Raw genomic sequence first — 52911 nt, 5'->3', positions numbered from 1 at the left:
GCGCACGCCCCGGCCGGCCGCGGCCGCCGCTGCGCCCGCCCGGCCCGAGCCGCCGTCCGAACAGGTCGGCGGGAGCCGCGCGGCCAGGACCGGCGGCGCCGGCAAGGCGCCCAAGGACGACTACGCCACCGGCGAGTTCACCTTCGTCGACGAGGAGGCGGAGGAGTCCGAGGACGTCATCGACTGGCTGAAGTTCGCCGAGTCCCGCAGCGAGGTGCGCGCCGAGCGCCGCCGTAAGCTGCGCACCCGGCTGATCGGCGCCGGCGTGGTGCTGGCGCTCGCGGCGGCCGGTGCCGGCGGCTACCTGTGGTTCACCGGCGAGGACAAGCAGAGCGCGGCGAGCGCGGCCGGCCCGCGCCAGGTCAACGTGGTGCACCTGCGCGACCTCACGGGCAAGGTCTCCAGCGCGCTGCTGGTCAACGACTCCGCCGGGCACAAGGGCACCGTGCTGCTGCTGCCGGACACCCTGCGGCTGCCCGGCCCCGGCGACCCGCCGGTCACCACCGTCGGCCAGGCCATGGACAGCCTCGGCCCGTCCGCCACCCGCGACGGCCTCGCCACCGTGCTCGGCGCCCCGGTGGCCGGCACCTGGCGGCTGGACACCCCCTACCTGGAACTGCTGGTCGCCCAGCTCGGCGGCGTCCGGGTCGACACCAACGCCGAGACCCACGAGGGCGGCAAGGCCGACGGCAAGCTGCTCGCCGCCGCCGGGAAGAACACCCTGCTCAGCGGAAAGGCGGCGGTCGCCTACGCCACCCTCCAGGCGCCCGGCGAGAACCGGGACGCCCAGCTGGCCCGGTTCGGCCAGGTGATGGACGCGGTGGTGCGCACCATGCCGACCGAGTTCAAGGACGCCAAGGACGACGTGCACCGGATGAACGCGGTGCTCGACCCGTCGCTGCCCGAGGACGCCCTGGCCGGGGTGCTCGTCCAACTCGCCCAGCAGGCCAAGGACGGCCACCTCGGCACCAGCGCGCTGACCGTCAAGCCGGACGGCTCCCTGGACGAGGCCACCGCCGGCAAGCAAGTCAAGGACGTCCTCGGCAGCACGGTGAAGTCCGCCACCACCGGCGACGCCCCGGCCCGGGTCTCCATCCAGGACGCCACCGGCAACGACCAGGCGGCCGCCGCCGCACAGGTCCAGGTCGTCAACGCGGGCCTCACCTTCGTCCCCGGCGGGGCGAAGGGCACGCCGCAGGCGGCCAGTGAGATCCGCTACACCGACGACGCCCGGCAGGCCGCGGCGAAGTCCCTGGCGATCAGCCTCAACCTGCCGGAGACGGCGGCCAAGAAGGTCACCGACGCGCAGAACGCCGACCTGGTGCTGGTCCTCGGCAAGGACTACCAGCCGCCGAAGGCCCAGTAGCGCGGCTCTGCCCGGCCCCGCCCTGCACGGGCGGGCCCGGGCGGCCCCGGAAAACGGTTCCGGGGCCGCCCGGGCGGCGTGAGATCCTGGAATGCGATGCCCGGCCGCGTGCCGGGCCCGCCCCCAAGCAGCCGAGCCGGAAGAACACCGTGACCGCCACCGAGCACAGCCAGAACCTGATCACCGTCGCCGCCCAGGCTGCGGCCGACAAGCTGGCGCACAACATCATCGCGTTCGACGTCAGCGAGGTGCTGTCGATCACCGACGCCTTCCTGATCGCCTCCGCGAACAACGACCGCCAGGTCAAGTCGATCGCCGAGGAGATCGAGGACCAGCTGCGCGAGCAGCTGGACATCAAGCCGGTGCGCCGCGAGGGCGAGCGCGAGGGCCGCTGGATCCTGCTCGACTACCTGGACATCGTGGTGCACGTCCAGCACGCCGAGGAGCGCTCCTTCTACTCCCTGGACCGCCTCTGGAAGGACTGCCCCGAGCTCCCGCTCCCGGCCGACGCGCTCGCCTCGCGCAACCGCCCCGACGCGCACACCGACGAGGCCGGCAACGCCGTCTCGCCGGCCGAGGCCGCCCCGGCGGACGACTTCGGCGCCGAGGACTACAGCTGAGCCGGGACGCGCGGGGTCCGCGCATCGTCTTCTGGCGGCACGGCCAGACCTCCTGGAACCTCGAATCGCGTTTCCAGGGCACCACGGACATCGAGCTGACCGGTCAGGGCGTCCTGCAGGCCCAGCGGGCGGCCCGGCTGCTCTCCGGCCTGCGTCCCGACCTGCTGATCTCCTCCGACCTCCAGCGCGCCCGGCGCACCGCCGACGAGCTGGCCACGGTCACCGGCCTGGACGTGCAGCACCACGAGGGGCTGCGCGAGACCTACGCCGGCTCCTGGCAGGGGCTCACCAACGCCGAGATCCGCGAACGCTTCCCCGAGGAGTACGCGGCCTGGGCGCAGGGTGAGCCGGTCCGCCGCGGCGGCGGCGAGCTCTCCACCGAGGTGGCCGACCGCTCGGTGCCGGTGGTGCTCGACGCGGTCGGGAAGCTGCCGGAGAACGGCACCCTGGTGGTGGTCAGCCACGGCGGGACCATCCGCACCATGCTCGGGCGGCTGCTCGGCCTGGAGCCCGAGCTCTGGGAGTGCTTCGGCGGCCTGTCGAACTGCTGCTGGTCCGTGCTGGGCCGGGGCACGCGCGGCTGGCGCCTGCTGGAGCACAACGCGGGCACCCTGCCGCAGCCGGTCATCGGCGACGACACCTGAGGGACGCCGGAGGGGTGCCTGCGGGGGCGGATTTCGCAGTTCCGGGCCTGACCAGTTAGAGTCTTCCTCGTTCGCACGGAGGAAACGCAGACCGGAAAACGGGAAGCGGGAAATCCGGTGAGTGCGGGGCTGTAGCTCAGTTGGTAGAGCGCTTGCATGGCATGCAAGAGGTCCGGGGTTCAATTCCCCGTAGCTCCACTCCGCACCTGCGGTCCGCGAGGGCCGTGCGTGTCGCGGGGCTGTAGCTCAGTTGGTAGAGCGCTTGCATGGCATGCAAGAGGTCCGGGGTTCAATTCCCCGTAGCTCCACAGACAGCAGGAAGGCCGCCACCCACCGGGTGGCGGCCTTCGGCGTTCCCGGGGCACCTCCTCCGGGGGTGGCCCGGAGGACACCTCCTCAGGGGGCGCGTCCCGGCGGAGGTGCCCTCCTGGGCGTCCCTGGACGCGCCCGCCAGACGCCGTCCGGGCACCCGTCACCGGGCTCACTCGTAGCCGGACTGGTGGCAGGGGCGCAGCCAGCCGCCGGGCGGCAGAGCGGAGAGCTGCTCGATCCGCTCGCGGTCCTGCGCCCCCTCCGGGACGTAGACCACCACGTACGTCTCCGGCACCCCGGGCATCGTCAGGTACGAGGCGTTGAGCCGCACCGCCCCGACCACCGGGTGGTTGAACACCCGCAGCCACGTCTCCGGCGGCGCCACCTCCTGGCGCTCCCACAGCTCCCGGAAGAGCGCGCTGCGCGCCGACAGCTTCTGGACGTGCTCCTCCCAGGCCGGCTCGCCGACGTGCTTGCCGTAGGCGGAGCGCAGCACCGCGACCATCCGGGGCAGCGCCTCGTCCCGGTTCAGGAAGGGGTTGCAGCACGGCGGCGCGAGGAGCGTGCACCAGATGCTGTTGAAGCGGCCGGTGTCCGTCCGGACCCGGTTGGTGCCGAACAGCGACTCGTACGGCCGGTTGTACAGCAGCACGTCGAACCGGGTGTTGGAGACCGCCGCCGGCAGCGGCGCCAGCGCGTCGAGTATGACCTGGGTCGACGGGTCCAGTACCAGGGGCTCGGGCCCCGACGGCAGCGTGGCGGCGGACACCCCGGCCAGCCGGAACAGGTGCTCCCGCTCGGTGCCGTCCAGCCGCAGCGCCCGGGCCACCGCCAGCAGCACCTGCTCGCTGGCGTTGATCGGCCGCCCCTGCTCCAGCCACGTGTACCAGGTGACCCCCACCCCGGCGAGCTGCGCCACCTCCTCGCGGCGCAGCCCCGGCGTCCGGCGGCGCAGGCCGGGCGGCAGGCCGACGTCCTCGGGCGTGACCCGGGCCCGGCAGGCCTTGAGGTACCGGGCCAGCTCCGTCCGGCGGCGGTCCTGCGGGCGGGGCCCGGCGGGGGTGACGGTGCGGTCGTCCACGGTGGTCATACCCGCCATCGTGCCGCAGGCCGCGCGGCGCAGACAGGTGCTGCCAGTACCAGGATCAGCAGGCTCTAACCACCAGTACCGGCCCGGCCGCACGCTTGGTCCATGACGGACCTTCAGATCCGGCCCGCGGTGGCCGGCAGCACCACCCCCGGCCCGGCCGCCCGGCCCGGGCTGCTCCTCGCACTCGTCCTCTGCGGCCAGTTCATGGCCGTCCTGGACGTCTCCATCGTCAATGTCGCGGTCCCGACCATCCGCACCGACCTGCACGCCTCCGGCGCCGCACTCCAGCTGGTCATCGCCGGCTACACCATCGCGTACGCGGTGCTGCTCATCACGGGCGCCCGGCTCGGCGCCCGCCACGGCTACGGCCGGTTGTTCCAGCTCGGCCTGGCCGTCTTCACCGCCGCCTCGCTCGCCTGCGGCCTCGCCCCGGCGACCGGCTGGCTGATCGCCTTCCGGCTGCTCCAGGGCGCCGGCTCGGCCCTGATGGTGCCCCAGGTGATGAGCCTGCTCCAGCAGACCTTCACCGGCGCCGCCCGCACCCGGGTGCTCGGCCTCTACTCGGCGGTGCTGGCGGGGGGCATGGCCATCGGCCAGGTGCTCGGCGGGGTGCTGGTCAGCGCCGACCTGTTCGGTACGGGCTGGCGCCCGGTGTTCCTGGTCAACGTGCCGATCGGGCTGGCCCTGCTGGCGGCCGGCGCCCGGCTGCTGCCGAAGCTGCCGGGCGACCGCGACCGCGGCCTCGACATCCCCGGCCTGGTGGTGCTCGGTGCGGCCCTCGGGCTGCTGGTGGTGCCCCTGGTGCTCGGCCACGAGCTGGGCTGGCCGGTCTGGGGCTGGGCGATGCTCGCCGGCAGCGCCGTCCTGTTCGCCCTGTTCGCCGTGGTCGAGCGCGGGATCGCCCGGCGCGGCGGCCAGCCGCTGATCTCCGGCCGGGTGCTGCGGGCACCCGGGCTGCGCCCGGCGGCGGGCGGCCTGTTCATGATCATGGCGGCCTTCGCGGGCTTCCTGTTCTCCTTCGCCCTCCACCAGCAGGCCGGGCTCGGCCACAGCGCGCTGCGGGCCGGGCTCTGCTCGGCGCCGGTCGCGGTCGGCTTCGGGGTCTCCAGCCTGCGCTGGCAGCGGCTGCCCGCCCGGCTGCACGGCGTCCTGCCGGTGCTCGCCACTGTGCTGCTCGCCCCCGGCTACCTGCTGCTCGGCGTGCTGCTGGGCGGCGGTGCGGAGATCGGCCCGGTGGCGCTGGTGCTGATGACCGTGCTCGGGCTGGTCGCGGGCTGCGGGTACGCGCCGCTGTTCGCCCGGGCGCTGGGGGGCGTCGCCCCGGCGGACGCGGCGGACGCCAGCGGCGTGATGGTGACGGTCATCCAGCTCGGCCAGGTGGTCGGGGTGGCGGTGGTCGGCTCGGTCTTCCTCGGAGGGGTCGACCTGCCGGCTCCGGCCCGCGACTCCGGGCACGCGCTGCTGGTGACCACCGCCGTCATCGCGGGCGCCGTCGCGCTCGCCGTGGTCTTCGCCGCCCGCACCCGGCGGTCCGCGGGGTAGGGCCTGCGACAACGGATTAGTGGAGCACCCCTTCGACCGTGTAAAGTAGTCGATGTCGCCGAGGGAAACCGAAGGAAACAGAGGAAAACCTCCGGTGACAACGCAGGTCAAGGGGCTGTAGCTCAGTTGGTAGAGCGCTTGCATGGCATGCAAGAGGTCCGGGGTTCAATTCCCCGTAGCTCCACAGGAATCGAAGGCCGCCTCCCGTTTCGGGGGGCGGCCTTCGGCGTTCCCCGGACGATTCTCGTGGGGTGGTCCTCGGCGTTCCTTCGGTGTTCCCTCGGCAGTGGCCGGAGGTGCGGGGGCGGCCGGTTTTCGTGAACGGTTCGGCGGCCGGCCCCGGGGGACCGCTACCGTCGTGCCATGGCCGATCTGGAGCGCAGGCGCAACGAGGAGTTGGCCCGGATACTGCACCAGCTGGGCTGGAACCCGGAGCGGCTCGCCCGCGAGGTGAGCCTCGCCCTGCCGCCCGGCCTGGCGATCAGCTCCACCGCTCCGTACAAGTGGCGCGACCGCGGCATGGTGCCGCGCAGCCCGCACGACCAGGCCGTCTGCGAGGTGCTCGGCCGCGCCCTCGGCATCGCCGTCACCTACGAGCAGCTCTGGGGCCGGATGGGCGGCAACCGCGGCGCCAAGATCCTCTCGCCGAACCTGCTCACCGACCCGTGGACCGCCGACACCGCGCAGACCGCGCTGCGCGAGGCGGCGGCCGACGCCGGGCCGGTCCGCCTCACCGACCTCTTCCGCGGCGCCGACCTCGACCAGGCCGCCCGGCGCCTGGCCGTCCCGCCGCCACCGGTCGGCGGCGGCGAGGGCGCGCTGCGGATCGACCCCGGCCTGGTGGGCGACCTCGGACACTCCCACCGGAGCAAGCAGCGGCTGGAGCGGGCCTACGGCGGCGGCCTGGTGCTCGGCCCGGCCCGGGCCGAGCTGGCCCTCGTCGCCAAGCTCCTGGAGCTCGGCGGGTACGACGAGCAGCTCGGCCGCGCGCTGTACGGGACGGCCGCCCGGTTCGCCCGGCTGGCGGGCTGGGCCGCGTACGACCTCGGGCACGAGGCGGCCGCCCAGCGGGCGTTCGTCGCCGCACTGCGGGCCGCGCACCTCAGCGGGGAGCTGCGGCTGGGCGTGGGCGTGGTCGGCTGCCTGGTGGTGCTGGCCACCCAGAGCACGGGGGGACGGGGGTTGGACGTGCGCGGGCTGGACGCCGTCGGTGCGCTCTCCGGGGCGCTGGAGGCGGCCGGGGACGCGCTGGGTCCGGCCGACCGGGCGGTGCAGCTCGGGCGGATCGCCCGGGCGCACGGGCGGCGGGGCGAGCCCGAGGAGACGCGGAGGGCGGCCGAGCGGGCGTTCGCGGAGCTGGACGGGTTGGCGGGGGATGCCGGCGAAGGCGTCGGCGGGGGTGCTGCCGGAGGTGTCGGTGGGGGTGCCTTGGACGGTGTAGCCGACGGTGTTGCCGGGGGTGTTTTCGACGGTGTTGCCGACGGTGCTGCCGGGGGTGTTCCCGGGCCCGTCGGCCGGGGCTCCGGGGCCGTCTCCGCGGCGGCGGGCGGGTACGGCACCGCGGTGGCCGGAGGGGCCGGGGAGCTGCGGGCGGACCTCGCGGGCATGGTGGGGGAGGGGTACCTCTTCCTCGGTGACCACCGCCGCGCCCAGTCCCTGCTCGCCGGGGCGGTGGACGGCCTCGGCCCCGGCCGGGCCCGGGCCAGGGCGCTGCTGATGGTCAGGCTGGCTGACTCCCAGCGGCGCACCGGCCGTCACCGGGAGGCCGCCGCCACCGCCGACCGGGCCCGCGCCCTGGCCGCCGGAATGCAGTCCGAGCGGGTCGCCCGGGCGCTGCGCGACTTCGACGCGGCCTCCCGGGCGGGATTGCCGGGAGAGGCCTGAGGCCCTTGCGGTACCCTGAGCCCATGCGAACCGTGCGCCTGCTCCTTAGCCGGCCGCGCTGACCAGGACCGGCCCCGCTCACGGGCGGCTGCCGGAGTCGGCGTGGCGTCCCCTCCTGCGAGGGGCTTTTTTGTTTTCCACCGCCTTTTCCGAAACCGCCTCACCGCCTTGGCCGTCCGCGGCCGGTCACCCGTCCGGTCACCGGCCCGGTTCGCCCACTGACATCGATGGAGCCTGAAGGACCATGAGCGAGACGACCCCTGCTTCCGGCGCGGCCGACGCCGCAACCGAGCCGTTCCGGTACAGCGCCACCCTGGCGGCGGAGATCGAGTCCCGCTGGCAGGACATCTGGGAGAAGGAAGGGACGTTCCACGCCCCCAACCCGGCCGGCGACCTGGCCGACCCGGCCGCCGGTGACGTCGCCGCGAAGCCGCACAGCTTCATCATGGACATGTTCCCGTACCCCTCGGGCGCGGGCCTGCACGTCGGCCACCCGCTGGGCTACATCGCCACCGACGTCTACGCCCGCTACCAGCGGATGACCGGCCACAACGTGCTGCACACGCTGGGCTACGACGCCTTCGGCCTGCCCGCCGAGCAGTACGCGGTGCAGACCGGCACCCACCCGCGGGTCTCCACCGAGGCCAACATCGCCAACATGCGCCAGCAGCTGCGCCGGCTGGGCCTGGGTCATGACCCGCGCCGCTCGATCTCCACGATCGACCCGGAGTACTACCGCTGGACGCAGTGGATCTTCCTGCAGATCTTCAACTCCTGGTACGACGAGGAGGCCGGCAAGGCCCGCCCGATCGCCGAGCTGATCGCGCAGTTCGAGGCCGGCACCCGTGACGTCCCGGGCGGCGGCACCTGGGCGGAGCTGTCCGCCGCCGGCCGCGACGAGCTGCTGGGCGAGTACCGGCTGGCGTACTCCAAGGAGGTGCCGGTCAACTGGTGCCCCGGCCTGGGCACCGTGCTGGCCAACGAGGAGGTCACCGCGGACGGCCGCTCCGAGCGCGGCAACTTCCCGGTGTTCAAGTCCAACCTGCGCCAGTGGATGATGCGCATCACCGCGTACTCGGACCGCCTGATCTCCGACCTGGACCTGCTGGACTGGCCCGAGGCCATCAAGCTGCAGCAGCGCAACTGGATCGGCCGTTCCGAGGGCGCCCGGGTCGACTTCGCGGCCCCGGGCGACCAGAAGATCACCGTCTTCACCACCCGGCCCGACACCCTGTTCGGCGCCACCTACATGGTCCTGGCGCCCGAGCACGGCCTGGTCGACTCGATCGTCCCCGCCGCCTGGCCGGAGGGCGTTCCCGCCGAGTGGACCGGTGGCGCCGCCACCCCCGCCGAGGCCGTCGCCGCCTACCGCGCCGAGGCCGCCGCCAAGTCGGACGTCGAGCGCCAGGTCGAGGCCAAGGTCAAGACCGGCGTCTTCACCGGCGCCTACGCGGTGAACCCGGTCAGCGGCCGGCCCGTCCCGGTGTTCATCGCCGACTACGTGCTGATGGGCTACGGCACCGGCGCCATCATGGCCGTCCCCGCCCACGACCACCGCGACTTCGCGTTCGCCCGGGCCTTCGCCCTGCCGATGCGCTGCGTCGTCGAGCCCACGGACGGGCGCGGCGAGGACCCGTCGGCCTGGGACGACGCCTTCGACACCTACGACTCCGTCATCGTCAACTCCGAGCGCTCCGAAGGCGACCTGTCGCTGAACGGGCTGAGCGTCGTCGACGCCAAGGCCCACGTGACCGGGTGGCTGGCCGAGCGCGGCATCGGCGAGGGCACCGTCAACTACCGCCTGCGCGACTGGCTGTTCAGCCGTCAGCGGTACTGGGGCGAGCCCTTCCCGATCGTCTACGACGAGGACGGCGTCATGCACGCGCTGCCCGAGTCGATGCTGCCGGTCGAGGTCCCCGAGGTCGACGACTACTCGCCGCACACCTACGACCCGTACGACTCCACCTCCTCGCCGAAGACCCCGCTGTCGCGCAACGAGGACTGGGTCAACGTCGAGCTGGACCTGGGCGACGGCCCGAAGACCTACCGCCGCGAGACCAACACCATGCCCAACTGGGCCGGTTCGTGCTGGTACGAGCTGCGCTACGTCGACCCGTCCAACGGCTCGCGCGTCGTCGACCCCGCCAACGAGCGGTACTGGCTGGGCCCGACCGAGCAGAAGCCGGCCGGCGGCGTCGACCTGTACGTCGGCGGCGCCGAGCACGCGGTGCTGCACCTGCTGTACGCCCGCTTCTGGCACAAGGTGCTGCACGACCTGGGCCACGTCTCCTCGGTCGAGCCGTTCCACAAGCTGTTCAACCAGGGCATGATCACCGCCGACGTCTACCGCGACGAGCGCGGCTTCCCGGTGCCCGCCGCCGAGGTCGAGGAGCGCGACGGCAAGTACTTCTGGCAGGGCGAGCCCGTCAAGCGCGAGGCCGGCAAGATGGGCAAGTCCCTGAAGAACGCCGTCGCCCCCGACGAGATCGCCGACGAGTACGGTGCCGACACGCTGCGCCTGTACGAGATGTCGATGGGCCCGCTGGACGTCTCCCGCCCCTGGGACACCCGCGCGGTCGTCGGTTCGTACCGCTTCCTGCAGCGGCTGTGGCGCAACGTCGTCTCGGAGGCCACCGGCGAGCTGGTCGTCACCGACGAGGAGCCGGACGAGGCGACGCTGCGCGCGCTGCACAAGGCGATCGACGGCATCCGCGGCGACATGGCCGGGCTGCGCTTCAACACGGCCGTGGCCAAGGCGATCGAGCTGAACAACTTCCTGGTGAAGCGCGGCTCCACCCCGCGGTCGGTGGCCGACCAGCTGGTGCTGATGGTCGCGCCGCTGGCCCCGCACATCGCCGAGGAGCTGTGGCGCCGACTGGGCCACGGCGAGTCGCTGGCGCACACCGACTACCCGGTCGCCGACCCGGCGTACGTGGTGGACGAGTCGGTGACCTGCGTCGTGCAGATCAAGGGCAAGGTCAAGGCCCGGCTGGAGGTCGCGCCGTCGATCTCCGACGCCGAGCTGGAGGCGCTGGCGATGGCCGACCCGGCCGTCGTGGCGGCGATCGGGGACGCGCCGGTGCGCAAGGTCATCGCGCGGGCGCCGAAGCTGGTGAACATCGTCACGGGCTGACGGTCGACAGCTGACGGCTGATGGCTGACGGCTGACGGCTGTGGTGTGCGGGCGGGCGTCCTTCGGGGCGCCCGCCCGTTCGTCTTGTCCGTGTGCCTGTTGTCCGTGTGCTTGCGCGTGCTTCCGGCCGCCGGGCTCTCCGGACCGCCGGGCTCCCCGGGGCGGTGGGCTCCCCGGATCGGTGGGTTCCCCGGATTGGTGGGGCCGGGGCCCGGGGGGTCTGGGGTGCTTCGTGTGGCTCGGCGGGGCGGTCAGGTGCTCCGGAGTCCGTCGAGGAGGCGGGAGACGTGCGCGGGTGCCTCGGCCGGGTCGAGCGGGGCGTGGCCGACCAGCAGGCGGTACCAGAACAGGCCGAAGAGCTGGTCGGTGGCGGCCTCCAGGTCGGCGGTCGCGGGCAGTTCGCCGCGGTCGGCCCCGCGGGCGAGGATCCGCAGCACCACGGCTCGCCGGCTCTGCACCCAGGTGCGGAACGGTTCCTCGAACGCCGGGTCCAGCTGGGCCTCGGCCATCAGCCCGCGCAGCGCGCGCACCCGGAGCGGGTGCCGGGCGACCGAGTGGAGCGCGGCGACGAAGGCGACGAGGTCCTCGGCGGTGCTGCCGGTGTCCGGCTCGGGCATGCGCTGCGCGACCGTCTCGCGGTAGGAGTCGAGGACGAGCAGGGCCTTCGAGCTCCACCAGCGGTAGATGGTGCTCTTGGCGACCTCGGCCCGTGCGGCCACCCTTTCCATGGTGACGGCCTGGTAGCCGCTCTCCTCCAGGATCGCGGCGGTGGCGGCGAGGACGGCCTGGTGGGCCTCCTCGCTGCGGATCCGCCCACCGGTGCGGCGGGCTTTCTGCTCTGGCATGACAGCACGGTAGCAGCGGTGCTAGCTTTAATCGAAACGCGACGGATCGTTTTTATTAAGGGGAGAATCATGAGCGCAGTCGTGGTGTCGCACGGCCTGGGGGCCCGCGAGGACAGTGTCTGGTTCCCATATCTGGCCCGGGAGTTGGCGGTGTCCGGCGACATCGTCACGGTGCCCTCGCTGCCCGGTCCGCAGGCACCGGACCTGGCCGCCTGGCGGAGCGCCTTCGGCGCGGCCGCCCGCGCCGCCGGACCGGCCGGGGACACCGTGCTGGTCGGTCACAGCGTCGGCGGGGCCAACGTGCTCCGGTTCCTGGAGCAGTACGACGCCGAGGCACACGGCCGCTTCGCCGGCGTACTGCTGGTCGCTACGCCGGCCCGGGACGTCGGGTACGACGTGCTGAAGGAGTTCTTCGCCGAGCCGTTCGACTGGGCGCGGATCCGGGCCGCGGCGGACGGCTTCCGGGTCCTCCAGGCCCTGGACGACCCGGTCAACCAGCCGGACCCGGCCACGCACGCGCGCGACCTGGTGGCCGGGCTCGGCGCCACGGCGGTGCTGACGGCGGCGGGCGCGCACTTCGGGGCCACACCGGACGACCACGTGGAGGTGCCGGAGGCCGTGTGCCTGGTGCGGGAGCTGCTGGCGGCGCGGGCGTAGCGACCGCGGACGAAGGGGGCTCGGGCGTAGGGGGGCTCGGGCGTAGGGGGCCGGGATGTAGGGAGCTCGGGTGCAGGGGGCCGGGCGTAGGGAGGGGCGGCGGGCGCTGCCGGAGCCCGTCCCCGGACTGGGGGCGCGGGCCGGTTCGTCCGGCCGGCGCCCCCGGTCGGCCCCTTCTGTCGTCGTCGCGGGCCGGGTGGTTTCGGGCGGGTGCTCCCCGGACTGGTGCTCCCCAGGCTGGTGCTCCCCGGGCAGGGGAGGGGCCTTTTCGGGCCGGGCTGCCGTGAGTTGGGTGGTTCGCCCGGCGGGGCTTCGGGGCTTCGGGGCTGAGTGGGACGGGTCTCGGGGCTGCTCGGGACTCTTGGGGTTGAGCGGGAATCCTGGGGTTGAGCGGGACTCCCGGGGGCCGGCTCTGGGGGAGATCCCCGATCTGTCCCTGATCTCGGTTGTGGAGCCCCGTTTGCACTGCCCCCGGACCCCGCGCGGCGGCTACCGTGGAACCCTCGGTGGACCGGCCCGCGTTGGGCCCGGTGGGGGCCGGTTCGGCTGGCGGAAGGTGGTTCGTGATGGACATGCTCGGCGTGATGGTCGGCTTGGCCCTGCTCTTCGGACTGGCGATGGTGACGCTGGCCGTCGTGGGCACGGTGAAGGCCGCGAAGGCGGTCGCCAGGAAGGTCGAGCGGCACGAGGCCAACGCCCGGCGCGCGGTCGAGAACGTCACCCTCAAGGCGAAGACCTACACCAAGCCCGGCCCGCACGGCCAGATCTCGGCCGTCCGGCTCGGGCTGCGGACCTCGCTGGAGGGCACCCGCCAGGTCCTGGAGAGCGGCCTCGCCCAGGACGGCCAGCTCGGCGAGTCGCTCGCCCTGCTGCGACGGCTCGACGCCCACGCGGCGGAACTCGACGGCGAGCTGCGGATCCTGGAGCGCGAGCCGGACTCCGGGCGGATCGCGACCAAGCTCCCCGAGTTGCGGGAACGGGCCGGGCGGATCACCCACTCCGCCGAGACGATGCGCTGGGCCGCCCAGGACCGGATGCACCGGTTCGCGGACGACGAGCTGCGCCGGCTCAGCCAGGAGTGCGAGAGCGAGGCGGGGGCGCTGCGGCACTGGGACGCGTCGGGCGGCGCGGGCACCGGGGGCGGCGCGGCCGGGGACACGGCCGCTGGTGGTACCTCCGGGTCTGTCGGCGGGGCGTCCGGGGCCGGCCGGGAGCAGGCCCAGCGGGCCGGGCTGACCGACGGCCGGGGCGGGCGGCCCGGGGCCGAGGAGCTGCTGGGGCTGGCCGACCCGCTGGCAAGGCTGGCGGAGCGGCTGCGGAAGCCGTCGGCGGGCCCGTCGGCCGGCTGAACCGGCTGAACCGGCTGAACCGGCTGAACCAGCTGAACCGGCTGAACCGGTTGGATCGGTTGAGTCGGTTGGATCGTCCGAGTCGTCCGAATCGGCGGTCCCGTGCTCCTGGGGGCCGGGTTGCGTGCGACCCGGGCCCGGCGCGACGCGGGCCGTGGACTTGAGCGGTTGCGGCCCGGTGGGTCCCCGGATTCCGGGGTGCTCCCGGGCTTGCGCGTGACCCGGTCCGGGCGCTGTCATCCGGGCCGGGCGCGGAGTAACCTCCGCCTCATGCCCGCCGACCTCGCGCTTGTCACCGATTCCACGGCCTATCTGCCGCAGGAGGCCGTCGACCGGTACGGAATCTCCGTGGTCCCGTTGAGTGTCGCGGTCGGCGACACGGCCCTCGCCGAGGGCGTGGAGATCTCGCCCAAGGACGTGGCCGAGGCGCTGCGGGGCAAGCAGCGGGTGACGACGTCCCGGCCGAGCCCCGAGACGTTCGCCGCCGCCTACCGGGCGGCGGTGGAGGCGGGCGCCCGGGGGATCGTCTCGGTGCACATCTCCGGCGAGCTGTCCGGGACGGTGGAGGCGGCGCGGCTGGCTGCCGCCGAGGCGGCCGTTCCGGTGCGGGTGGTGGACAGCCGGCTGGTCGGCATGGCCCTGGGGTACGGCGTGCTGGCCGCCGCCGAGGCGATCGCGGACGGGCGGGAGCTGGCCGAAGTGGCCGAGGCCGTCACCCGGCGTACGGCACAGACCAGCGGTTTCTTCTACGTGGACACCCTTGAGTACCTGCGTCGCGGCGGCCGGATCGGGGCGGCGCGGGCGCTGCTCGGCTCGGCCCTGGCGGTGAAGCCGCTGCTGCACCTGGACGGCGGGCGGATCGAGCCGCTGGAGAAGGTGCGGACCGCCTCCCGGGCGATCGCCCGGCTGGAGGAGGTCGCGGTCGAGCAGGCGGGGGAGCGGGAGGTCGACATCGCCGTTCACCACCTGGCGGCCGAGGACCGGGCCGAGCCGCTCGCGGAACGGCTGCGCGGGAGGGTCCCGGGGTTGCGGGAGCTGTACGTGGGTGAGGTCGGCGCCGTGATCGGCGCCCACGCCGGGCCCGGGCTGCTGGCGGTCGTGGTCTCGCCGCGCTGAGGCGACTCGTGGTGGCGTGTGGTGGCGTGTGGCGTGTGGTGCGACGTGCGTGTGGTGCGAGGTGCGTGGTGCGCGTGGTGCGTGGTGCGTGGTGTGTGGTGCGCGGGGTCAACTCTGAAGAGCCCTCATCCCTCGTGCGAGTGACCTGATTTATCCACAACCCCCGGGTTTTCCACAGGTCTTCGGCCATTCTCGTGCGGGTCCCGGACCTGCTCCTACGGTGCTCCGCATGACGAGCCTGACAAGCCTGACGAGCATGAGGACCGGCGCGAGGAAGCGCCAGGAGATCAGCGAGACCGCACGCCTGCGGATGGTGGCCCTGCTCCCGGCGGCCGGGGGGTCGGCCGGGGCGGGAGGAACGACGACCACCGGGCCCCCGCCTGAACCGTCGTCCGCTGTGCCGTCGTCCGCTGAGCCGCCGTGCGTTGTGCCACCGACCGCTGAACCGTCGTCCGCTGAGCCGGGCGAGCCGTTGTTCGGGGAGCCGCCTGTGGTGCGGTCCGGGTTGCCGGCCGGTGCGCCGTCAGAGCCGTCATCGGAGCCGTGGTTCGGTGAGCTGCCCGGGGCGTCGGCGGGTGCGGTGGCAGGCAGCACGGCCACCGAGGGAGCAGCGGCCGCGGGTGGTACGGCCGCGGGCGGTGCGGTGGCCGGTGCGGCGGATCGTGTGCCGTTCCGGTTCGGCCCGGCGGTGGTGCTCGACCGGCGGGCCCTGGCGGGCCTGGTCCTCCTGCTGCTGCTCTCCGCGGGCTACGGCGTACAGCACTTCTGGCTGGCCCGGCCGCAACCGGTCGACGTACCGGGGGTGGCCGCCCCGGCGGAACCGGCGGGGAGCGTTCCCGGGGCGTCCGAGGCAGTCCCCGGTCCGGCTCCGCCCGGTGCGGGTGGCCCGGAGGCAGGCGCCGTGGTGGTGGTCGACATCGGCGGCCGCGTGCACTCGCCCGGCGTGCACACCCTCCCCAGCGGCGCCCGGGTGGCCGATGCCCTGCGCGTGGCCGGTGGCCCGCTGCCCGACACGGAGACCAAGAACCTCAACCTGGCGCGGGTGCTGACGGACGGTGAGCAGATCCTCGTCGGCGACCAGGCCGCACCACCGACCGGCGGGGCGGGCGCCGGGCCTCCCGCGGCCGCCGGGCCGAAACAGCCGGTCAGCCTGAACCACGCCACCCTCGAACAACTCGACACGCTCCCCGGGGTCGGGCCGACGCTCGCCCAACGCATCCTGACGTTCCGCGCGGCCCACGGCTCGTTCCGTTCACTCGACCAGCTCCGGCAGGTGAGCGGCATCGGCGAGCGCACCTACGCGGAGATCAAACCGATGCTCACCCTCTGACCGGAGGCCTGGTCCGACCTGCCTCGATGTGCTGACCACCGGTCCCCACCCACCCGCCCGCCGACCCAGTTGAAGGGAGGTGCCGCCATCGCCGCCAGCACGGCCGTCGACCTCCGGCTGACCGCCCGTCCGTCCCCAACCCCCTTTCCGGTCAGCGACCTTCGACTGCTCCTGCCTGCCGTCGCGGCGTGGGCCGTCACGGCGGCCGTCCTCGGCCCGGGCGCGGGCCACGGTCTCCTGCTGCTCCTTGCAGCGGGCGCGGCCGCGGTCGTCGCCGTCTTCCTGCTCGCCCGCCCGGGCGTGCGGCGGCGCCGAGGCGCCGGCGTGACGGCGGCCGCGGTTCTGCTCACCGGTGCGGCGGCCACCGCCGTGACCCTGCTGCACACCGCCGACCTACACCGGGGTCCGGTGCCGGCGCTGGCCCGGGTCGCGGGCCCCGCCCCCGCGGTGGACGTCGAGCTGACGATCACCGGCGACCCAAGGGCCCACACCTCCCGGACCAGGGGGACGACCGCCGGGCAGGCCGTCCTCACCGTGGACGCCGTGGTGGACCGGGTCACCGTCCTGGCCGGCTCCGAGCCGGGGCCGGGCGTCGGCGCGACCAGGACCCGGACCCCGGTGACGGTGCTGGCGCGCGGGCCGGACATCGGCCAGTGGCAGCGGCTGCTGCCGTCGGCCCGGGTGGCCGTCGAGGCCGATGTCCGCCCCGCGGGGGAGGGACACGACGACGAGTCGGCCGCGCTGCTGGTCGCGCACGGGCCGCTCCGGGAGCTCGTACCGCCGAGCCTGCCGCAGCGGGTCGCCGGCCGGCTGCGGGCGGGTCTGCGGTCCGCGAGCGACGGGCTCCCGCCGGACGCGCGAGGACTGCTCCCGGGGTTGGTCGTCGGGGACACCTCCCGGCTGCCCGGCGACCTCCTGGACGCCTTCCGGGCCACCGACATGGCACACCTGGTCGCAGTGAGCGGGGCCAACCTCGCGATCGTCCTCGGCGTCCTGCTCGGTGCGCCGGGGCGGGCCGCTACCCCCGAACGGCGTGGCCTGGCAGCTCTGCTCGGGCTCTCCCTGCGCACCACCGCGTTGCTCGGCACGGCCGTCACGCTGGCCTTCGTCACCATCTGCCGGCCTGAGCCCAGCGTGCTGCGGGCGGCCGGCACCGGCTTGATCGGCCTGCTCGCGCTGGCGACCGGCCGTCCGCGCCAGGCGGTGCCCGCCCTGTCCGGCACCGTCCTGCTCCTGGTGCTGCTCGACCCCTACCTGGCGCGGTCGTTCGGCTTCCTGCTCTCGGTGCTCGCCACCACCGGCCTGCTGGTCCTCGGCCCGCACTGGGCCCGGGCCCTGCGGGCGCGCGGCTGGCCGCACCACCTGGCGGGTGCCGTAGGGGCGACGGCCGCGGCGCAGGCGCTCTGCGCGCCCGTGACGGTGGTGCTGTCCGGGCACATCAGCCTCGTCGCCGTCCCCTGCAACCTGCTGGCCGAGCTGGCGGTGGCGCCGGCGACTCTGCTCGGCTTCGCGGTGCTCGTACTGGACCCGTTCCTCCCGGCGCCGGCCCGGCTGCTCGCGGAGGTGGCCGGGCTGCCGGCCGGCTGGCTGGCAGCGGTGGCCCGGCACGGCGCCGACCTGCCGGGAGGCCGGCTCTCCTGGCCGGGCGGACTCCTCGGTACGGTGACGCTCGCCCTGGCGACCGTGGCGCTGTGCTGGACGGTGCCGCTCCTGCTGCCCCGGCGTACGGCCGCGACCGGCCCGCGCGTTCGCCGCGGTTGGATCCGGCCGGTGGTCGCGGGCCTTCTCCTCCTCGTCCTGCTGGCCGTGCTGCTGCGCCCGCCCCAGCTCACCCGGCTCGCGACGGGCTGGCCGCCCCCGGGGTGGCGGCTGGTCATGTGTGACGTGGGGCAGGGCGACATGCTGGTGCTGCCGGTGACCTCGGACGGTGGCACGGCCACGGACAGCGCGGTGGTGGTCGATGCCGGTCCGGACCCGCAGGCGGCGGACCGTTGTCTGCGCGACCTCGGGATCACCCGGGTTCCGCTGTTGCTGCTGACCCACTTCCACGCCGATCACGTGGAGGGCGTGCCAGGGGTGTTGCGGGGGCGCGCGGTCGGGGCGGTCGAGGGGACGAGTGTGAACGATCCGCCGGGCGAGGCGGCCCGGGTGACCGGGTGGGCGGCGGCCGCGGGAATTCCCGTGCTGAGGGCCCGGCGGGGTGAACGGAGGTCGGTCGGGCCTGGCTTGTCCTGGCAGGTGGTCTGGCCGGAGGCCGAGCTGCCGGGTGATGCGACCGGAGCCAACAACGCCAGCGTCGCGCTGCTGGTGACCGTCGCGGGCGGGCTGGAACTGGCTCTGCTGGGTGATCTCGAACCGCCGGCGCAGTCGGCGTTGTCGGGGAGATTGGGAAGCGGGGTCAAGGTGGACGTTCTGAAGGTGGCCCATCACGGCTCGGCGCATCAGGACTGGGGCCTGGCCTCGGCCCTGCGCCCTCGGCTGGCGTTGATCTCCTGTGGCGAGGGCAATCCGTACGGCCATCCGTCGGCGAGGACGGTCGACCACCTGCGTGCCCTCGGTGCGACGGTGCTGCGCACGGACCGTGCCGGGGACATCGCCGTGACGGGTGACACCCCGGCGCGCCTCGGCGCCGTGGTCCACCCGCACGATGCCGAGGCCCTGCACGGTTCCCGCGCTTCCCGTCCGCTCCACCCGGTGGGCGGGCCGCGCGGCCCGCCCACCTGAGCGCCTCCTCCGGCTCACTCGCTCTCCCCCACCGGGAGGAGGGGACAGGGCAGGCAGGGCGCGCGAGGGAGAGGTGCATGAGGGAAGGGGGCACGTGCGAGGACGTGGCTCAGATGGCGCGCCGGCCCCGGGCAGTGCCCGGGGCCGGCGCGGAAGCGGCGTGATGGCCGTGCAGAACGGTCCGGAACCGTCCGCCAAGGTCCAGAATTTGTCCGGCCGTGAAGCCGAGAGGGAGCGCGAAGCCGAGAGGGAGGGAGCGGGCGGGGCGAAGGCAGAGAGGCCAGGGCACCGCCAGGACGCCGGGCGGTGAGGATCAGCCCTCTTCGCGCCAGCCGTCGGCCTCGGCGGCGATGGCGTCGAGGGCACGCAGATGGCCGGGGGTCCAGCCGTCCTCAGGGGGTTCCACGACCACCAGCCACTGGGCGTCCTCGGCGTCGTCCTCGCCGGCCAGGGCGTCCCGGACGATTTCCAGTTCGCCGAGGTCGGGGTGGTTGGCACTGAGCTCCTCCGCGGCCTCCTCGGCGGCGTCGCGGTCGGGCAGGACGAGGAGCTGCCGGGCGTTCGGATCGAAGGCGTCCGGCTGGTCGATGGTGTGGTCGTCGGTCACCGGTCCATTCTCCAAGGCGCTCCCGCGGGCGCGGCGCCCACCCCCCGGACGCCCCTGTCGCCCAGTAACCAGTAACCAGAGCCCAGCGCATCGCACCCCACCCCGCACCCAGCGCGCCGCACCCCCGAGTCCGCGGCCCCGCGCCCAGTGCCCCCGAGTCCGCGGCCCCGCGCCCGCGCCCTGCGCCCCGCTGGCCGGGCAGGCCTGTCCGTGCCGCGTGGGATGCTGGTACGCGATGGCCAGGAAGAGTGCACCCGATGACCTGCTCGCCCCGCTGACCCTCGCGGTCGGTCAGGAGGAGTTGCTGCTGGACCGCGCGGTCGCCCAGGTGGTGGCGGCGGCGAAGGCGGCGGACCCGGACACCGACGTACGTGATCTCGCGCCCGGGAGCCTCCAGCCCGGCAGCCTGGCCGAGCTGACCACGCCCTCGCTCTTCGCCGAGCGCAAGGTGATCGTGGTCCGCGCGGCCCAGGACCTCGGCGCCGACTCCGTGAAGGAGGTCAAGGCGTACATCGAGGCCCCGGCCGAAGAAGTGATCATGGTGCTGGTCCACGCGGGCGGCGCCAAGGGCAAGGGGTTGCTGGACGCGGGGCGCAAGGCCGGCGGCCGCGAGGTCGCCTGCGCGAAGCTGGCCAAGGCGTCGGAGCGGCTGGCCTTCGTGAAGGGCGAGTTTCGGACGCTCGGGCGGTCGGCGACCCCGGAGGCGTGCCAGGCGCTGCTGGACGCGCTTGGCAGCGACCTGCGCGAGCTGGCGGCGGCGTGCAGCCAGCTCACCTCGGACGTCGAGGGCACGATCGACGACACGGTGGTGGCCCGCTACTACAGCGGCCGGGCCGAGGCGACCGGCTTCGAGGTGGCGGACCTGGCGGTCACCGGCCGGGCCGCCGAGGCGCTGGAACGGTTGCGCTGGGCGCTGGCCGTGGGGCAGCCGCCGACCGGCATCACCTACGCGCTGGCGTCCGGGGTGCGCAGCATCGGCCGGCTGGCCACCGCCGGGCGGAACATGCGCCCGGCCGACCTGGCGCGCGAGCTGGGCATGCCGCCGTGGAAGGTCGACCGGGTCCGCCAGCAGATGCGCGGCTGGACGGGCGACGGCGTGGCCACCGCCCTGACCGCGATCGCGCAGGCGGACGCCGCTGTCAAGGGGGGCTCCGACGACCCGGCCTACGCCCTGGAACGCGCCGTGGTCGCCGTCGCCCGGGCCGCCCGGGCCGGCTCCCGCCCGTACTGAGCGGCGAGGGAACGGCCAGGGCGGCGAGGGAACGGCCAGGGCTGAGAGGGCGCAAAAGCAACGGCGAGGACGGCAAGGGAGCGGCCCGCGCGGAGGAGACCCGTACGGGCGGGAGCGGCAGGTCCGGGGCGAGGTCTGGGGCGTGCCCCGAGCTGGCCGGGCAGAAGCCCCCGCCTACTTCCCGCCGATCGCCTTGAGGATGTCCCGGGTGTCGTCGAGCATGGCCCGCCGGACGGTGTCGCGCTCCAGCGTGGCGTCCTTGCCGAGCTGGTAGTTGTCGGTCCAGTAGAGCGAGAACGTCATGCCGCCGTCCCTGACCACGAGGTAGTAGTTGATGTCGTGGAAGGTCTTGTCGGAGCTGGTCGGCTCGTCGCCGTACGCGTAGTACGCCTCCTGGCCGAGGTTCGGCACGTCGGCGATCTCGAACTTCTGCTGCTCGAAGTAGTGCCGGGTGGCGGCGTACTCGGGCGAGGAGTCGACGGCCTTGTGCAACTCGACGCGGATGTCGAGGGTGGCGTAGTCCGGCGTGTCGCTCCCGCTGACGGAGCGTTTCATCAGGGCGTAGCACCGCATGATGTCCATGGAGTCGCTGCGGCCGGTGTGCTCCAGCGGGTAGTTGTCCACCATCTTGTACTTCTGCCGGAACGCGGTGAGTTTGCCCGCCTCGCAGATCTTGTCGATGGCGTGGTACCCGTGGATGCTCTGCGCCGAGGAGTGGCCCTGCACCATCCGGGGCACGACGGCCACGGCGCCGGACCAGACGACCGAGGCGAGGATGGCGCCCACGAACGCCCAGACGGCGTTGCGCCGCAGGTTCCCGCCCTTGCGGCCCGTCCCGCCCGCGCCGCCTGACCCGCCGGGCCCGCCGGCCGGCCCGGACGGGGCCGGCGGCAGTCCGGGGGAGGTGGGCGGCAGTCCGGGCGAGGAGGGCAGCCCGGGCGGCGGGCCGAACCCGGGTGCGCCCGCCGGCCGCGGTGGCTGCTGCGGGAAGCCGGTGAACCCCGGCCCGCCCTGGGCCGGCGGTGGTGGCGGTGGCGTCGCCATAGGTGGTCCCCCCTGGGCCTTCGAGGCCTTCAGTGCTTCCGTGCATTCGGTGGCGTCGTTGAGACCGACGAATCCAGCGGAACAGCGAATTCGAGCTGTGACGAGTCCGGCGACGCGCCTTCGCCGAAGTCGGGCGCTGCCGAGGCCACGCGTTGCCGAGGCCACGCGTTGCCGAAGCGGCCGCCGAAGCAGTCCGCGTACTCGCCGTACGGCGCCTGCCGCCGAGGAGGCCGCCGCGACCGTGATCCCGGAACCGCCGTGACCGACCATAGCGGTCGGACCACAGAACGCGACAGGCGCCGCAGCAGCCTCTGGGGAGAGGTCCGCTGCGGCGCCTGCCGTACTGCCTTTGCACCGCACCCGCGTGGCGAACGCAGGCCGCGTACGGTGCGAGTCTCGATTCTCACCTCGGGGGTCCGGGTAGAGGGCCGGTTCGTCCCGAGGGGGTGGGGCCGGTGGCCCCGGGGCGTCAGGCCTGGACGGCGTTGACGCGCTTGGTGATGGCCGACTTCTTGTTGGCGGCCTGGTTGGCGTGGATGACGCCCTTGCTCACGGCCTTGTCGAGCGCCTTGGAGGCGGCACGGGCCAGCACGACGGCCTTCTCGGTCTCGCCGGCGGCAGCGGCCTCACGGGCCTTGCGCAGAGCGGTCTTCAGCGAGGACTTGACGGCCTTGTTGCGCAGGCGCGCCTTCTCGTTGGTCTTGTTGCGCTTGATCTGGGACTTGATGTTCGCCACGAAAGTGCCTCAGTCTTGTGTGTAAACGGTTTGAACGGGCTGCACCACGCGGCCGTCGGACCAGCTGAGAGGGCATGCCGAGGCCAGGTGCAGCGGCCAACGCTACCAGGGGCGCAGCCCCCGCCCCAAACCGGTCGGCCGCCGGCCGGCCTGTCGGGCGGCCCCGTCGGCCGGCCTCCCGCCGTGAGCCGTCCGGGGCCGGCGGGGCGGAGCAGGGGCGGCAGCGGACGGATCAGGCCCGGAGCACCGGCTCGCCGTAGTGCTCGACCTCGGGGAACGGCGCGTAGAAGCGGTGCAGCAGCTCCCGCCAGCGACCGTACTCGGCGGAGCGGCGGAACCCGTCCGTGTGGTCCTCCAGCCGCTCCCACTCCACCTGGAGCAGGAACCGCGACGTGTGGCCCTCGTCCAGGCAGCGCCGCAGTTCCAGCGAGCGGAAGCCGGGCTGGACCGCGATCAGCGGCCGGGCCTGCGCGAAGGCGGCGAGGAAGGCCTCCTCCTGGCCGGGGACGACATCGAGAAGCGCGCTTTCCAGGATCATGCGACCGCATCCTGCCGCAGCTCCGGGCACCCGGGAGGTGCCGTCCGGCACTCGGGAGACGCTCTCCGGTCCCCAGGGCGCCCTACCCGTCCGACTCCCTGCGGCAGCGCCGTCCGGCGCCCCGCGGCAGCACCGTCCGATGCTCCGCGGCAGTACCTTCCGGCATCCCGGGGGCAGCACCTCCGACGCCCCGGGGAGGTGCCGTCAGCGCCCCCGGGGAGGTACCGTCCGGCGTCCGGGGAAGAACCGAACGGCGGCGCACGTCGTGCTCGTGGGAGTATGGGAGGAACTATTTCGATCGGACGACTGTCCGGTCCCCGGGAAGCCGGTCAGCGATGACCCGGACGCACCCGGCCCCCGGACCAACGGAGAATCGGACCAAGGTGCCCGCGACCCCCAGCAATGTGCCAGAGCCCAGCCGTACCGACCCGGCGCTGATCCGCAACTTCTGCATCATCGCCCACATCGACCACGGCAAGTCGACGCTCGCAGACCGGATGCTCCAGATCACCGGTGTGGTCGACCCGCGGCAGATGCGTGCCCAGTACCTCGACCGCATGGACATCGAGCGCGAGCGCGGCATCACCATCAAGTCGCAGGCCGTCCGCCTCCCATGGGCGCCGAAGACCGGGGCGAACGCCGGTACGACGCACATCCTCAACATGATCGACACCCCGGGTCACGTGGACTTCACGTACGAGGTGTCCCGCTCCCTCGCGGCCTGCGAGGGCACCATCCTCGTGGTGGACGCCGCCCAGGGCATCGAGGCACAGACCCTCGCCAACCTGTACCTGGCGTTGGAGAACGACCTCACGATCGTCCCGGTGCTCAACAAGATCGACCTGCCGGCCGCCCAGCCGGAGAAGTACGCCGCGGAGATCGCGCACATCATCGGGTGCGACCCGTCCGACGTGCTCCAGGTCAGCGCCAAGACCGGCCTCGGCGTCGAGGACCTGCTCGACCACATCGTGAACACCATCCCGGCCCCGGTCGGCGTCAAGGACGCCCCGGCCCGCGCGATGATCTTCGACTCGGTGTACGACTCCTACCGCGGCGTGGTCACCTACGTGCGTGTCGTGGACGGTCAGCTCACCAAGCGCGAGCGGATCGCGATGATGTCGACCGGCGCGACCCACGAGCTGCTGGAGATCGGCGTCATCTCGCCCGAGCCGAAGGTCGCCGACGGTCTCGGCGTCGGCGAGGTGGGCTACATCATCACCGGTGTGAAGGACGTCCGGCAGTCCAAGGTCGGTGACACCATCACCTCGATGCACAAGGGTGCGACCGAGGCGCTGGGCGGCTACAAGGACCCGCGCCCGATGGTGTTCTCCGGCCTCTACCCGCTGGACGGCTCGGACTACCCGCTGCTCCGCGACGCCCTGGACAAGCTGCGGCTGAACGACGCCGCGCTGGTCTACGAGCCGGAGACGTCGGTGGCGCTGGGCTTCGGCTACCGCTGTGGCTTCCTCGGCCTGCTGCACCTGGAGATCATCCGGGAGCGGCTGGAGCGCGAGTTCAACCTCGACCTGATCTCCACCGCCCCGAACGTGGTCTACCGCGTGGTGATGGAGGACGGCTCCGAGCACACGGTCACCAACCCGAGCGAGTTCCCGACCGGCAAGATCGCCGAGGTGTTCGAGCCGGTCGTGCGCGGGACCATCCTGGCGCCGAACGAGTTCGTCGGCGCGATCATGGAGCTCTGCCAGTCCCGCCGCGGCAACCTCCAGGGCATGGACTACCTCTCCGAGGACCGGGTCGAGTTGCGCTACACCCTCCCCCTCGCGGAGATCGTCTTCGACTTCTTCGACCAGCTGAAGTCCAAGACCCGCGGCTACGCCTCGCTCGACTACGAGCCCATCGGCGAGCAGAGCGCCAGTCTGGTGAAGGTCGACATCCTGCTGCACGGCGACGCGGTGGACGCGTTCTCCGCGATCGTGCACAAGGACAAGGCCTACAACTACGGCGTGATGATGGCGGGCAAGCTGCAGAAGCTGATCCCGCGCCAGCAGTTCGAGGTGCCGATCCAGGCGGCCATCGGCTCCCGGGTCATCGCCCGTGAGACGGTCCGCGCGATCCGCAAGGACGTTCTCGCCAAGTGCTACGGCGGTGACATCTCGCGTAAGCGCAAGCTGCTGGAGAAGCAGAAGGAAGGCAAGAAGCGGATGAAGATGGTCGGCCGCGTGGAGGTGCCGCAGGAGGCCTTCATCGCCGCGCTGTCCACCGACGCCGAGGCGCCGAAGGAGAAGAAGTAACCGACGGCGCACGAGAGGCCCGGGGCGAACCGCCCCGGGCCTCCGGCATGTCCCGGGCCCTCGACACCCGCCCCGACCCCTCGGCACGTCCCGGCGCACCGGGGGGTGCGTGGTCACCGGCCGGCGGTGCCGTGGCTCCGGCACCGCCGGCCCGTCGGGGTCACCGCAGGGACCACACCACGCCGTTGACGATGAGCGCCTTGATCAGCCGCCCGGTCAGGCCGGTGAGCACGGTGGGCCGCATCGAGTCGTCGCCGTGGATCAGCTGGACCATCCCGTCCCGGCGGCCGAGGCTCAGGCACTGCACCGCGTACCGGAACGCGAAGGGCTTGTCGGCGCCCCCGGCGAGCAGCCCGCCGAGGTAGCGGCCCATCGGCAGGGCGGTGGCGCAGCTCATCCGCAGGGTGCCGGTGCCGGGGACGGTGACCTCGGCGGCGTCGCCGATCACGTGGACGTCGGGGTGCGAGACCGAGCGCAGGTGGTCGTCGACCACGGCCTGGCCGGCCGCGTTGACGGTCAGACCGGCCTCGGCGGCCAGCGGGTGCGGCTCCAGGGCGGCGGCCCAGGCGACCAGGTCGGCGGGGATCCGGCCGGCGGTGGTGTCCAGGCCGGCCGGGTCGACGGCGGTGACGGTGCTCTGCTCGTGCACCTCGACGCCGAGCCGGGCCATGACGTCCAGGATGTGGCGGCGGCCGCGGGCCGAGAGCCAGCCGCCGACCTGGCCGGCGGCGACGATCCGGACCGTCCAGCGGGGGTGGGCCTCGGCGATCTCGGTGGCCAGTTCGATGCCGGTGGCGCCGCCGCCGACCACGGCGACGGTGCCCGGGCGGTCGGCGGCGCGCAGGCGCGCGCCCAGTTCGGCGGCCCGCTCGGCGGGGTAGGCGTGCTCGGCGGCGCCGGGGACGCCGTGCCAGGCGGTGCGGCTGCCGAGGGCGTAGACCAGGGTGTCGTAGGGGATGGTCTCGCCGGTGTCCAGCGTGACCTTGCGGGCGTCGAGGTCGAGGGCGGTGGCGCGCGCCGGGATGTGCCGCACGCCGCGGCCGCGGACCACCTGGGCGACGGTCGGCCGCTGCGCGGGGTGGCCGGCGGCGGTCTCGTGCTGGCGGACGCGGTGCAGGAAACGGGTCTCGGGGGCGACGAGGGTCACCCGGTTGCGCCGTCCGCCCGCCCGGGCCGCCGCGGCCAGCCCCGCGTAGCCGGCACCCAGTACGACGATCTGCTTCTCGGCCATGTCGTCCGCCTCCTCCGAAGCGCCCTCTCGAAGCGCCCGCTGTGTTCTGCGTTCGCTGCGGGCCTGCGCCCGCCGCGTTTTCGGGAAGGGGACGACGTGGCCGCCCGGACCGTGACAGTGACCTGTGTCACGTTCCGGATGCGGGGTCGGGTCAGCCGGCGGTCGGCGTGATCCGGGTCAGCCGGCAGCCGGTGCGATCCGGGTCAGCTTCTCGGGGTTGACCACCACGTAGGCCTCGGTGATCCGGCCGTCGGAGACGGTGAAGGCCAGCACGCCGCCGACCGCGCCGGACTCGTCGATCCAGAGCAGGCCCGGTTCGCCGTTGACCAGCGCGAGGTCGAGGCGCATGCGGGGGGTGAACCACTTGGCGATCAGGCCGCGGACCAGTCGGGAGACCTTGTCGGCGCCGAACACCGGGCGGGCGCCGGCGCTGACGATGCCACCGCCGTCGGAGTGCCAGACGATGTCCGGGTCGAGCACGGAGAGCAGGCCCTCGATGTCGCCGCGGGTGGTCGCGGCGGCGAACGCCTCCACCGCCTGCCGGTGCTCGGAGGGGTCGGCGGTGGCGCGGCGTCCGCCGTCCTTCACCCGGCGCCGGGCCCGGGAGGCGAGCTGGCGGGTGGCCTCGGGGGAGCGGTCGAGCGAGGCGGCGATCTCGTCGAAGCCGACGGAGAAGACGTCGTGCAGCACGAACGCGGCGCGTTCGGCCGGGGTCAGCTGCTCCAGGACGGTGAGCAGCGCCAGGGAGACCGACTCGCCGAGCTCGGCCAGCTCGGCCGGGGAGGCGGGGGAGTCCTGGTAGGAGACGGCCGGCTCGGGCAGCCACTCGCCGAAGTAGGCCTCCCGGCGGGCCCGCGCGGAGCCGAGCTGGTCGTAGCAGAGCCGGGTGACGACGGTGGTGAGGAAGGCCCGCGGGTCGGCGACGGTGGAGTGGTCGACGGACCGCCAGCGCAGCCAGGCCTCCTGCAGGACGTCCTCTGCGTCGCTGAACGAGCCGAGCAGCCGGTAGGCGACCGAGCCCAGGTAACGCCGGTTCGCCTCGAAGGCGTCCGGGCCGGCGTCCGGGCCGGCGTCCGGGTTCGTTCCCGGGTTCGCGTCCGGGCCGGTGGTCGGGTTCGTGCCCGGGATCGCGTCCGGGCCGGACACGGCCGCAGCCGACGGGTCGTCACTCACGGGCCCCACGGTAGCGCCCGCCACCCGCAAGACGAAGAGCCGGAGGGGGACGTCGTGACGCCGACGTCCCCCTCCGGCTCCTCCGCCGGGCGTGACCGGTCAGTCGACCTCGGCCACCGCCTCGGCGAACTGTGCCTTGTACAGCCGCGCGTACGCGCCGTCGGCGGCGATCAGCTCGTCGTGCGTGCCCTGCTCGACGATCGAGCCGCTCTCCATCACCAGGATCACGTCGGCGTCCCGGATGGTCGAGAGGCGGTGGGCGATCACGAAGCTGGTGCGGCCGGTGCGCAGCCGGGCCATGGCGCGCTGGATCAGCACCTCGGTACGGGTGTCGACCGAGCTGGTGGCCTCGTCCAGGACGAGGATCGACGGCTGGGCGAGGAACGCCCGGGCGATGGTGATGAGCTGCTTCTCGCCGGCGCTGACGCCGGTGCCCTCGTCGTCGATCTTGGTGTCGTAGCCGTCCGGCAGGGTGCGGACGAAGCGGTCGACGTGCGCGGCCTTGGCCGCCTCGACGACCTGTTCGCGGGTGGCGCCGTCGGCACCGTAGGCGATGTTCTCGGCGATGGTGCCGCCGAACAGCCAGGTGTCCTGGAGCACCATGCCGATGCCGGAGCGCAGGTCCTCGCGGGACATCGCGGCGATGTCGACCCCGTCGAGGGTGATCCGGCCGCCGCTGACCTCGTAGAACCGCATCAGCAGGTTGACCATGGTGGTCTTGCCGGCGCCGGTGGGGCCGACGATGGCGACGGTCTGCCCGGGCTCGACCTTGAGCGAGAGGTCCTCGATGAGGGGCTTGTCGGGGTCGTAGCGGAAGGAGACGTCCTGGAAGGCGACCCGGCCGCGGACGGCGTCGGGGCGTTCCGGCATGGCCGGCTCGGGGGTCTGCTCGGGCGCGTCCAGCAGTTCGAAGACGCGTTCGGCGGAGGCGACGCCGGACTGCACCAGGTTGGCCATGCTGGCGACCTGGGTGAGCGGCTGGCTGAACTGCCGCGAGTACTGGATGAAGGCCTGGACGTCGCCGATCGACAGCGCGCCGCCGGCCACCCGGAGCCCGCCGACCACGGCGACCAGCACGTACTGCAGGTTGCCGATGAGCATCATCGCGGGCTGGATGATCCCGGAGATGAACTGGGCCCGGAAGCTGGACTCGAAGAGCGACTCGTTGTGCTCGCGGAAGGTCTCGGCGGACTCCTTCTGCCGGCCGAAGACCTTGACCAGGGCGTGCCCGGTGTACATCTCCTCGATGTGGGCGTTGAGCTGTCCGGTGGACTTCCACTGCTGGACGAACTGCGGTTGTGCCCGCTTGCCGACCTTGGTCGCCACGACCACCGAGAGCGGCACCGAGACCAGCGCGATCAGGGCGAGCAGCGGCGAGATCCAGAACATCATGGCCAGCACGCCGACGACGGTGAGCAGCGAGTTCACCACCTGGCCCATGGTCTGCTGCATGGACTGGCTGATGTTGTCGATGTCGTTGGTGACCCGGCTCAGCACCTCGCCGCGGGGCTGCTTGTCGAAGTAGCTGAGCGGCAGCCGGGCGAGCTTGGCCTCGACGTCCTGGCGCAGCCGGTAGCCGGCCCGCTGGATGGCGGTGGTGGCCAGCCGGCCCTGGACGATGCCGAAGAGGGCGGAGGCGACGTAGATCGCCAGCACCCAGAGCAGCACGGTGCCGATCGCCCCGAAGTCCATGCCCTGGCCGGGGGTGAAGTCGATCGAGGAGAGCAGGTCGGCGACGCTGCCGTCGCCGCCGGCGCGCAGGCCCGCGACGACCTGCTCCTTGGAGGTGCCGGCCGGGAACTTGGCGCCGACGACGCCGGCGAAGATCAGGTCGGTGGCGTTGCCGAGGATCTTGGGGCCGGTCACGGCGCAGCCGATGCTGAGCACGCCGAGGGCGAGGACGCCGGCGAGCAGGTTGCGTTCCGGGCGCAGCAGTTTGAGGACGCGCTTGCCGGAGCCCTTGAAGTCCATCGACTTCTCGGCGCCCTGGCCGCCCATGAACCGGCCGGGGCCGGCCGGTCCGCGGCGGGCGGCGGCGGACTGCGAGTCGCTGCGGGGTTCGCCGGGGGCCGCGCCGCCGGGGCCCGCCTTGCCGGTTCCGGCGGCCTGCGCCGGGCCCTTCGTCAGCGGCGTCAGCCCGGCCGGGGCGCGGTCCGGGGCGCCGTCCGGGGCGCCGTCCGGGGTCTTCTCCGGGGTCATCTCCGGGGTGGTCACGCCGCCTCCTGCTCGGTGAGCTGGGAGAGCACGATCTCCCGGTACGTCGGGTTGTCGGCCATCAGCTCGCCGTGGGTGCCGCTGCCGACCACGGCGCCCTCGTCGAGCACGATGATCCGGTCGGCGTCGCGGATGGTGGAGACGCGCTGGGCGACGATCAGCACGGTGGCGTCGGAGGTCTCGCGGGCGAGCGCCTTGCGGAGCCGGGCGTCGGTGGCGTAGTCGAGCGCGGAGAAGGAGTCGTCGAACAGGTAGACGCCGGGCTTGCGGACCAGTGCGCGGGCGATCGCGAGGCGCTGGCGCTGGCCGCCGGAGACGTTGCTGCCGCCCTGGGCGATGGGCGCGTCCAGGCCCTCGGGGAAGCGTTCGACGAACTCCCTGGCCTGGGCGACGTCGAGGGCGTGCCAGAGCTCCTCGTCGGTGGCGTCGGGCCGGCCGTAGCGCAGGTTGCTGGCGACGGTGCCGGTGAACAGGTAGGGCTTCTGCGGGACGAGCCCGACGGTCTCGGCGATGGTCTCGGGGGCGAGGTCGCGCACGTTGACGCCGTCGAGCAGGACCTGTCCGGAGGTGGCGTCGATGAGCCGGGGGACGAGGCCGAGCAGGGTGGACTTGCCGCTGCCGGTGGAGCCGATGACGGCGGTCGTCTGGCCGGGGCCGGCGGTGATGTCGATGCCGCGCAGCACCGAGGCCTCGGCGCCGGGGTAGCGGAACTCGACGTCGCGCAGCTCCAGGTTGCCGCGGGCGAGCACGTCGGTGACCGGCGCGGACGGCGGGACGACGCTGGAGCGGGTGTCCAGGACCTCCTGGATGCGTTCGGCGCAGACCTCGGCGCGGGGCACCATCATGAACATGAAGGTGGCCATCATGACGCTCATGAGGATCTGCATCAGGTAGGAGAGGAAGGCGGTCAGCGCGCCGATCTCCATGCCGCCGCTGTCGATCCTGTGCGCGCCGAACCAGAGCACGGCGACGCTGGAGACGTTCACCACCAGCATCACGGTCGGGAACATGAGGGACATCAGCCGGCCGACCTGGAGCGAGACGCCGGTGAGGTCCCCGTTGGCTCCGTCGAACCGGTTCTGCTCGTGGTCGTCCTTGACGAAGGCGCGGATGACCCGGATGCCGGTGATCTGCTCGCGCAGGATCCGGTTCACGGTGTCGATCTTCGTCTGCATGCTGCGGAACTTCGGGCGCAGTGCGCGGACCAGCAGGGCGACCACGATGCCGAGGACCGGGACGACGGCGAGCAGCAGTGCGGAGAGCTGGACGTCCTGGTTGAGCGCCATGATGATGCCGCCGACGCACATGATCGGTGCGGCGACCATCAGCGTGAAGGACATCAGGACCAGCATCTGGACCTGCTGGACGTCGTTGGTGGTGCGGGTGATCAGGGAGGGGGCGCCGAACTGGCCGAGTTCGCGGGCGGAGAAGCTCTGCACCCGGTCGAAGACGGCGGCCCGGACGTCCCGGCCGACGGCCATCGCGGTGCGCGCGCCGTAGTAGACCGCGCCGATGGAGCAGAGCGACTGGAGCACGGTGACGGCGATCATCACGCCGCCGAGGCGCAGGATGGTGCCGGTGTCGCCCTTCACGACCCCGTCGTCGATGATGTCGGCGTTGAGCGTGGGCAGGTAGAGCAGGGCGAGCGTCGAGACCAGCTGGAGCAGCACCAGCAGGGTGATCGGTCGGGAGTAGGGGCGCAGGTACGCCCTGAGCAGTCTGATCAGCACTGGCACACTCTTGTCGTCGGCGGGGGGATTCGCATCCCGATTCTCGTGCTTTGGTGGACTCGTACAGGCTATTCCCGGTAGTCCGCCCGGATGTTTGTCCAGTCCTTTGCCCGAACGCGCGGCGGGCCGGGCCGCAGGGGGTGCCGGCGGGCTGCACCGGCCGCCCGGTGGGGTGCCAGCCGGGACCGCCCCCTTACGGAATGACCGGTTTCCCCCTAGGCTGCTGACTGCCCCCTTGTTACTCACCGGTACCGCTCCGGTTGCCCGGGGGCCCGGCGACCGCCCCCACGGGAGCCGCGACAGTCCCTCAGACGGCCACCCGCCCCCGGAGGTCCTCGTTGAGTTCCGCGCAGTCCCTGATCGACTCCGGCCGTGACGACATCGTCGCCGGGCGTCCTGCCTCCGTCGCCCACCTGTTCCTGGAGCGGGTCGCCGCCACCCCGGCCGGCGAGGCCTACCGCTACCCCGCTCCCGTGGACGAGCAGGCCGCGGACAGTGCCCCCGGGGCCGAGCAGTGGCGCTCGCTGACCTGGGCGCAGACCGCCGTCCGGGTCAAGGCGGTGGCCGCCGGCCTGATGTCGCTCGGCATCCAGCCCGAGGACCGGGTCGCGCTGGCCTCCTCCACCCGCCTGGAGTGGGTCGTCGCCGACCTCGGCAACATGTGCGCGGGCGCGGCCACGACCACCGTCTACCCGAGCACCAACGCCGACGAGACGGCCTTCATCCTCTCCAACTCCGGCTCCCGGGCCCTGTTCGCGGAGAACGCCGGCCAGCTGGCCAAGGTCGTGGAGCAGGCCGCGAAGCTGCCCGAGCTGCGGACCGTCATCCTCTTCGACGTGCCCGCCACCGCCCCGGAGTCCGGCGGGCTCAACGTGCTCGGCCTCGCCGAGCTGGAGCAGCTCGGCGCCGAGTACCTGGAGCAGCACCCGGACGCCGTGGAGAAGGCCGTCGCCGCGCTCGACAAGGAGCAGCTGGCGACCCTGATCTACACCTCCGGTACCACCGGCCGCCCCAAGGGCGTGCGCCTGGTGCACGACTGCTGGGCGTACGAGGGGCGTGCCCAGGAGGCGAGCGGGCTGCTGGCCGCCGACGACGTCCAGTACATGTGGCTGCCGCTGTCGCACGTGTTCGGCAAGACGCTGATCTCCGGCCAGATCGCCACCGGCCACGTGATGGCCCTGGACGGCCGGGTCGACCGGATCATCCACAACCTGCCGGTGATCCGGCCCACCGTCATGGCCTCGGCGCCGCGCATCTTCGAGAAGGTCTACAACGGCATCGCCGGCAAGGCCCGGGCCGAGGGCGGCGCCAAGTACAAGATCTTCCTCTGGGCCGCCAAGGTCGCCCGCGACCACGCCCGCACGGCCCAGGCCAACCGGATCGCCACCGGCCGCGACAGCGTGCCGTTCGCCCTCGGTCTCCAGCACGCGCTGGCCGACAGGCTGGTGTACTCCAAGATCCGCGCGGCGTTCGGCGGGCGGATGCGCGGTGCCGTCTCCGGCAGCGCGGCCCTGGCCCCCGAGATCGGCTACTTCTTCACCGGCGCGGGCGTCCCGATCCTGGAGGGCTACGGCCTCAGCGAGACCAGTGCCGGCTCGACGGTCAACCGTGCCGAGGACGTCCGGATCGGCACCGTCGGGCGTCCGCTGCCCGGGACCGAGGTCCGGATCGCCGAGGACGGGGAGATCCTGCTCCGCGGCCCCGGCATCATGCGCGGCTACCACGACCTGCCGGAGAAGACCGCCGAGGTGCTGGAGGCGGACGGCTGGTTCCACACCGAGGACATCGGCGAGCTCTCCCCGGACGGCTTCCTGCGGATCACCGACCGCAAGAAGGACATGTTCAAGACCTCCGGCGGCAAGTACGTCGCGCCCAGCGAGGTCGAGGGCAAGTTCAAGGCGGTCTGCCCGTTCGTCAGCAACGTCCTGGTGATCGGCAACGGCCGCAACTACTGCACCGCGCTGATCGGCCTGGACGAGCCGGTGATCATGCCCTGGGCCGCCGAGCACGGCCTGGCCGGCAAGTCCTACGCCGAGGTGGTCGCCGACCCGCAGGTGCACAAGCTGATCGAGGGCTTCGTGCAGCGGCTCAACGCCGACCTCCAGCGCTGGCAGACGATCAAGAAGTTCCACCTGCTGCCGCGCGACCTCGACGTCGAGCACGGCGAGCTCACCCCCAGCCTGAAGATCAAGCGCCCGGTCGTCGAGAAGACGTACGCGGACGCCGTCGCCGGGATGTACGCGGGCGCCAACGAGGCCTGATCCGCCGCCGTCCCGTACGGCCCGCGTGGTTGCGCGGGCCGTACGGGACAATGGGGTCATGCCCTCCGCACTCCCCGACGGCGAACCCGTGCCGTCCGACGGTTCCCTGCCCGCGCACGCCCTCGCCGGGCTCGGGTCGCGGCCGTTCGGCTTCTACCTGCACGTGCCGTACTGCGCGAGCCGCTGCGGCTACTGCGACTTCAACACCTACACCGCCACCGAGCTGCGCTCCTCGGGGGCGGTCGCCTCGCAGGAGACGTACGCGGACAACGTGGTCGCCGAGATCCGGCAGGCCCGGAAGGTGCTCGGCACCGCGGACCTCCCGGTGCGGACCGTCTTCCTCGGCGGCGGCACGCCCACCCTGCTGCCCGCCCGGGACCTGGTGAAGATGCTCGCCGCGATCCGCGACGAGTTCGGGCTCGCCGACGACGCCGAGGTCACCACCGAGGCCAACCCGGAGTCCGTCGACCCGGCCTACCTCGCCGAGCTCCGCGCCGGCGGCTACAACCGGGTCTCCTTCGGCATGCAGAGCGCCCGCCCGCACGTGCTGCGACTGCTCGACCGCCACCACACCCCCGGCCGTCCCGAGGCCTGCGTCGCCGAGGCCCGCGCGGCCGGCTTCGAGCACGTCAACCTGGACCTCATCTACGGCACCCCCGGCGAGTCCGACGACGACTGGCGGGCCTCCCTGGACGCCGCGATCGGCGCCGGCCCGGACCACGTCTCGGCCTACTCGCTGATCGTCGAGGACGGCACCAAGCTGGCCGCCAGGGTCAAGCGCGGCGAGCTCCCGATGATCGACGACGACGTGCACGCCGACCGCTACCTGATCGCCGAGCAGGCGCTCGCCGCCGCCGGCTACTCCTGGTACGAGGTCTCCAACTGGGCCACCACCCCCGAGGGCCGCTGCCGCCACAACGAGCTGTACTGGACCGGCGCCGACTGGTGGGGCGCCGGCCCCGGCGCGCACAGCCACGTCGGCGGAGTCCGCTGGTGGAACGCCAAGCACCCCGCCGCCTACGCGCAGGCCCTCGCGGAGGGCCGCACCCCGGCCCAGGGCCGTGAGGTGCTCGCGGACGAGGACCGCCGGGTCGAGCGCATCCTGCTCGAACTGCGCCTCGCCGAGGGCATCCCGCTCACCCTCCTGACGGGGACCGGCCTGGAGGCGGCCGGCCGCCACCTCGCCGACGGCCTCCTCGCCGCGGAGCCGTTCGCCGTCGGCCGCGCCGTCCTCACCCTCCAGGGCCGCCTCCTGGCCGACGCCGTCGTGCGTGACCTGGTGGACTGAGGGCCGTTAACGTGGTGTCAGCCGTCGGAGGGAGCGCGCAGTGACCGCCATCGATGACCGGATGATGGGGATCTTCGAGAACCTGGAGGTTCCGGAAGGCGTCAAGGCCGAGCTCATCAGGGGGGAAATCGTGATGATGGCCGGGCCGGACATGGTCCACAACCTCATCGTCTCCGCGATTCAGCACCAGACCCCCTACACCCGGTGGCGGGCGCTCCAGACCCAGGATCTGATCATCTCCGGCGAGGCCAGCGAGCCCCAACCGGATCTGGTCGTGTTCGAGCGGGGTGTCGTCCCGGAGGCGGGCCGTCTGCTGGCCGCCTCCGCGGTGACCGTGGTGGTCGAGGTGGTTTCCAAGACCAGCGTGCACCGCGACTACCGGACCAAGCGTGAGATGTACGCCCAGGGCGGGATCCCGGCGTACCTCATCGTCGATCCGCTCAAGGGCGTGTGTGTGCTCCTCACGGATCTGACCACCGACACGGCTTCCGGTACCCCGGTGTACTGGGCCGAGCGGACCACGAAGTTCGGCGATCCGGTCGAGGTGGATCTGCTGGGCATCACGCTCGACACCTCGGAGTTCCAGACCTACTCCTGATCCGGGAGGGTCACGAAGTCGATGAGCTCCTCGACGCGGCCGAGGAGCTCGGGCTCCAGGTCCTTGTAGCTGTTCACCCGGGACAGGATGCGCTTCCAGGCGGCGGGGGTGTCCACGGGCCAGCCGAGGCGGCGGCAGACGCCCTCCTTCCAGACCTCGCCGCGCGGGACGTCCGGCCAGGCGGGGATGCCGACGGAGGCGGGCTTCACGGCCTGCCAGACGTCGACGTAGGGGTGGCCGACGACCAGCACCGCGTCCCCCGTGACCCGGGCGGCGATGCGGTGCTCCTTGGTGCCGGGGAGCAGGTGGTCGACCAGGACGCCGAGGCGCCGCCCCGGGCCCGGGGCGAAGTCGGCGACGATCGCGGGCAGGTCGTCGACGCCCTCCAGGTACTCGACCACCACGCCCTCGATCCGCAGGTCGTCGCCCCAGACCCGCTCGACCAGCTCGGCGTCGTGCCGTCCCTCGACGTAGATCCGGGACTCCCGGGCGACCCGGGCGCGCGCGCCGGGGACGGCCACCGAGCCGGAGGCCGTGCGGCCGGGGCCCTTCGCGGGGGCCGGGCCGACGGGCCGGACCAGCGTGACGACCCGGCCCTCCAACAGGAACCCGCGCGCCACCATGGGGAAGACCCGGTGTTTGCCGAACCGGTCCTCCAGCGTGACGGTGAAGCCCTCGGCGGTCTTCTCGCAGCGCACCACCGCACCGCAGAAGCCGGTCGCCGCCTCCTCCACCACGAGGTCCCGTTCGGCGGGCACCTCCGGGGCGGGCTGCTGCCGCTTCCACGGCGGGGTGAGGTCTGGTCCGTACTCGCGGCTGCGCATTCCCCGGAGTCTACGAGGCGTCAGCCCGTGAACGGCGAGTTGACCACCAGGAGCTCCGCGATCCGCGCGCGCAGGGCGGCGGAGTGGTGCACCGTCAGCGGCTCGGCGCCGCGGGCCGGGCGGACGCCCCGGTCGGCGAGCACGTACACCGCCCGCAGGGTCCGCAGGGTGTTGGAGAGGGTCGCGGCGACGCCGGGGGCCGTCGCGGTGGGGCGGCGCGGGGGCTGGGCGGCGATCGGGTCGAGCCAGGCCAGCGCCTGCCGCTCGGTCAGCCCGGGCCGGGTGAGGACGAGGGCGACGGCGCGGCCGAGCCGGTCGTCCTCCATGGCGTCCCAGACGTGGTCGGTGGGGGCCAGCAGCCGGGCGGCGGCCAGCTCCAGCAGCGGCTCGGGGTCGGTGACCAGCGGGCTGCGGCCGAGGGCGGCCAGCAGGTCGGCGCCGTGCGCGACCGCGTGCAGCCAGCCGAGCTCCCGGTCCCACCCGCGCAGGTCCGTCTCGGCGGGGTACCAGCGGGCGAAGGCCTCCAGCCAGGCGGGGCGGTAGGCGCCGGCGTCGACGAGGTCGGCGAGGATCAGCGGGGCGAAGGTCCGGGCCTGGATCTCGGGGTCGGTCAGCCGTTCGGCCATCTCGTCGCCGAGCGCGTACAGCTCCGGCGGTGCGAGGAGCGGGATCCAGCGGCACAGCTGCTCGTAGGCGAGGCAGTCGCGGGTCTGCGGGTCGGGGGAGCGCAGTGCCCCGCTCACCGCGGCCAGCAGCTCGGGGGAGGGCTGCGCGGTCTCGATCTCGGTCCAGTTGATCACGGCCGGACCCTAGGGCGCCCCCGGGTCCGCGGGCCAGCGAATTACCGCCGGCGGCGCGGCCGTCACGGGCCGGACCGTCACAGGGCCGGCCGTCACAGGCCCGGCGCGCCCCAGACCGGGAACCAGCGGGTGAGGTCCTTCTCCAGCCGCAGGTCGTTCCCGAGCATGGCGTTGACCTGCAGTTCCAGCGGGCTGTTGCGCTTCTCCCCGCCGCCCGGCACCGGCGCGAACGGGTAGAACGTGCCGCGCTTGTACAGGTAGACCAGGGCCAGTGGCCGCCCCTCGGGGTCGCGGAAGGCGACCAGCGAGCAGAGCAGCTGCGGCCCGAAGCCGTTCGCCTCCAGCTCGCTGTTGACCGCGTGCAGGTCGTTGACCAGGTCCGGCAGCTCCTCGGGGCTGTGCCGGGCGAGCAGCCAGGAGTAGCCGTACGCGTCCTTGGAGGCCTCCACCGGGACGCCGCCGCGCCCGGCGTCGGCGTCCAGCAGCGCCCGCACCTGCCGTTCGACCTCGCCGAAGGCGCCGCCCTCGACGGAGGCGAAGCAGACCGACCCGACGCCGGTGGGCCGGAACCCGGCCGCCGCCTCCAGGGTCAGCGCGGCCGACGGCACGCCGAACAGCTGGTCGAGGTCGGGCCTGACCGGCTTGGTGCGGCCGAACAGCGTGTCCAGGAATCCCACGGCGGTCCCTTCCGGAGGGTGGTGTCAGTGGCCGAGCCCGGCCGACATCTTCGCGAGCTGCTCCAGCCTCCGCTCCAGCGACGGGTGGGTGGAGAGCAGCTGCGTGGCGGCGTCCCGGGCGCTCAGCGCCGGGGCGAAGTAGAAGGCGTTGTACGGCTGCGCCTGGCGCAGGTCCTTGGTGGGGATGGCGGCGATCTGGCCGGTCACCTTGGTCAGGGCCGAGGCGAGCGCGCTGGGCCGGCCCGTCAGCTGGGCCGCGGCCCGGTCGGCCGCCAGCTCGCGGTAGCGGGAGAGCAGCCGGGTCAGCAGGAAGCTGATCGCGTAGACCACCACCGACACCAGCGGGATGATCAGCGCGATGATCGCCGCGTTGGAGTCGTTGTTGTTGCGGCCGCCGCCCATGAAGCCGCCGTACATCGCGATCCGGGTCATCGCCCCGGCCAGCACCCCGAGGAACCCGGCGATCGTCATCACCGCGACGTCCCGGTGGGCGACGTGCGACAGCTCGTGCGCGAGCACGCCCTCCAGCTCCTCCGGCTCCAGTCGCCGCAGCAGCCCGGTGGTCACGCAGACCACGGCGTTCTGCGGGTTGCGGCCGGTCGCGAAGGCGTTCGGCATGTCGTTGTCGGCGACCGCCACCCGGGGCTTGGGCATGTCGGCCAGTGCGCAGAGCCGGTCGACGGTGCCGTGCAACTGGGGGTACTGCTCCGGGGTGACCCGGTGCGCGCCCATCGCCCGTTCGGTGATCCGGTCGCTGAACCAGAACTGGGCCACGAACAGACCGCCGGAGAGCAGCACGATCAGCGGCCAGGCCCCGCGCAGCAGCACGATCAGCAGGCCGGTGAATCCGACGTACAGCAGCCCGATCACGAACATCGTCCCGACCATCCGGCCGGTCAGGCCGCGGTCCGGTGCGAAGCGGGTGTGCTGGCCCGAGGTCGACATCTCTGCTCCTCTGTTCGCCGTCCGCTATCGATGCTCCCACCCGGACGGGCGCGGGGCATCACCCGCGCGCCGCGGAGTGCGGGCAGGATCACTCCCGCCGGGCCGTTCCTGCCGTCGGACCCGGGCCTTACACTGGCAGGTACGGTTCTGGCACTCGTGTGTTCAGAGTGCCAAAGCCGGGGCCCGCCATCGGGGCCCGCAGCAGGACGAACGGACACATGTCACATCGGACAACGTGCGAAGACGGAGGTGCGTGCCCCATGGCCGGTGAGGTGCGCCAGCTCGACGACCGCAAGCTCGCGGTGCTTCGCGCGATCGTCCAGGACTACGTGGGCACCGAGGAGCCGGTCGGGTCCAAGGCCCTGGTGGAGCGGCACAGCCTCGGCGTGTCGCCGGCCACCGTCCGCAACGACATGGCGGCGCTGGAGGAGGAGGGCTACATCCACCAGCCGCACACCAGCGCCGGGCGGATCCCCACCGACAAGGGGTACCGCCTGTTCGTCGACCGGCTGGCCGAGGTCAAGCCGATGAGCGCGCCCGAGCGGCGGGCGATCCGGCACTTCCTGGACGGCGCGGTCGACCTGGACGACGTCGTCGCCCGCACGGTCCGGCTGCTCGCCCAGCTCACCCGGCAGGTCGCGGTGGTCCAGTACCCCTCGCTCTCCCGGTCCACCGTGCGCCACATCGAACTGGTGGCGCTCGCCCCGGCCAAGGTGATGCTGGTCCTGATCACCAACACCGGCCGGGTCGAGCAGCGGCTCGTGGACTGTCCGGGCACGGTCGGCGAGACCGTCCTGGCCGACCTGCGGGCCAAGGTCAACACGAGGGCCGCCGGGCAGCGCCTGCCCGACGTCCCCGGACTGCTGGAGGAACTGCCGTCCCAGTTCGAGGCGGCCGACCGGCCGACCGTCACCACCGTCCTGGCGACGCTCTTCGAGGCGCTCGCCGAGCAGAACGAGGAGCGGATCATGCTGGCCGGCACGGCCAACCTGACCCGCTTCGGGCACGACTTCCCGCTCACCATCCAGCCGGTGCTGGAGGCGCTGGAGGAGCAGGTCGTCCTGCTCCGCCTCCTGGGTGAGACGGCCGACGCCGGGATGACGGTCCGGATCGGCCGGGAGAACGCGTACGAAGGGCTCAATTCCACCTCGATCGTCTCCGTGGGCTACGGTTCGGGCGACGAGAGCGTGGCCAAACTGGGTGTGATCGGTCCGACCCGGATGGACTACCCGGGCACAATGGGGGCGGTGCGAGCGGTGGCACGGTACGTGGGCCAGATCCTGGCCGAGTCGTAGGAAAAGGCCGCCGTCGGAATTCCGGCGGTGGTTCCAGTCGCAGCACTTCTACAGGCGGAACAAGCGGAGCATTTGGTGGCCACGGACTACTACGCGGTACTCGGCGTCCGACGGGATGCGGGGCAGGACGAGATCAAGAAGGCGTTCCGGCGCCTGGCACGCGAACTGCACCCGGACGTCAACCCGGACCCGAAGACGCAGGAGCGGTTCAAGGAGATCAACGCCGCCTACGAGGTGCTCTCCGACCCGCAGAAGCGCCAGGTCTACGACCTCGGCGGCGACCCCCTGTCGCCGGGCGGCGGCGGGGCGGGCGGCTTCGGCGCAGGCGCGGCGGGCTTCGGCTTCTCCGACATCATGGACGCCTTCTTCGGCGCCGCCTCCGGCCAGCGCGGCCCGCGCTCCCGGACCAGGCGCGGCCAGGACGCCATGATCCGGCTGGAGATCACCCTGGAGGAGGCCGCCTTCGGCACCACCAAGGAACTCCAGGTCGACACGGCCGTCACCTGCACCACGTGCAGCGGCGAGGGCGCCGCCCCCGGCACCTCCGCGCAGACCTGTGACATGTGCCGCGGCAAGGGCGAGGTCTCCCAGGTCACCCGGTCCTTCCTGGGCCAGGTCATGACCTCCCGCCCCTGCCCGCAGTGCCAGGGCTTCGGCACCGTCGTGCCGACCCCGTGCCCGGAGTGCGCCGGCGACGGCCGCGTCCGCGCCCGCCGCACCCTGACGGTCAAGATCCCGGCCGGTGTCGACAACGGCACCCGGATCCAGCTGGCCGGCGAGGGCGAGGTCGGCCCCGGCGGCGGCCCCGCCGGCGACCTCTACGTCGAGATCGCCGAGACCAGCCACACGGTGTTCCAGCGCCGCGGCGACGACCTGCACTGCACCGTCACCATCCCGATGACGGCCGCCTCGCTCGGCACCCAGGTGCCGCTGCAGACCCTGGACGGGCTGGAGGAGGTCGACATCCGGCCCGGCACCCAGTCCGGCCAGTCGATCCCGCTGCACGGCCGCGGCATCACCCACCTGCGCGGCGGCGGCCGGGGCGACCTGATAGTGCATGTCGAGGTGCAGACGCCCACCAAGCTCGACGCCGAGCAGGAGGAGCTGCTGCGCCGCCTGGCGGTGCTGCGCGGCGAGGAACGGCCCTCCGGCCAGTTCGCGCCGGGCCAGCAGGGGCTGTTCTCCCGGCTGAAGGACGCCTTCAACGGCCGCTGACCGCACCGGCGCCCGGTGATCCCCGACAGGGTCGCCGGGCGCCGTCGTTTCCTCCGCGGGCCCGCCCGGCCCCGGACCCCGATCTCCAGGACATCGCCATGACCGCGCCCGTGTTCGTCGTCGAGACCGCGCAGCTCGCCACCGCCGCCCCCGGCGCGGTGGTCCGGCTGGACGGCCCGGAGGGGCGGCACGCCGCCGCCGTGAAGCGGCTGCAGCCGGGGGAGGCGGTGACCCTCGCGGACGGGCTGGGGCTCGGCGTGGACGGCACGGTGACGGCGGTGCACGGCAAGGACGCCGTCGACGTGACGGTGGCCGCCGTCCGGCGGGAGCCCGGCCCGGCGCCGCGGATCGTCGTCGTCCAGGCACTGCCCAAGGGCGACCGCGGCGAGCTGGCCGTGGAGACCATGACCGAGGTCGGCGTGGACGTGGTGATCCCCTGGGCCGCCTCCCGCTGCATCACCCAGTGGAAGGGCGATCGCGGCGCCAAGGCGCTCGCCAAGTGGCGGGCCACCGCCCGCGAGGCGGGCAAGCAGTCCCGCCGGCTGCGCTTCCCCGAGGTACGCGAGCTGATGACCACCCGGCAGCTGGCGCCGGTCCTGGCCGGTGCCGCGCTCGCCGCGGTGCTGCACGAGGAGGGCGCCGAGCCGCTGGCCGCCGCCGCCCTGCCGGAGGCCGGGGACATCGTGCTGGTGGTCGGCCCCGAGGGCGGGGTCTCCCCGGACGAGCTGGCCGCCTTCGCCGAGGCCGGCGCCGGGCCGTACCGGCTCGGCCCCTCGGTGCTGCGCACCTCCACGGCGGGCGTGGCCGCCGGCGCCCTGCTGCTGGGCCGCACCGGCCGCTGGGCCTGAGCGGGCACCGGGGCGCGTGCGGCCCGGGCGCGCGGGGATCGTCCCCCGCGCGGGGCCGCTGTTGCGGAAAAGCCGGTGCGTCGTGTGCGGACGTGCCTAGGCTGGCCGCGTGAGTGAAACCGTGAGCACCCCTGCCGGCGCCTACCTGCGCCACCCGCACCTCCACGGTGACCTGGTCACCTTCGTGGCCGAGGACGACGTCTGGCTCGCCCCGCTCGACGGCGGCCGGGCCTGGCGGCTGACGGCCGATCACGTCCCGGTCCGCAGACCGCGGTTCTCCCCGGACGGGCGGCACATCGCCTTCACCTCCACCCGCGACGGCGCGCCCGAGGTGCACCTCGCGCCGGTGGACGGCGGCCCGTCCCGGCGGCTGACGTACTGGGGCAGCGACCAGACCCGGCTCCAGGGCTGGACGGCCGACGGCCGCCCGATCGCCACCACCACCGCGGGCGAGGCCACCCTGCGCCGCACCTGGGCGTACGCCGTGCCGCTGGACGGCGGCGAACCGGACCGGCTGCCGTACGGGCCGGTCGGGGGCCTGGCGTTCGAGCCGGACGGCGACCGGGTGCTGCTCGTCTCGGCGAACAACCGGGACCCTGCCTGGTGGAAGCGGTACCGGGGCGGCCAGGCCGGCAAGCTCTGGATCGGCCGCGACGAGTTCGTCCGCGTCCACGAGGGCCTCGACGGACAGCTCGACTCCCCGCTCTGGGTGGGCGGGGCCGGCGGTTCCCGCATCGCCTTCCTCTCGGACCACGAGGGCGTCGGCGAGCTGTACTCCAGCCTCCCGGACGGCAGCGGGCTGCGCCGTCACACCACCTCACCGGAGGGCTTCTACGCCCGCAACGCCGCCACCGACGGCACCCGGGTGGTCTGGCACCGGGCCGGCGACCTCTGGCTGCTGGACGGCCTGGACGACCCGGACGACCCGGGGACCGCCGGGCCGCGCCGGCTGGACGTCCGGCTGGCCGGGCCGCGGGCCGGGCGACGCCCCCGCCCGGTGCCGGCCGCGCACTGGCTGGAGGGCGCCGCCCCCGACCGCACCGGCCGGGCCGGCGCCGTCGTGGTCCGCGGCACCGTGCACTGGCTGACCCACCGGGAGGGCCCGGCCCGGGTGCTGGACGAGACGCCCGGCGTGCGCGGCCGGCTGGCCCGGGTGGTGCCGGGCGACGACGGCGGCCAGGGCGTGCTCTGGGTGACCGACGCCGAGGGCGAGGACGCGCTGGAGTACGCCCCGGCCGTGCTGGGCGCCGAGCGCCGCCGGCTGGCCGCCGGGCGGCTTGGCCGGGTCCGCGGCCTGCTGGTCTCGCCGGACGGCAAGCAGGCGGCGGTCGGTTCGCACGACGGCCGGGTGCTGCTGGTCACGCTCGCCGACGGGGCCGTGCACGAGCTGGCCCGCAGCACCGACGGCGAGGTCAGCGGGCTGGCGTTCAGCCCGGACTCGGCCTGGCTGGCCTGGTCGCAGCCGGCGGCGGGCCTGGGCGCCTTCTCGCTGCGGCAGATCGTGCTGGCCAACCTGGCCACCCGGACGGTCAGCGAGGTCACCCCGCAGCGGTTCTTCGACAGCTCGCCGGCGTTCACCGCGGACGGTAAGCACCTGGCGTTCCTCTCGGTGCGCAACTTCGACCCGGTCTACGACTCGCACGTCTTCGACCTGTCGTTCCCCAACGGCTGCCGCCCGTACCTGATCACGCTGGCCGCCGACACGCCGTCCCCGTTCGGGCCGCAGCGGGCGGGCCGGCCGGTCGGCGGCGAGGAGGACGAGCCGCGGGGCAAGAAGGCGGACGGCGACGAGGGCGCCCCCGACGCGCCGCCGGCCACCCGGGTCGACCTGGACGGCATCGCCGACCGGATCATCCCCTTCCCGGTCGAGGGCGGCCGGTTCGGCCTGCTGAGGGCGGCCAAGGACGGCGTGCTCTGGACGAGGGTCCCGCTGATCGGCGAGCTCGGGGACGAGGCGGCCTCCCTGGAGGACGAGCGCCCGCGCCCGGCCCTGGAGCGGTTCGACTTCCGCAAGCGCCGCGCCGAGCAGCTGGTCGACGGCCTGGACGGGTTCGCGGTCAGCGGCGACGGCACCCGGCTGGCCGTCCTCGACGAGGGCGGGCTGCGGATCGTCCCCGCCGACCACAAGGCGGCCGGTGAGGACGACGAGATCGACGTCGACCTCGCCAGGCTGCGGGTCACCGTCGACCCCGCGGCCGAGTGGCGGCAGATGTACGACGAGAACGGCCGCCTGATGCGTGACAACTTCTGGCGCCCCGACCTCGGCGGCATCGACTGGGCCGGCGTGCTGGAGCGCTACCGGCCGCTGGTGGAGCGGCTCGGCTCCAAGGACGACCTGGTGGACCTGCTCTGGGAGGTGCACGGCGAGCTGGGCGCCTCGCACGCCTATGTCATTCCGCACGGCGTCCACACCGAGGCGGCCCGCCGGCAGGGCAAGCTCGGCGCCGACCTGGTCAAGGACGGCGACGTCTGGCGGATCGCCCGGATCCTGCCCGGCGAGTCCTCCGACCCGCGGGCCCGCTCGCCGCTGGCCGCACCGGGCGCCGCCGTCCGCCCGGGCGACGCGCTCCTGGCCGTCAACGGCCGCCCGGTCGACCCGGTCACCGGCCCGGCGCCGCTGCTGGCCGGCACGGCCGGGCAGCCGGTCGAGCTGACCGTGGCCGGCAAGGACGGCACCGACCAGCGCCACCCGGTGGTCGTCCCGCTGGCCGACGACGAGCCGCTGCGCTACCACGACTGGGTGGCCGGGCGCAGGGCCGCCGTCCGCGAGCTGTCCGGCGGCCGGCTCGGCTACCTGCACGTCCCCGACATGCAGGTGGCCGGCTGGGCGCAGATCCACCGCGACCTGCGGTCGGAGATGGCGAAGGAGGGCGTGATCGTCGACATCCGGGAGAACCGCGGCGGCCACACCTCGCAGCTGGTGATCGAGAAGCTGGCCCGCCGGATCGTCGGCTGGGACGTCGCCCGGGACATCGCCAGCCCGGTGCCGTACCCCGGCGACGCCCCGCGCGGCCCGGTGGTGGCGCTGGCCAACGAGTACTCCGGCTCGGACGGCGACATCGTCAACGCCGCGATCCAGGCGCTGAAGATCGGCCCGGTGGTCGGCACCCGGACGTGGGGCGGGGTGATCGGCATCGACAGCCGGTACAGCCTGGTCGACGGCACCCTGGTGACCCAGCCCAAGTACGCCTTCTGGCTGGAGGGTTACGGCTGGGGCGTGGAGAACCACGGCGTCGACCCGGACGTGGAGGTGCCGATCGCGCCGCACCAGTACGCGGCCGGGGAGGACCCGCAGCTCGCCGAGGGCGTCCGGATCGCCCTGGAGGCCCTGGCCGGGACCCCGGCCAAGATCGCGCCGCCGCTGCCCTGGGAGTAGCCGCGGGCGGGCGGACGGGTCACGGAGCGGGAAGTCGGACGGGCCGACTTCCCGCTCCGGGCGGTGAGTAGGATGCGGGGCTGTTCTTGATCACCGCATTCACGGGGGCACGGAAATGGCGCAGGGATACCCACCGGGTTCGTACGGGCAGCAGCAGTACGGTCAGCAGCCGCCGTACGGCCAGAACCCGTACGGCCAGAACCCCTACGGCGGGCAGCCGTACCCGCAGCAGCAGGCCCCGCAGTACCAGCAGCCGTACCCGCAGCAGCAGCAGTACGGGCAGCAGCCGCAGCCGCAGCAGCAGGCCCCGCAGTACCAGCAGCCGCAGCAGCAGTACGGGCAGCAGCCGCAGCCGCACCCGTACGCCGCCCCGGTGCCGAAGCCCAAGGAGGCGAGCGGCTTCCGGCGCTACCCCGCCATCCTCATCGACTGCGCGCTCGCCGTCGTCCTGGGCTTCGTCGCCGCCAACGCGGCGAGCCACCCGAAGCAGACCGCCCACGCGGCCGGGCACGCGGCCCACGCGACCGGCCCGGCGGTGCCCTACTTCGTGGCGCTGCTGCTGGTCGGTCTCGGCGTCTCCTTCGTCAACCAGGTGCTGCTCGCCCGCATCGCCGGCTTCAGCGTGGGCAAGGGGATCATGGCCCTGCGGGTGATCCGCAAGAAGGACGTCAGCCGTCCGCACACCTGGCGGCTGACCAAGCGCTGGATGATCGGCTTCGTCATCCTCGCGGTCTCCCTGATCACCGAGGACTTCGAGGACGAGGGCGAGGTCTTCGCGGTCCGGGTGGTCCGCTGGAAGCACCTGCAGGAGTACCAGCAGGCGACCGGGCGGCTCGGCTAGCATGCGGCCGTACGCCCCGACCGACACCGTGCGTCAGAACACCGTGCGACCAGACACCGTGCGACACCGCGAGGAGAACCCCATGGCCGGCGAGCCGCAGCCCGACTGCCTGTTCTGCAAGATCGTGGCCGGCGAGATCCCGGCCACCGTGGTGCGCAAGACCGAGCGCACCCTGGCCTTCCGGGACATCGCCCCGAAGGCGCCCACCCACGTCCTGGTGATCCCGCACGTCCACTACCCGAACGCCGCCGAACTGGCCGCCGCCGAGCCGGAGATCGCCGGCGAGCTGCTGGCCGAGGCCGGCCGGGTCGCCGAGGACGAGGGCATCGAGGACTACCGGCTGATCTTCAACACCGGGGCCGGCGCGGGCCAGACCATCTTCCACGCCCACGTGCACGTGCTCGGCGGGATCCCGATGACCGAGCGCATGGTCTGACCGGCGTGTCCCAGCGCGAACTCGTCGTCCTCGGCACCGCCAGCCAGGTACCGACCCGGCACCGCAACCACAACGGTTACCTGCTGCGCTGGGACGGCGAGGGCCTGCTGTTCGACCCCGGCGAGGGCACCCAGCGCCAGATGCTGCACGCCGGGGTCTCGGCCACCCAGATCACCCGGATCGCCGTCACGCACTTCCACGGCGACCACAGCCTGGGGCTCGCCGGGGTCATCCAGCGGATCAACCTGGACCGCGTCCCGCAACCGGTGGACGTCTACTTCCCGGCCTCCGGCGAGGTCTACTTCGAGCGGCTGCGGTACGCCACCGCCTACCACGAGACGGCCGTGCTGCGGCCCCGGCCGATCGACGAGCCCGGCCCGCTGCCGGTCCCCGGCGCCCGGTTCGCGCTGGACGCCGTCCGGCTGTCGCACCCGGTGGAGTCCTTCGGCTACCGGCTCACCGAGCCGGACGGCCGCCGGCTGGTGCCCGAGCGGCTCGCCGCCCTCGGCATCACCGGCCCCGACGTCGGCCGGCTCCAGCACCGGGGCGCGATCGAGGTGGACGGCCGGCGCGTCACCCTGGACCAGGTCAGCGAACCGCGGATCGGCCAGCGGTTCGCCTTCGTGATGGACACCCGGATCTGCGAGGGCGTCCACGAACTCGCCGAGGGCGCCGACCTGCTGGTCATCGAGTCGACCTTCACCGACGCCGACGCCCGGCTCGCCGAGGACCACGGTCACCTGACCGCCGGACAGGCCGCCAAGGTCGCCGCCGAGGCGGGCGCGCAGACCCTGGTGCTGACCCACTTCTCGCAGCGCTACCCGGACCTCGGCCAGCACCTCGCCGACGCCCGCAAGCACTTCGACGGCACCGTGGTCCTCGCCGAGGACCTCGCCAGGGTGCCCGTCCCGCCGCGGCGCCGGCCGTGACCGGACGCGGCGCGGCGGCGGGCAGCCAGTGAGCGGCGCGGAAAACCGCTCGCGCAGCCCCGCGATCTGCCGGAGCATCGTCGGGTGCGGCCCCGCCGCCCGCCGCGGCGATCACGTGCGCGGCGTACCCTGGTGCCCCGGAGAGACCGAGCGGCCCACGAGACACGGATGGGATGAGGCAGGCCCCAGCGCCGACCTATGAGTGACACATCGCAGACCCGTACCGACGGACAGTCGCGCCCCGAGCCGGCGGACGACGGCCGCACCAGCGCCCGGATCGTCATCCCCGAGAAGCACCCGATGGTCACCCTGCTCGGCACCGCGGACTCGCTGCTCCGGGTGATCGAGCGGGGCTTCCCCGCCGCCGACATCCACGTCCGCGGCAACGAGGTGACCGCCACCGGGGAGCGCGCCGAGGTGGCCCTCGTCCGGCAGCTCTTCAACGAGATGATGCTGGTGCTGCGCACCGGCCAACCCCTGACGGAGGACTCCGTGGAGCGCTCCATCGCCATGCTCCGGAGTGCCGTGGACGACCCGGACAGCCCGGCGCCGTCCCAGGTGTTCACCGCGAACATCCTGTCCAACCGGGGCCGCACCATCCGCCCCAAGACCCTCAACCAGCAGCGCTACGTCGACGCGATCGACAAGCACACGATCGTCTTCGGCCTCGGCCCGGCCGGCACCGGCAAGACCTACCTCGCGATGGCCAAGGCCGTCCAGGCCCTCCAGGCCAAGGAGGTCAACCGGATCATCCTGACCCGTCCGGCCGTCGAGGCGGGGGAGCGGCTGGGCTTCCTGCCCGGCACCCTCTACGAGAAGATCGACCCGTACCTGCGCCCGCTGTACGACGCGCTGCACGACATGATGGACCCGGACTCCATCCCGCGCCTGATGGCGGCCGGCACCATCGAGGTCGCCCCGCTCGCCTACATGCGCGGCCGCACCCTCAACGACGCCTTCATCATCCTCGACGAGGCCCAGAACACCTCGCCCGAGCAGATGAAGATGTTCCTCACCCGCCTCGGGTTCAACTCCCGGGTGGTCGTCACCGGCGACACCAGCCAGATCGACCTGCCCGGCGGCACCCGCAGCGGACTCAAGGTCGTCCAGGAGATCCTGGCCGACGTGCCCGACATCCACTTCTCCGTCCTCACCAGCACCGACGTGGTCCGCCACAAGCTGGTCGGCCGGATCGTGGACGCGTACGAGCGCTGGGACGCCCGCCAGGAGGCCGAGGACGGCGTTCCGCAGGCCCCCCGCAAGCCCTCCCAGCGGCGCCCCGGCAAGCCGGCCGCACCGCGCGCACCCCGCCAGTCCCATCGCACCGAAAGCTGAGTAACCAGCCCGTCATGTCGATCGACATCGCCAACGAGTCCGGTTGGGACGCCGACGAGGAAGCCATCCTCGACGTCGCCCGCTACGCCCTGGAGAAGATGCGGATCCACCCGCAGTCCGAACTGTCCGTGATCCTGGTGGACGGCGCGGCGATGGAGGAGCTGCACATCCAGTGGATGGACCTCCCGGGCCCCACCGACGTGATGTCCTTCCCCATGGACGAGCTGCGCCCGGGCAAGGAGGGCGAGGAGCTGCCGCAGGGCCTGCTCGGCGACATCGTGCTCTGCCCCGAGGTCGCCGAGCAGCAGGGCAAGGCGGCCCCGTCGAAGCACTCGATGGACGAGGAGCTCCAGCTGCTCACCGTCCACGGCGTGCTGCACGTGCTCGGCTACGACCACGAGGAGCCGGACGAGGAGGAGGAGATGTTCGGCCTCCAGAAGGCGATCCTCGACGGCTGGCGGGCCGGTCGTGGCCTGGGCGGCATCTCGCCGGCCCCCACCACCCACTGAGCGCGGAGCCCGAACCCCTGTGAGTGGTGAGAGTACGAGCTTCATCCTCGGTGCCGTGCTGCTCGTCGTCCTCGGCTGGCTGGCCGCGTGCGCCGAGGCGGGCATCTCCCGCGTCTCCAAGTTCCGTGCGGAGGAGGCCGTCCGGGCCGGTCGGCGCGGCTCGGCCCGGCTGCTGACCCTGGCCTCCGACCCGATCCGCTACCTCAACCTGGCCACCCTGATCAGGGTGGCCAGCGAGATGGCGGCGGCCGTCCTGGTCACCGTGGTCTGCGTGCGGAACCTGGAGACCACCTGGCAGGCCGTGCTGCTGGCGTTCGGCGTGATGGTGCTGGTCTCCTTCGTGGCGGTCGGCGTCTCGCCGCGCACGATCGGCCGCCAGCACCCGCTGACCACCGTCACCGCGGCCTCCTTCGTGCTGCTGCCGCTGGCCCGGATCCTCGGCCCGATCCCGCGGCTGCTGATCCTGCTCGGCAACGCCCTGACCCCCGGCAAGGGGTACAAGGAGGGCCCGTTCGCCTCCGAGGCGGAGCTGCGCTCCCTGGTCGACCTCGCCGAGAAGAACGACGTGATCGAGGACGAGGAGCGCCGGATGGTGCACTCCGTCTTCGAACTCGGCGACACCATCGTCCGCGAGGTGATGGTGCCGCGCACCGACCTGGTGATGATCGAGCGGCACAAGACCGTCCGCCAGGCGCTCACCCTGGCGCTGCGCTCCGGCTTCTCGCGGATCCCGGTCGTCGGCGACAACGAGGACGACGTGGTCGGCATCGTCTACCTCAAGGACCTCGTCCGCCGCACCCACATCAACCGGGAGGCCGAGTCGGAGGAGGTCGGCAGCGTGATGCGCCCGGCCGTCTTCGTCCCCGACTCCAAGCCGGCCGGCGACCTGCTGCGCGAGATGCAGCAGCGCCGCTCGCACGTCGCGATCGTGATCGACGAGTACGGCGGCACCGCCGGGCTGGTCACCATCGAGGACGTCCTGGAGGAGATCGTCGGCGAGATCACCGACGAGTACGACCGGGAGATCGCGCCGGTCGAGGACCTCGGCGACGGCTCGTACCGGATCACCGCCCGGCTGCTGGTCGAGGACCTCGGCGAGCTGTTCGGCATAGAGCTGGAGGACGAGGACGTCGAGACCGTCGGCGGCCTGCTCGCCAAGCACCTCGGGCGGGTGCCGATCCCCGGCTCGTCGTGCGAGATCCCGCTCCCCGAGGAGGCGGTCACCGACCTGACCGCGATCCGCCTCACCGCGGAGAGCTCGGCCGGGCGCCGCAACCGGATCGGCTCGATGGTCGCGATCCCCGTCCGCAGGGCGTCCGAGGCCGCCGCAGAGGCCGGCGAGTAGCGTCCGGAGCCCCCTGCCCCGCCCCGTTGGGGCGGGGCAGGGGGCTCTTCGTCACCGCCCCGGAGTCCATTGACGCGGACTGCGGAGCCGGTCTCCGGGCAATGGCCCGGCTGAGGTTGCCGGGGCGGGGAGAGGCTTGGACGATGAAGGCATGACTCATCTACTGCGCGCGGAGTACGGCCCGCAGGGGACCGCGGGAGGGGTGAAGGTCTGGCACGTGGTGCGGGACGGCGATCCCGCCACGGCCCTGTGCGGCCGCACCATGCCGGACGACGCCGACACCCGGCCGGAGCAGGAGTGGGGGACCGGGCTCCGGTGCTGCCAGCAGTGCGGCTCGCTGTACATGCACGAGGTGCCGCACATGCAAGGAAGCCACCCCTACAGCTAGGCGGAGGTTGCCATGAAGCTGCAAGACGAACTGCCCGTCGACCACAAGCTCGTCACGGTCTGGCGGATCGGGGCGGGGCTCGGGGGTGTCTTCCTGATCGTGTTCGGCTGCCTCGGGCTGGCGGACCACTCGGGCTTCCTCTCCACCCATGGCAGCAACGTCGCCGGGCTGTCCACCAACGGGGCGCTGAGCATCCTCTCGATCGTGGCGGGCGCGATCCTCGTCGTCGGCGCCGTGGTCGGAGGGAACTTCGCCGCCAACCTGAACATGGTGGTCGGGGTGCTGTTCGTGCTCTCCGGCTTCTACGGACTCACGGTGCTCGGCCGGCCGGACGCCAACATCCTGAACTTCCGGATGGCCAACGTGCTGTTCGCCTTCCTCTTCGGGGTGGTGCTCACCACGTTCGGGATGTACGGCAGGGTCAGCAGCCACCTGCCGCACGACAACCCGTACTGGCGTGACCGCGCGGCGCGTGAGGAGCCGCTGCCGTCCGGTCCCAAGACCTTCGTCAAGATCATGCGTCCCGGGCCTCCGAACCCGATCGGACACTGAGCCCCGCGCGGCTCCTCCCCCTTCCCGCAAGACGACCGCCCCGCGGTGGCCCGGCTTCCCGGACCGCCTGCGGGGCGGTCGGCGCGCGGCTAGCCTGACGGCAGGGCCCGGGGCACCGGAGCACCGGGCGGCAGGGGAGGGGAGACGGCGATGGCCGGAACGGACGAGCGGGTGGCGCAGAACCGTGAGGTGATCGAGGAGTTCCGGGCCCGGGACGGCGTGGTCGGCGGCCGGTTCGAGGGTCTGCCGCTGCTGTTGCTGACGACCACCGGGGCCCGCAGCGGCGAGCCGCGGGTCTCGCCGCTGGCGTACCTGGCGGACGGCGGGCGCTGGGTGGTGTTCGGGGCCAACGGGGGGCGCACCGACCACCCGGGCTGGTACCACAACGTGCTGGCGGAGCCGGCCGTGCGGGTCGAGGTCGGGGGCGAGGTGTTCGCCGCGGTGGCGCGCCCGTTGGCGGACGGCGAGGAGCGCGACCGGCTCTGGGCGACGCAGACCGGGGCGCTGCCGGTGCTGGAGCAGCTGGCCGGCCGCACCGGGCGGACGGTCCCGGTGGTCGTGCTGGAGCGCGTGGACGGCTGAGGAGCCCTGCCGGGGCGGTCTCATTCCCGGCGGCACGGCGCGCCTATGCTCCTGGGCATGAGTGACATCGTCGAGCTCGACCCCGAAGACAAGAAGATCATCACCCTGGCCCGCTCCGCCCGCGCCCGCAACGGCGTCCCGGAGGGGGCCGCGGTGCGTGACGAGACCGGGCGCACCTACGTGGCCGGGACGGTCGCGCTGGAGTCGCTGCGGCTCAGCGCGCTGCAGACGGCGGTGGCGATGGCGGTGGCCAGCGGTGCGAAGTCGCTGGAGGCGGCGGCCGTGGTGAGCGAGGCCGGCGAGCCCGCCGAGGCCGACCTGGCCGCGGTGCGGGACCTCGGCGGGGCTGGGACGCCGGTGCTGCTGGCCGGGCCGGACGGGGCGCTGAAGGTGGCGGCCGAGGCCCGCTGAGCGGGCCGGCGGGGGGGGGGGCCCCCGGGGGGGCACCCCGGGGTGCCCCGGCGGCCTCGGTCAGGGCGGGCGCACTCCGGTGCTCGTC

At 73.3% G+C, this 52911-nt stretch carries 44 protein-coding genes and 3 tRNA genes; 33 read left to right on the top strand and 14 right to left on the bottom strand.

Annotated elements, in window-relative coordinates:
• The 5 genes from ACFC1F_RS21055 to ACFC1F_RS21035 form a co-directional block, all read left to right on the top strand.
• Window positions 1-1366, top strand: a 1366-nt coding sequence (locus tag ACFC1F_RS21055) for an LCP family protein (protein WP_376160219.1), incomplete at its 5' end; no start/stop codon positions are given.
• Between the two features lie 149 nt (window positions 1367-1515).
• Window positions 1516-1986 (top strand): ribosome silencing factor, encoded by a 471-nt coding sequence (rsfS, locus tag ACFC1F_RS21050; RefSeq protein ID WP_209413288.1) that lies wholly within the window; start codon window positions 1516-1518, stop codon window positions 1984-1986.
• Window positions 1983-2630, top strand: coding sequence for a histidine phosphatase family protein (locus ACFC1F_RS21045; RefSeq protein WP_148645921.1), 648 nt, complete (start codon window positions 1983-1985; stop codon window positions 2628-2630). The genes rsfS and ACFC1F_RS21045 overlap by 4 nt, the downstream gene beginning before the upstream one ends.
• Window positions 2631-2755: 125 nt before the next feature.
• Window positions 2756-2828 (top strand) — tRNA-Ala (locus ACFC1F_RS21040).
• A 37-nt stretch (window positions 2829-2865) separates the two neighbouring features.
• A tRNA-Ala gene (locus ACFC1F_RS21035) sits at window positions 2866-2938 on the top strand.
• A gap of 173 nt (window positions 2939-3111) precedes the next feature.
• Here the strand turns inward: ACFC1F_RS21035 and ACFC1F_RS21030 are convergent.
• Complete coding sequence (locus ACFC1F_RS21030) at window positions 3112-4032, bottom strand: helix-turn-helix transcriptional regulator (RefSeq protein ID WP_245205059.1); 921 nt, start codon at window positions 4030-4032, stop codon at window positions 3112-3114.
• A 102-nt stretch (window positions 4033-4134) separates the two neighbouring features.
• On the opposite strand from ACFC1F_RS21030, the gene ACFC1F_RS21025 reads away from it, so the two are divergent.
• The 4 genes from ACFC1F_RS21025 (at window position 4135) to leuS (ending at window position 10591) form a co-directional block, all read left to right on the top strand.
• Window positions 4135-5574 carry an MFS transporter gene (locus ACFC1F_RS21025; protein WP_376160216.1) on the top strand — a complete coding sequence of 480 codons (1440 nt, stop codon included), beginning with the start codon at window positions 4135-4137 and terminating at the stop codon, window positions 5572-5574.
• A gap of 111 nt (window positions 5575-5685) precedes the next feature.
• Window positions 5686-5758 (top strand) — tRNA-Ala (locus ACFC1F_RS21020).
• A 179-nt stretch (window positions 5759-5937) separates the two neighbouring features.
• Window positions 5938-7458, top strand: a complete 1521-nt coding sequence (locus ACFC1F_RS21015) for a hypothetical protein (protein WP_376160214.1) — start codon at window positions 5938-5940, stop codon at window positions 7456-7458.
• Window positions 7459-7702: 244 nt separating this feature from the next.
• Window positions 7703-10591: a leucine--tRNA ligase gene (leuS, locus tag ACFC1F_RS21010; protein WP_376160213.1), complete on the top strand. Its 2889-nt coding sequence runs from the start codon at window positions 7703-7705 to the stop codon at window positions 10589-10591.
• Between the two features lie 251 nt (window positions 10592-10842).
• Here the strand turns inward: leuS and ACFC1F_RS21005 are convergent, their stop codons facing one another.
• Window positions 10843-11436 (bottom strand): TetR/AcrR family transcriptional regulator, encoded by a 594-nt coding sequence (locus ACFC1F_RS21005; protein ID WP_376160211.1) that lies wholly within the window; start codon window positions 11434-11436, stop codon window positions 10843-10845.
• A 69-nt stretch (window positions 11437-11505) separates the two neighbouring features.
• Here ACFC1F_RS21005 and ACFC1F_RS21000 point away from each other — a divergent pair, with 69 nt between their 5' ends.
• The 5 genes from ACFC1F_RS21000 (at window position 11506) to ACFC1F_RS20980 (ending at window position 18612) form a co-directional block, all read left to right on the top strand.
• A complete protein-coding gene (locus tag ACFC1F_RS21000) occupies window positions 11506-12093 on the top strand; it encodes an alpha/beta fold hydrolase (RefSeq protein WP_376160209.1) in 588 nt (195 codons plus the stop codon).
• 566 nt (window positions 12094-12659) lie between these two features.
• Window positions 12660-13442 (top strand): hypothetical protein, encoded by a 783-nt coding sequence (locus tag ACFC1F_RS20995; protein WP_376160207.1) that lies wholly within the window; start codon window positions 12660-12662, stop codon window positions 13440-13442.
• Window positions 13443-13712: 270 nt separating this feature from the next.
• On the top strand, window positions 13713-14558 hold the full coding sequence (locus tag ACFC1F_RS20990) for a DegV family protein (protein ID WP_376160205.1): 846 nt from the start codon (window positions 13713-13715) through the stop codon (window positions 14556-14558).
• Window positions 14559-15138: 580 nt separating this feature from the next.
• Window positions 15139-15888: a helix-hairpin-helix domain-containing protein gene (locus ACFC1F_RS20985; RefSeq protein WP_376160203.1), complete on the top strand. Its 750-nt coding sequence runs from the start codon at window positions 15139-15141 to the stop codon at window positions 15886-15888.
• 69 nt (window positions 15889-15957) lie between these two features.
• Window positions 15958-18612: a ComEC/Rec2 family competence protein gene (locus tag ACFC1F_RS20980; RefSeq protein ID WP_376160201.1), complete on the top strand. Its 2655-nt coding sequence runs from the start codon at window positions 15958-15960 to the stop codon at window positions 18610-18612.
• Window positions 18613-18925: 313 nt separating this feature from the next.
• Here ACFC1F_RS20980 and ACFC1F_RS20975 read toward each other — a convergent pair whose 3' ends face one another.
• Window positions 18926-19219 (bottom strand): hypothetical protein, encoded by a 294-nt coding sequence (locus tag ACFC1F_RS20975; RefSeq protein WP_307853198.1) that lies wholly within the window; start codon window positions 19217-19219, stop codon window positions 18926-18928.
• Window positions 19220-19454: 235 nt separating this feature from the next.
• Between ACFC1F_RS20975 and holA the strand changes: the two genes are divergently transcribed.
• The gene (gene holA / locus ACFC1F_RS20970; protein WP_376160199.1) at window positions 19455-20450 is read left to right on the top strand and encodes a DNA polymerase III subunit delta; all 996 of its coding nucleotides are present in this window, start codon (window positions 19455-19457) and stop codon (window positions 20448-20450) included.
• A 174-nt stretch (window positions 20451-20624) separates the two neighbouring features.
• On the opposite strand, the gene ACFC1F_RS20965 is transcribed toward holA, so the two are convergent.
• The 3 genes from ACFC1F_RS20965 to ACFC1F_RS20955 form a co-directional block, all read right to left on the bottom strand.
• A complete protein-coding gene (locus ACFC1F_RS20965; protein ID WP_376160197.1) occupies window positions 20625-21494 on the bottom strand; it encodes a hypothetical protein in 870 nt (289 codons plus the stop codon).
• Between the two features lie 469 nt (window positions 21495-21963).
• Window positions 21964-22230: a 30S ribosomal protein S20 gene (gene rpsT / locus ACFC1F_RS20960; RefSeq protein ID WP_238741111.1), complete on the bottom strand. Its 267-nt coding sequence runs from the start codon at window positions 22228-22230 to the stop codon at window positions 21964-21966.
• A gap of 232 nt (window positions 22231-22462) precedes the next feature.
• Window positions 22463-22768 carry an antibiotic biosynthesis monooxygenase gene (locus tag ACFC1F_RS20955; protein ID WP_209413300.1) on the bottom strand — a complete coding sequence of 102 codons (306 nt, stop codon included), beginning with the start codon at window positions 22766-22768 and terminating at the stop codon, window positions 22463-22465.
• Between the two features lie 383 nt (window positions 22769-23151).
• On the opposite strand from ACFC1F_RS20955, the gene lepA reads away from it, so the two are divergent.
• Window positions 23152-25020 carry a translation elongation factor 4 gene (lepA, locus tag ACFC1F_RS20950; protein ID WP_209413301.1) on the top strand — a complete coding sequence of 623 codons (1869 nt, stop codon included), beginning with the start codon at window positions 23152-23154 and terminating at the stop codon, window positions 25018-25020.
• Window positions 25021-25180: 160 nt separating this feature from the next.
• Here the strand turns inward: lepA and ACFC1F_RS20945 are convergent, their stop codons facing one another.
• The 4 genes from ACFC1F_RS20945 to ACFC1F_RS20930 form a co-directional block, all read right to left on the bottom strand.
• Window positions 25181-26251 (bottom strand): NAD(P)/FAD-dependent oxidoreductase, encoded by a 1071-nt coding sequence (locus ACFC1F_RS20945; protein WP_376160194.1) that lies wholly within the window; start codon window positions 26249-26251, stop codon window positions 25181-25183.
• 177 nt (window positions 26252-26428) lie between these two features.
• Window positions 26429-27424 (bottom strand): RNA polymerase sigma factor SigJ, encoded by a 996-nt coding sequence (gene sigJ, locus ACFC1F_RS20940; RefSeq protein WP_376160192.1) that lies wholly within the window; start codon window positions 27422-27424, stop codon window positions 26429-26431.
• 99 nt (window positions 27425-27523) lie between these two features.
• Entirely contained in the window at window positions 27524-29422 is a 1899-nt protein-coding gene (locus ACFC1F_RS20935) for an ABC transporter ATP-binding protein (RefSeq protein WP_209413472.1), read from the bottom strand.
• Window positions 29423-29634: 212 nt separating this feature from the next.
• Complete coding sequence (locus ACFC1F_RS20930) at window positions 29635-31368, bottom strand: ABC transporter ATP-binding protein (protein WP_376160190.1); 1734 nt, start codon at window positions 31366-31368, stop codon at window positions 29635-29637.
• Between the two features lie 338 nt (window positions 31369-31706).
• Between ACFC1F_RS20930 and ACFC1F_RS20925 the strand changes: the two genes are divergently transcribed.
• From ACFC1F_RS20925 to ACFC1F_RS20915, 3 genes are read left to right on the top strand one after another with little or no spacing between them, the layout of a single operon-like run.
• Window positions 31707-33629 carry an AMP-dependent synthetase/ligase gene (locus ACFC1F_RS20925; RefSeq protein ID WP_376160189.1) on the top strand — a complete coding sequence of 641 codons (1923 nt, stop codon included), beginning with the start codon at window positions 31707-31709 and terminating at the stop codon, window positions 33627-33629.
• Between the two features lie 58 nt (window positions 33630-33687).
• The gene (gene hemW, locus ACFC1F_RS20920; protein ID WP_376160187.1) at window positions 33688-34917 is read left to right on the top strand and encodes a radical SAM family heme chaperone HemW; all 1230 of its coding nucleotides are present in this window, start codon (window positions 33688-33690) and stop codon (window positions 34915-34917) included.
• A gap of 40 nt (window positions 34918-34957) precedes the next feature.
• Entirely contained in the window at window positions 34958-35515 is a 558-nt protein-coding gene (locus ACFC1F_RS20915) for a Uma2 family endonuclease (RefSeq protein ID WP_148645201.1), read from the top strand.
• On the opposite strand, the gene ACFC1F_RS20910 is transcribed toward ACFC1F_RS20915, so the two are convergent.
• From ACFC1F_RS20910 to htpX, 4 genes are all read right to left on the bottom strand, one after another.
• Window positions 35506-36339, bottom strand: a complete 834-nt coding sequence (locus ACFC1F_RS20910) for a DUF3097 domain-containing protein (RefSeq protein ID WP_376160185.1) — start codon at window positions 36337-36339, stop codon at window positions 35506-35508. The genes ACFC1F_RS20915 and ACFC1F_RS20910 overlap by 10 nt on opposite strands.
• 20 nt (window positions 36340-36359) lie before the next feature.
• Window positions 36360-37139 (bottom strand): DUF2785 domain-containing protein, encoded by a 780-nt coding sequence (locus ACFC1F_RS20905; protein WP_376160183.1) that lies wholly within the window; start codon window positions 37137-37139, stop codon window positions 36360-36362.
• Window positions 37140-37231: 92 nt separating this feature from the next.
• A complete protein-coding gene (locus tag ACFC1F_RS20900) occupies window positions 37232-37816 on the bottom strand; it encodes a hypothetical protein (RefSeq protein WP_209413310.1) in 585 nt (194 codons plus the stop codon).
• A 24-nt stretch (window positions 37817-37840) separates the two neighbouring features.
• Window positions 37841-38761 carry a zinc metalloprotease HtpX gene (gene htpX, locus ACFC1F_RS20895; RefSeq protein WP_209413311.1) on the bottom strand — a complete coding sequence of 307 codons (921 nt, stop codon included), beginning with the start codon at window positions 38759-38761 and terminating at the stop codon, window positions 37841-37843.
• A 260-nt stretch (window positions 38762-39021) separates the two neighbouring features.
• Here htpX and hrcA point away from each other — a divergent pair, with 260 nt between their 5' ends.
• From hrcA to ACFC1F_RS20825, 14 genes are all read left to right on the top strand, one after another.
• A complete protein-coding gene (gene hrcA, locus ACFC1F_RS20890; protein WP_209413312.1) occupies window positions 39022-40056 on the top strand; it encodes a heat-inducible transcriptional repressor HrcA in 1035 nt (344 codons plus the stop codon).
• A 75-nt stretch (window positions 40057-40131) separates the two neighbouring features.
• Entirely contained in the window at window positions 40132-41271 is a 1140-nt protein-coding gene (gene dnaJ, locus ACFC1F_RS20885) for a molecular chaperone DnaJ (RefSeq protein WP_376160181.1), read from the top strand.
• A 98-nt stretch (window positions 41272-41369) separates the two neighbouring features.
• Window positions 41370-42119, top strand: a complete 750-nt coding sequence (locus ACFC1F_RS20880; RefSeq protein ID WP_376160179.1) for a 16S rRNA (uracil(1498)-N(3))-methyltransferase — start codon at window positions 41370-41372, stop codon at window positions 42117-42119.
• A gap of 109 nt (window positions 42120-42228) precedes the next feature.
• The gene (locus ACFC1F_RS20875; RefSeq protein WP_376160177.1) at window positions 42229-45495 is read left to right on the top strand and encodes a PDZ domain-containing protein; all 3267 of its coding nucleotides are present in this window, start codon (window positions 42229-42231) and stop codon (window positions 45493-45495) included.
• 115 nt (window positions 45496-45610) lie between these two features.
• Window positions 45611-46336: an RDD family protein gene (locus ACFC1F_RS20870; protein ID WP_376160175.1), complete on the top strand. Its 726-nt coding sequence runs from the start codon at window positions 45611-45613 to the stop codon at window positions 46334-46336.
• Window positions 46337-46418: 82 nt separating this feature from the next.
• Window positions 46419-46772 carry a histidine triad nucleotide-binding protein gene (locus ACFC1F_RS20865; RefSeq protein WP_209413319.1) on the top strand — a complete coding sequence of 118 codons (354 nt, stop codon included), beginning with the start codon at window positions 46419-46421 and terminating at the stop codon, window positions 46770-46772.
• A gap of 5 nt (window positions 46773-46777) precedes the next feature.
• Window positions 46778-47701, top strand: a complete 924-nt coding sequence (locus ACFC1F_RS20860; RefSeq protein ID WP_148645210.1) for a ribonuclease Z — start codon at window positions 46778-46780, stop codon at window positions 47699-47701.
• Window positions 47702-47899: 198 nt separating this feature from the next.
• Entirely contained in the window at window positions 47900-49036 is a 1137-nt protein-coding gene (locus ACFC1F_RS20855; RefSeq protein WP_376160173.1) for a PhoH family protein, read from the top strand.
• A gap of 14 nt (window positions 49037-49050) precedes the next feature.
• On the top strand, window positions 49051-49545 hold the full coding sequence (gene ybeY / locus ACFC1F_RS20850) for an rRNA maturation RNase YbeY (protein WP_148645212.1): 495 nt from the start codon (window positions 49051-49053) through the stop codon (window positions 49543-49545).
• Between the two features lie 19 nt (window positions 49546-49564).
• Entirely contained in the window at window positions 49565-50890 is a 1326-nt protein-coding gene (locus tag ACFC1F_RS20845; protein ID WP_209413321.1) for a hemolysin family protein, read from the top strand.
• Window positions 50891-51041: 151 nt separating this feature from the next.
• A complete protein-coding gene (locus tag ACFC1F_RS20840) occupies window positions 51042-51278 on the top strand; it encodes a hypothetical protein (RefSeq protein ID WP_148645213.1) in 237 nt (78 codons plus the stop codon).
• Window positions 51279-51290: 12 nt separating this feature from the next.
• A complete protein-coding gene (locus ACFC1F_RS20835; protein WP_209413323.1) occupies window positions 51291-51830 on the top strand; it encodes a DUF4383 domain-containing protein in 540 nt (179 codons plus the stop codon).
• 150 nt (window positions 51831-51980) lie between these two features.
• The gene (locus ACFC1F_RS20830; RefSeq protein ID WP_376160170.1) at window positions 51981-52412 is read left to right on the top strand and encodes a nitroreductase/quinone reductase family protein; all 432 of its coding nucleotides are present in this window, start codon (window positions 51981-51983) and stop codon (window positions 52410-52412) included.
• Between the two features lie 57 nt (window positions 52413-52469).
• Window positions 52470-52823 carry a cytidine deaminase gene (locus tag ACFC1F_RS20825; protein WP_209413326.1) on the top strand — a complete coding sequence of 118 codons (354 nt, stop codon included), beginning with the start codon at window positions 52470-52472 and terminating at the stop codon, window positions 52821-52823.
• Window positions 52824-52911: the final 88 nt, after the last annotated feature.

This window comes from Kitasatospora sp. NPDC056181, assembly GCF_042266225.1.
Taxonomy (GTDB): domain Bacteria; phylum Actinomycetota; class Actinomycetes; order Streptomycetales; family Streptomycetaceae; genus Kitasatospora.
Note: the sequence above shows the minus strand (reverse complement) of the source record. Positions and strands in the feature narration are given on the sequence as shown.

Bases quoted from the DNA above. Each gene is read 5' to 3' on its own strand.
- ACFC1F_RS21015 (WP_376160214.1), top strand. From the start codon at position 5,938: ATGGCCGATCTGGAGCGCAGGCGCAACGAGGAGTTGGCCCGGATACTG.
- ACFC1F_RS20910 (WP_376160185.1), bottom strand. From the start codon at position 36,339: ATGCGCAGCCGCGAGTACGGACCAGACCTCACCCCGCCGTGGAAGCGG.
- ACFC1F_RS20855 (WP_376160173.1), top strand. From the start codon at position 47,900: ATGAGTGACACATCGCAGACCCGTACCGACGGACAGTCGCGCCCCGAG.
- ACFC1F_RS20825 (WP_209413326.1), top strand. From the start codon at position 52,470: ATGAGTGACATCGTCGAGCTCGACCCCGAAGACAAGAAGATCATCACC.
- ACFC1F_RS20990 (WP_376160205.1), top strand. From the start codon at position 13,713: ATGCCCGCCGACCTCGCGCTTGTCACCGATTCCACGGCCTATCTGCCG.
- ACFC1F_RS20880 (WP_376160179.1), top strand. From the start codon at position 41,370: ATGACCGCGCCCGTGTTCGTCGTCGAGACCGCGCAGCTCGCCACCGCC.
- holA (WP_376160199.1), top strand. From the start codon at position 19,455: ATGGCCAGGAAGAGTGCACCCGATGACCTGCTCGCCCCGCTGACCCTC.
- htpX (WP_209413311.1), bottom strand. From the start codon at position 38,761: ATGTCGACCTCGGGCCAGCACACCCGCTTCGCACCGGACCGCGGCCTG.
- ACFC1F_RS21030 (WP_245205059.1), bottom strand. From the start codon at position 4,032: ATGACCACCGTGGACGACCGCACCGTCACCCCCGCCGGGCCCCGCCCG.
- hemW (WP_376160187.1), top strand. From the start codon at position 33,688: ATGCCCTCCGCACTCCCCGACGGCGAACCCGTGCCGTCCGACGGTTCC.
- ACFC1F_RS20830 (WP_376160170.1), top strand. From the start codon at position 51,981: ATGGCCGGAACGGACGAGCGGGTGGCGCAGAACCGTGAGGTGATCGAG.
- ACFC1F_RS21025 (WP_376160216.1), top strand. From the start codon at position 4,135: ATGACGGACCTTCAGATCCGGCCCGCGGTGGCCGGCAGCACCACCCCC.
- ACFC1F_RS20955 (WP_209413300.1), bottom strand. From the start codon at position 22,768: ATGATCCTGGAAAGCGCGCTTCTCGATGTCGTCCCCGGCCAGGAGGAG.
- ACFC1F_RS20945 (WP_376160194.1), bottom strand. From the start codon at position 26,251: ATGGCCGAGAAGCAGATCGTCGTACTGGGTGCCGGCTACGCGGGGCTG.
- ybeY (WP_148645212.1), top strand. From the start codon at position 49,051: ATGTCGATCGACATCGCCAACGAGTCCGGTTGGGACGCCGACGAGGAA.
- ACFC1F_RS21005 (WP_376160211.1), bottom strand. From the start codon at position 11,436: ATGCCAGAGCAGAAAGCCCGCCGCACCGGTGGGCGGATCCGCAGCGAG.
- ACFC1F_RS20865 (WP_209413319.1), top strand. From the start codon at position 46,419: ATGGCCGGCGAGCCGCAGCCCGACTGCCTGTTCTGCAAGATCGTGGCC.
- ACFC1F_RS21000 (WP_376160209.1), top strand. From the start codon at position 11,506: ATGAGCGCAGTCGTGGTGTCGCACGGCCTGGGGGCCCGCGAGGACAGT.
- ACFC1F_RS20840 (WP_148645213.1), top strand. From the start codon at position 51,042: ATGACTCATCTACTGCGCGCGGAGTACGGCCCGCAGGGGACCGCGGGA.
- ACFC1F_RS20995 (WP_376160207.1), top strand. From the start codon at position 12,660: ATGGACATGCTCGGCGTGATGGTCGGCTTGGCCCTGCTCTTCGGACTG.
- leuS (WP_376160213.1), top strand. From the start codon at position 7,703: ATGAGCGAGACGACCCCTGCTTCCGGCGCGGCCGACGCCGCAACCGAG.
- ACFC1F_RS20965 (WP_376160197.1), bottom strand. From the start codon at position 21,494: ATGGCGACGCCACCGCCACCACCGCCGGCCCAGGGCGGGCCGGGGTTC.
- hrcA (WP_209413312.1), top strand. From the start codon at position 39,022: ATGGCCGGTGAGGTGCGCCAGCTCGACGACCGCAAGCTCGCGGTGCTT.
- ACFC1F_RS20870 (WP_376160175.1), top strand. From the start codon at position 45,611: ATGGCGCAGGGATACCCACCGGGTTCGTACGGGCAGCAGCAGTACGGT.
- ACFC1F_RS20835 (WP_209413323.1), top strand. From the start codon at position 51,291: ATGAAGCTGCAAGACGAACTGCCCGTCGACCACAAGCTCGTCACGGTC.
- ACFC1F_RS20935 (WP_209413472.1), bottom strand. From the start codon at position 29,422: ATGGGCGGCCAGGGCGCCGAGAAGTCGATGGACTTCAAGGGCTCCGGC.